We start from the raw sequence: 55,665 nt of genomic DNA on the forward strand, positions 1-55,665 counted from the left end.
CCGCAGTCGGTGAAGCAGCGGTTCCCGGGAGGGGGGAGGGGCGAGGTCCGGCATCGAACAAAAGCTCTGCAGGTGGCAACAGGTGGCACGTCCCGAGGAGTACCCCGTCTCCTACGGGAACCGGAAGGGGCGTTGGCGTGTTCCCCTTCGGCATCAGAGGGAGAAGCCTATGCTGAAGGGTGGAATCCTGTGGCTGATCGGCATTCCCCTGCCGATCATTATCCTGTTGTGGCTGTTCGGCTATCTCAGTTGAACGCGCCACGGGCCACAATGCCGGGAAATCGGGCGGGCGCGGCATCGTCACGCATGATGCGGCATTTTCCTACGGCTTTTCGGCGCTAGTGTCCGTGATGGCGCGTCCGCCATCGGCGAGAGGTTCGCGGTTGTTCTATGAATCCTGTCGGTAGCCACGATCCGGCGCTGGTGGCGCTGTCGATACTGATCGCGGTGGCAGCGTCCTACACGGCGCTGGACCTCGCCGGGCGCGTGCCTCCCGCGCGCGGCACGGTGCGCAATGGCTGGCTGGCCGCAGCGGCGCTCGTGCTCGGTGGCGGCATCTGGGCGATGCACTTCATCGCCATGCTCGCCATGCATGTCGGCATGCCCATCTCCTACGATCCGGGGTTGACGATCCTGTCCTTCGTCGTCGCGGTCGTTGCGACCGGGATCGCCCTCTACGCGGCCAGCCACGTCGATGTGGGGCCGAGAGTCGTCAGTAATGGCCGCATCCTGCTGAGCGGCATTTTCATGGGACTCGGTATCGTCGGGATGCACTATACCGGCATAGCGGCCCTGCGCATGCCTGCCGTCATGACGCATGATCTTGTCTATGTGGGTGCGTCGGTTGTGCTGGCGATCACGGCGTCCACCGTGGCGATCTGGCTGGCCTTCCGCCGGCACTCGATAACGCAGCGCGCCATTGCGGCGCTGGCGCTCGGCTTCGGCATTGCCGGCATGCACTACGTCGCCATGATGGGAGTGACGCTCGCGCCGCACGAGGGAGGTCATGTTCCTCTCGATGGCCTCGATACCGTCGATCTCGTCATCGTGGTCACTGCCGCGACCTTCACCATCTTCATCGCGGCCTTGCTGGCCGCGATGTACGACCGGCGCTTTGCGGTGCTGGCCGAGCGGGAGGCGGCGATGTGGCGCGAGAGCGAGGAGCGCTATCGCATGCTCTATCGCCGTACGCCGCTACCTCTGCATTCGCTGGACGCGGACGGCTGTATCGCACAGGTGAGTGATCGCTGGCTCGACATGCTCGGCTATCGGCGGGAGGAGGTGGTGGGGCGTCCGCTGACGGATTTCATGACGCCGGATTCCACACGCCGGCGCCTGGAGGAGCACTGGCCGCGCCTGCTCGGCACGGGGGAACTGCGCGAGGCGGAATACCGCCTGATCACCCGGGACGGGCGGGTGCTCGACTGCGTTCTCTCCGCCGTGGCGGAGAAGGATGCCGAGGGACGCCTCACCAAGACGCTCTGCGGGCTGATCGACGTCACCGAACGCCGCGCCGCGGAGGAGGCGCTCCGGCAGGCGCAGAAGCTGGAGGCGGTCGGTCAGCTTACCGGCGGCATCGCCCATGACTTCAACAACCTGCTCGCGGTCGTGCTGGGCAATCTCGAACTCGCCACCAAGCGGGCTCCTGATGACGCGCGCCTGCTCGCCCTGCTCGACAATGCGATCCAGGCCGCGCAGCGCGGGGCGGCTCTGACCCAGCGCATGCTGGCCTTCGCCCGTCGGCAGGACCTGCAGCCCGAGCCGGTGGACGTGCCCGACCTCGTGCTCGGCATGGCGGAGCTGTTGCGCCGTTCCATCGGGCCGAGCGTGCGCATCGAGACGCGCTTTCCCCTCGGCCTGCCGCGTGCCCGGGTCGATGCCAACCAGCTCGAGCTCGCGCTGCTCAATCTGGCGGTGAACGCCCGCGACGCCATGCCGGATGGCGGCACAATCACCATTGCCGCCCGGGAAGAGACGGTGGGGCCATCCGATGACGAAGCGGATGCCGGCTCCTTCCGGCCGGGGCGCTATTTCTGCCTGTCGGTGTCGGATAGCGGCACCGGCATGGACGAGGAGACGCTGGCGCGGGCCACGGAGCCGTTCTTCACCACCAAGGGGGTCGGCAAAGGGACCGGCCTCGGCCTTGCCATGGTCCATGGGCTCGCGGCCCAATCGGGCGGAAAGCTGTCGCTGGACAGCCGCCTGGGGCAGGGCACGACGGCGACGATCTGCCTACCGATCGCCGAGGCCATCGCGGCACCGGTCGCCGAACCCGCCATGGCGGCCGAGGACGACGATGGCGTGCCCGCCGGCGAGACCGGCAAGCAGCGTGTGCTCGTCGTCGACGACGATCCTCTCGTCCTCTCCGCCACCGCCGCGATGCTGGAGGACCTTGGCTGCATGGTCCGCGAGGCGTCGTCCGGATCGGAAGCGTTGGCGCTGCTCGAGGCTGGCGAGGGCTTCGACGCGGTGCTTACGGACCAGGCGATGCCGGGCATGACCGGCGTCCAGCTTGCTTCGGCCATTGCGTCCCGCTGGCCGGCGCTGCCGGTCATTCTCGGCACCGGCTATGCCGAGCTTCCGCCGGACGCCAAGGCCGGCATGCTGCGGCTCGGCAAGCCCTTCAGCCGCGAGACCTTGCGGCGTGCGGTGATCGCCGCCACGCGCGGCCAGACGGACAATGTGGTGCCGCTGACCCGGCTTGGGTGAGCCGACCACTGACGCCGCCATCGGAATATTGTGTACTGGCGGTGACATTCGACGTTCGAATGACTATATCAGACACGTCCGGGGGAGCCTCGTCAGGAGGCTGAGAGGCCATCGGCGCGCGAGCGGCATGGCGACCCTTCGAACCTGATCCAGTTGAGACTGGCGGAGGGAGGAGTGAATGCTGTCCCCGCACGATGAAACCACCGCAACGCCGCGCACGGCCAACGCCATGCGCGTGAAGATCGTGGGCGCCGGCGTTGCCGGGCTCACCTGCGCCCATGCCTTCGCCCGACGCGGCGCCGAAGTCACCATCGTGGAGCGCAAGGCCGGCTCCGGGCAGGGCTGCTCCTGGTATGCGGGCGGCATGCTCGCCCCGTGGTGCGAACGCGAGAGCGCCGAGCCGATCATCGCCGAACTCGGCTTCGAGTCGCTCGATTACTGGCGCGAGGCGGTGCCCGACGTACCGAAGGAAGGCAGCCTGGTGCTGGCGCAGCCGCGCGATCTGCCGGACCTTCGCCGCTTCTCGCGGCGCACCGAAGGGTATGAGTGGATTGACGACACGCGCATCGCTGCGCTGGAGCCGGATCTCGAAGGGCGCTTCGACCAGGGCCTGTTCTTTCCGACCGAGGCGCATCTGGAGCCGCGCAAGGCGCTTGCGGCGCTGACCCGCAAGCTGGTCGACGAGCACCACGTGACCATCCGCTACGAGGCGGAGGGCTTCGATGGCGATGACGCCGCCGATGTAGTGGTCGACTGCCGCGGGCTCGCGGCGCGCGATCAGCTGGAAGATCTGCGCGGCGTGAAGGGCGAGATGCTGGTGCTCTATTCCACCGAGATCGCGCTCAAGCGTCCGGTGCGGATGCTGCACCCGCGCATCCCCGTCTACATCGTGCCGCGCGGCGACGGGCATTTCATGATCGGGGCAACCTCGATCGAGAATGACGAGCGCGGCCGCGTCACCGGACGCTCCATGCTGGAGCTGCTGTCGGCGGTCTATGCGCTGCATCCCGCCTTCGGCGAGGCCGAGATCGTCGAGATCGGCGCCGATGTGCGCCCGGCTTTTCCCGACAACCTGCCGCGCCTGCGCCGGCGCGGGAACACGATCTATGTGAACGGTCTCTACCGCCACGGTTTCCTCGCGGCGCCGGCGCTGGCCCGCCGCGCGGCGGAACTGGCGTTCGACGGGACGCATTTCCCGGAGGTCATGGATGAAGATCATCGTGAATGGTGAGGCGGCCGATACCCGTGCCGGCACGCTGGCCGCTCTGCTCGCGGAGCTCGGCCTCGGCGACGCCATCGTCGCGACGGCCGTCAACGGCGCCATGGTGCGGGCGGTGAAGCGCGAGGCGACGCCGATCGCCGACGGCGATAGGGTGGAAATCCTCGCCCCGATGCAGGGAGGCTGAGATGGACGCGATGACGGAAAAGACGACTCACGCCGACACGGTCGAGTTCTACGGCGCCAGGGTGAATTCGCGCCTGCTGCTCGGCACCGCGCAGTATCCCTCGCCGGCCATCCTCGCCGAGGCGATCCGGGCTTCGGGCACGGAGATCGTCACCGTCTCGCTGCGCCGCGAATCCGGCGTGGCGAAGTCCGGCCAGAGCTTCTGGCAGATCATCCGCGACCTTGGCGTGAAGGTGCTGCCCAACACGGCCGGCTGCAAGACGGTAAAGGAAGCTATCACCACGGCCGAGATGGCGCGCGAGCTGTTCGGCACGCCCTGGGTGAAGCTGGAGGTGATCGGCGAGGACGACACGCTGCAGCCGGACGTTTTCGGGCTGGTCGAGGCGGCACGCACGCTGGTGCGCGACGGCTTCCAGGTGTTCCCCTACACGACCGAGGACCTCGTGGTGGCGGAGAAACTGATTTCCGCCGGCTGCGAGGTACTGATGCCATGGGGCGCCCCCATCGGCTCCGGGCGCGGGTTGAACAACCCTTACGGCCTGCGCTCGATGCGCGCGCATTTCCCCGGCATTCCGCTGGTGGTGGATGCCGGCGTCGGCGTCCCCTCCCACGCGGCGGCGGCGATGGAGATGGGCTACGACGCCGTGCTGCTGAACACGGCGGTCGCCAAGGCCGGCGACCCGGTGCGCATGGCCCGTGCCTTCGCCCGCGCCATCGAGGCCGGCCGCGAGGCGCTGATCGCCGATCCCATGGAGGTGCGCGACATGGCGGCGCCCTCGACGCCCGTTATGGGCCGTGCCGTGCTGGGCCAGTGAGCCGGGGCAGAGTGATGAAGCTCGATCCGTTCTATCTCATCGTCGACCGTGCCTCCTGGCTGCCTCGCCTGCTGCCGCAGGGCGTGAAGCTGGTGCAGCTGCGGGCCAAGGATCTGGAGGAGCCGGAGCTCCGGCAGGAGATCGCGACCGCGCGGCAGGTCTGCGAGCGCTACGGCGCGCAGCTCATCGTCAATGACTACTGGCAGCTCGCCATCGAGGAGGGCTGCGATTTCGTCCACCTGGGCCAGGAAGACCTCGCCGCCGCCGACGTGCCGGCGATCCGCCGCGCGGGCTTGAAGCTCGGCATCAGCACCCATGACGAAGCGGAGCTGGAGGCGGCGTTGCTGGCCCGGCCCGATTATGTGGCGCTGGGCCCGGTCTATCCGACCATCCTCAAGAAGATGCGCTGGGCGCCGCAGGGGCTGGAGCGCGTGAGCCAGTGGAAGGCGCGCGTCGGCGACGTGCCGCTGGTCGGCATCGGCGGGCTCACCATCGAGCGCGCGCCCGGCGTGCTGCAGGCGGGCGCGGACAGTGTCGCCGTCGTCACCGACGTGCTGCTGAACGATAATCCCGAACGCCGCGCCCGTGAATGGGTGCTGGCGACGCGGGAACTCGCCTGACGCTTGGTCATGAGGCCGTGGCCGGGAAATCTCCCGGCCACGGCCCGTGCTTGTCTCAGCCGGCGGATGGCGCGAGCGTGCGCTGGCGCAGCAGGCTGGCGAGCTTGGCCATCTCGGGCGGAGGCTCCCGTTCGATGCGTCCGTACTCGCGGCCATCCGGCGTACGGCGGAACAGGCCGAGTTCCACCAGCTCACGGCGCAGCAGAGCATAGTCGCCGAAGGTGTGCTGTTCGTTCAGCAGCTCGTTCATCCGCCGTTCGGGGAAAGAGACCCCGCTCGGCAGGCGCGACCATAGCAGCCACAGGCACAGCACCTGCTGGTTGCGCTTCTTGGGCCAGCGCAGGAGGCGCCCTTCCACGTCGAACAGCCGCAGCGCCTTCTCGCAGCGCGCATGATCCGGCGGGAGAGCGGGTGCCATGGGGCTTTGCGACAGGCGATCACGGGCCTGCGCATCCGCGCGCAGATGCTGGAAGTTGCGGAAGCCGGCACCGCGCGCCAGCAGGTTCAGCAGTTCGACATGGCCGGGCGCGCGGTCCAGCGCGGCGATGCCGTCGCGCAGGGTGCGGGCGAGCGCGGAAATGTCCGGCGCCTCATAGGCCAGAACGGTTCTGGGCATGACCTATCCTCGTTTGGTGCCATTCCGCGAGGAATTGTCGGGGTTGCCGTCTTGCGACCGGGCACAAGGACAAGTGCAGGGTACGGAGATGAGCAGGTTTAGCTCCCCTTGCGGGGCGGCAACGCCTCGGTGAACTGCAGACCGTAGCCGAGGCATAAGCGAAGGGCGGCCGGAAGTCCAGCGGTGCGCCCGATCACTGGGTGCCCGGGCCAAGCCCGGGCATGAGGGAAAACAAGCAATACATCGTCATGGCCGGGCTTGGCCCGGCCACCCACGTCTTTCCGCAGGCACCCGGTTCCAAGTCGTGAATGCCCGGGCCAAGCCCGGGCATGACGTCGTGAACGGGGAGGGGACGTCCTTACTCCGCTGCCGCGCTTACGCCGCCGCCGAAGGTGCGTTCCATTTCGCGCCGCAGGCGCACGGTCGGGCTGTCCTTCACCTCGACATCGGCCCAGCCGACGATCTCGCCCTCGGGGATGTCGCGCTTGAGCGCCACGTGGTGGGCGAGGCCGATGGGCAGGCCGCCCTTCGCCAGCGAGGTGGCGGCGGGAAAGAGCTTGCCCCACACCGTGAAGCCTCCTTCGCCGTCGAGCATCTCGCCGGCCTTCAGCGGGCGCTTGGCGACCGCCACCACATCGCCGTTGAACGCCTCGGTGACGCCGGTCGGTTCGCCCCGCAGCACGGCGGAGGCGACGCTGACGCCGAGTTCCAGCCCGATGAGATGATAGGGGCGGTAGAGCGCGGTGTAGCGGCCCGACGGGTCCGTCACCACGCCATATTCCTTGAAGCAGCGGCGGGCATAGTCGCCCCGTGCGCTCGGGTCGGCCTCGAACACCACATAGACGCCCCAGCGCAGATCGCGGAACACCGGGCGCCCGTCACGCTCCAGCGAGGAGACCGTCTCCACCGTGCCGGAGTGTTCCAGAATGCCCCCGCGCTCGCGCGGGCGCAGCACGGTGGCGAGATCGTCGACGCCGCAGGGCGGGAACAGCAGGCCGTCCGAGGGCGCCTTCAGCCCCGCCGCATTGGCGATCGCCGCCATTTCGATGGACGACTTGGTGCCGTCGGCGAAGGAGTTGAACATCTGGGCATTCATGCCGCCCTGCGCGGCCTGCTCGACGGTGAGGCCGTAGAGATCCCAGATCGTGTCCGGCGTCGAGCGGTGGAAGCTCGGCAGGTACTTCGTGCCCTTGCCGGCGGCGACCACGCTGAAGCCACAGGTGCGCGCCCAGTCCACCATCTCGCAGACCAGCGCCGGCTGGTCGCCATAGGCCATGGAGTAGACCACGCCGGCCTTGCGGGCGCGCTCGGCCAGCAGCGGGCCGACCAGCACGTCGGCCTCGACCGTCACCATGACGATGTGCCGCCCGTGCTCGATGGCCTTCAGCGCGTGATGTGCGCCGGCGGCGGGATTGCCCGTGACTTCCACCACGACGTCGAGCCCGTCGGCCGAAATCAGAGCGTCGGCATCCTCTGTGAGCACGGTGCGGCCGGTGCGCAGCGCCTCGGCGAAGGACGGGGCGACGGCAGCCGCCACGTCCCAGCCGGTCGCTTCCAGTGCGGCGCGGGCACGCGGCACGGAAAGGTCGGCGATTCCCAGCAGATGCAGCCCCGGCGTGGTGCGCAACTGCGACAGGAACATGGAGCCGAACTTGCCGGCGCCGATAAGGCCGACACGGATGGGGCGGCCTTCGTCGGCGCGCGCCTTGAGCATGCGGGCGAGATTCATGGGCGTGTTCCTTCCCTGGCGTTGTCCGGCGGACCTTTGGTGTCCGCTCTTGTCTTCGGCCGATGCGGGTTTGGCGCCCCGCACCGTCGTCGTTCAGCCGGCCACCGCTCGGCCCTTGCTCCGCGGCGCGGATGTCTTCGGTGCCGCAGCCTTCGGGGCGGTCTGAGGCGGGGCGGCATCCTCTGCCGTCCTCAGCGCCAGAATGCGGTCGGCGAGGGTCGGCGAGGCGCCGTTCGCGGCCGGAGCGTGGCTGGCCAGCAGGACGTCGATGGGCGAGCCTGGACCTTCCAGCCGCGCCGTCAGATGGGCGACCTCGGCGGCGATGTCGCTGATGCGCTCACGCAGCAGCGCCGTGTCGTCGGCCTCGTCCCGGGAGGAGACGCCGCCCGCGGGCGTGGCGGGGACGGTGGTGGCGAGGGACAGGAGATGGTCGAGCTGCTGTTGCAGCCCGGCCCGGTCGTCGCGCGCCTTGGCGAGCGCGTCGTCGAGCATCGCCTTCTCGGCGCGGAGCATCTCGATGGTGTCGGCGGCCTCGCGTGCCAGCGCCTCGGCCGTACGCTGCGCCTGCCGCGCGTCGCCGGTGAGACGGCTCGCTTCGGCTTCGGTGGCGGCGCGCGCCTGCTCGGCTTCCAGCGTACGTGCTTCCAGGGCAGCAACCTGCGCGGTGAGGGCGGCGCGCTCGGTCCTGAGAGCGGCTGCCTCGCGATCGAGCGTCGCCAGCCGCGCCTCGGTGTCGGCGAGCTGCTCCCGCAACTGGCGATTCTTCGTGAGTTCGACGGAAAGGCTCTCGGAGGTCGTGCGCAGCGTGTTGCGCTCGGTCGTCAGATGCGTGTTGGTCGCCGCCAGATTGCGGTCGAGCTCGCCGATCCGGTCCTTCAGCGTGTCGCGCAGGGTGGTGAGCGCCACGTGGTCGATCTTGAACTCGTCTTCGCGGGCACTGGTCTCTTCCAGCGCGATGCGGGTCTCGGCGAGATCGGCGCTCGTGGTCTGCAGGGCGGCGCGGGTCTCCGCCAGATCGCGGGAGTGGATGTCGAGCTCGCTGGCCAGCCGGTCGCGCTCGGCGGTGATCGCGCTGTGCTCGGTCTGAAGCGCGGTCAGTTCGCCGGCCAGGCGGTCGATCGTCTCCTGACGCGTCCGCAATTCCTCGGCCTGGCGCGTCACATCGGTCCACTGGGAGGCCGCACGGTTCTGGAGCTTGTTCACCTCGAGTTCGAGGCGACGCACATCGACCGCGAAGATGGCGCGCTGCTCGTCCTTGTCGGCCTGGACTTCGGCGACCGAAACGGGAATGGCGCCCTCGATGCGCTTGCGCGTGAGACGCACGGCGCGGCGCCACACGGCGGGAAGCGCCAGCAGCGCCAGCAACGTCGCCGTCAGGAAGCCAATGGCGGCATACATGATCGCTTCGATCATGCGGAGTCTCACCTCAAACGCGGCATGTCCGCCCGGAGCGGGCCGGACGGCAGCTTACGGACCATAGGTTACAAATACCGAAACGGCCGGGCCAGCCCGACCGGGCGCCGGTGCCTCGGTGTGGCGTCAGAAGGGGTTCCAGGTCGAGTTGGGAGTGAACTTCAGGTAGCCGATATTGGCGCCGAGGCGCACGCCGACACCCGAACGGATCGGCACCACCACCACCTTGTCGGCGGCCAGGGCGGTCATGCCGAAGCCGGCGACGAAATAGGCCGAGCCGGAGATGCCACCGAAGCGGCGGAAGATGTCGCTGATGGAATTGAGGTTGTACACGAGGATCATCGTGCGGGCGCCGTCGCCGCCGAAATCCCAGCCGAGCGAGGGACCCTGCCAGTATACCTTCACGTCGCCAGCGTTGCGGGTGTAGAGCGTGCCTTCGCCATAGCGCAGGCCGCCGACAAAGGCGCCGGAACCCTCCTGGCCGAGGATGTAGCCGTTGGGCTGGCCCCACTGGCTCACCGCTTTCTCGATGGAGAGGGCGAGGCCCCGCGACACCTCGCCGAAGAAGCCGTGCCCGCGCTGGACGAGCTCGTCGGACGAGTAGGTCGGGTTCGATTGGGCACGGGCCGGCATGGCGGCAAAGGGGAGGGTGGCAAGAAGGGCGAGGCAGGCAGCAAGGGCGCGCAAGGTCGGCATCGTCGGTCTCGCGTTGGATCTCATCAAACGGGGACGGAGCCCGAGACGGGCCCAGAATCCGACATCCCCACACCAAACATCAAAATCGAACCTATCATTAGCACGGAGTGCGACCTTAGGAAGGCGCGTCGAGCCGGCGAAAGGCTGGTTCCGCTGCGAATGTGATCCTCAGGTCGCGGCGCCGCGGGCGACAAACCCCGTCACACGATAGCTTTCCGCGGTGCGGCCATAGGGCAGGGGCGTGCCGTCCGGACGGCGCACGCTGCCGCCCGCCGCCCGTACCAGAGCATGGCCGGCGGCCACATCCCATTCGCATACCGTGCCGAGTCGCGGGTAGATGTCGGCGCGCCCTTCCGCGACGAGGCCGAATTTCAGCGCGGAACCGCAGCTGATCCGTTCGGCGATATCGAGTTCGGCAAGCAGCGCCTCCGTCCCCGGATCGGGATGCGACCGGCTGGCGACGGCAACAATTCCTCTCTCCGGCATCGGCCGGCAATGGATCGGCGACCAGGAGGACGGATCGGCGACCGGGCCGGCGGCGAAGGCCGCGCTCGCCGTCCCGGTCACGGCGCCCGCATAGAGCTTGCCGACCGCCGGGCCGAGGACGATGCCGTGCGTCGGCACGCCGTTTTCCACAAGCCCGATATTCACCGTGAACTCGCCGCTGGAGCCGACGAACTCACGCGTGCCGTCGAGCGGGTCGACGAGCAGGAAAGTGCGGGAAGGCGCCTCGCCCTTGCCCTGGGAGACCGCTTCCTCGGCGATCACCGGCACACCGGGCAGGATACGGGCGAGCTCGCCGCGCAGCAGCTCCTCGGCGGCGAGATCGGCAGCGGTAACGGGGCTCTGGTCGGCCTTGGCGTTCACCGTCAGGCCCTCGGCGCGGATGCGCAGGATCACCTCGCCGGCCTTCAGCGCGGCATCGGCGAGGGCGGCCAGAAGGGAGAGGTGCGGCGGCAGGTGGGCGGTCGGCAGGGACATCGGGGAGGAGAGCTCTCGGTGTTCGCGCGAGGTTGGCGTCGCTGGGGGCGCGGTGTATCACAGCCCGCACGCCGGCTGCACATTTTGCGGCCGATTCGCCTGAAAAACACCGCAAGGGATGCGATGACGACCGCCATCGACCTCGACAAGCTCGATCTTGCCGCCCTCCTGTGTTCGCGCGTGTGCCATGACGTCATCAGCCCGGTCGGCGCCATCGTGAACGGGCTCGAGGTGCTCGACGACGAGGACGACCCGGCCATGAAGGCCTTCGCTCTCGACCTCATCGCCAAGAGCGCCAAACAGGCTTCCGCCCGACTGCAATTTGCCCGCCTCGCCTTCGGAGCGGCTGGCTCGGCCGGGGCGCAGATCGACACCGGCGACGCGGAAAAGGTGGCGCGCGGCTTCATCGAGGACGACCGCACCAGCCTCGAATGGCAGGTGCCGCGCGTGCTCGCGCCGAAGAACAAGGTGAAGCTCCTGCTGAACCTGCTGATCGTCGCCACCTCGACCATCCCGCGCGGCGGGCGCATCGCCGTCGAAGCAACGGGGGAAGGCGAGGAAGGCGGTTTCCGCCTGCGTACCGAAGGCAGCCATTCGCGCATTCCCCCGCATCTGGTCGGCCTGCTCGCCGGCGAGGCGCCGGAAGGCGGCGCGCTCGACGCGCATGCGATCCAGCCGCATTATACGGGCCTGCTGGGGCGGGCGACCGGCTATGGCTTCAATCTCGCGCATGAGGGCGAGGCGGTGACCATTCTGGTCGAGCGTGCCTGACGCGATCTCCCGCAGCGTCATTTTCAGAAGACATTAACCGATCGGTGGACAATCTGGCGTGCAGGCCGAAAGGCGTGCGCGTTGTGTTCCAGTATTGCCGGTCATCCATGTTCCCCGTCGATTCCCTGACCGCCGCCCCGCGCGGATCCGTCCCGAACGACGCGGCCTTTGCCGCCAAGCCCTTTCGCGCTTCCGGCGCCCTGCGCGCCGAGATGCTCCGGTCTGAGCCTCCGCGTCCCGCACCGGCGCGTGTCGATGTGCTGGTGTTCTCTTTCCATGGCATGCGATTCGCGTTGCCGGCCGCCCATATCGTCGATGTGATGACGGTTTCCGGCGCGCGCTGGGAGCGTCTGGTCGCCATGTCCGCCACGGGTACGCTGGGTGCCAGCGGCCTGCCGCTGATCCGGCTTGCCGCCCGCATGGGCTTCGCCGCGGACGCCACCAACCGGCCGGTGCAAGGCGGGCTGGTGCTGTTCGGCACCGCCGGCAAGGTGCGTGCGACCGTGCTGATCGACGACGTGCCGACGCGCGTGTCCGCGGGGGTCGAGACCATGCCGGCGAGCTGGCGCAGTCGCTTCAGCCCCTGCGAGGACATGATTGACGGCGTGGCCCTGCTGCCGGACGGAGCGCAGGCGGCGATGATCGACCTGCCGCTCGGCGTCAACGCGCCGCGGGCCGCCGTGGCCGGTGCTCCCGAGCGGGACACCGCCCATCTGCTGGTGCGGGCGGGACGGGCGCAACTCGAAGCCGTGCGCATTGCCGCTGTCCGGGATCTGAGGCCGCTCGACGAAGTTCCGGGGCTGGCGGTCCTTCCCTCCGCCGCTCTCCCGCGTGGCCGCCAGCGCATGCTGCTCGAATTTGGCGGCCAGGGTGACGTGGTTGCCGTCGACGAGGTGGTGGGTCTCGCGCCGCAGGGCCGCATCGAGCGCGTCGGGAGCTTGCGCTTCCTCGCCACGCCGACCGGCCGCTACCGGCTTCTGGAGCCCGGCGGCACCCAGCCTGCCCGCGCGGTGACCAAGCGCGTGCTGGTGACGGCGCCGGAAGATGCCGGGCGCTCCGTGCTTCGCGACCTCGTCCGCTCCATGGGCCATGAGGTGTCGCTCGCTGACGATCCGCGCGCGGCGCGGCTGGCCGGCGGGCGTTTCGATGTGATCCTGTTCGATCTTGACGCCTATGAGGACGTGCGCGCCGGGGGCGTCGAGGCGACGGACGGTGCGCAGCGCATTGGCCTTGCGGCCGGCGCTCTTCCCGCCGCGCCGCGCGGCTTCGCGCGCGTGGTTCCGGCGGGCGACGCCGTCGCGCTGGCGCTGGCCCTGCTGCGGCGCGCCTAGAAGCGAGCCGACCGATCACAGCTGCGCCATCCGTGCTTTCCACGGCTGTGCCGTGTCCTGGGGCCTGATAGGCTTCCGTTCGGTATCGCCCCCGGAATCCGTGCATGGCCCTGTTGAAGATTCTCCGCGTGCTTCTGGCGCTTCTGGCGCTGGGCTCGGCCATGGCGGGCGCGGCATCGGCTTCGGCGGCGATGGCGAAGCGTTCCGCCCCTTGCCACGAGTCGGCGCTGTCGGCTGCGGGGGAGGGGCATGCGGCGGCGGGTCATGTGGCTCCTGCGAGCTTGGCATCTGCCAAGGGATCGGGAGGAACCCTTCATCCGCCCGCGTCGGATGCGGTGCGTCTTCACCTGTGCTGCGTGTTGAGCCAGCTCGTGGCATCGCCGTTCACCGTGCCCGCTATCGTACCGCCGGTCTCGCGCGTCGCAGCGCTTCTGCCACCGGTCGGGGCGGCCCTGTCCGGCCTGACGTTGGCGACGCCGGTGCCTCCACCCCGAGCCGTCTGATCCTCGTTCGACGCGCGGCCCGTCACGGCCGCACCTTTGCGATCCGATGGAGAAAGACATGAAGAACATCACCCGTGCGGCCCTGATCGCCGCCAGCCTCGCCGTGCCTTCGCTCGCCTTCGCCCAGGGTATGCCCATGGGGCAGGACCATATGCAGCATGGGAACATGCCGATGGACCACAGCGCTCATATGGGCGACGGCGCCTCGACCAAGGCCTTCGAGGAAGCCAACAGCCGCATGCACGAGGGAATGGCGATTCCGTTCTCCGGCAACGCGGATGTCGACTTCGCCCGCGGCATGATTCCCCACCATCAGGGGGCGATCGATATGGCGAAGATCGAGCTGCAGTACGGCAAGGATCCGGAGCTGCGGAAGCTGGCCGAGGAGATCATCAAGGCTCAGGAAGGCGAAATCGCCTTCCTGAAGGCCTGGCTGGCCAAAAACGCGAAGTAGGCGGACCTGAAGTATCGTCATGGCCGGGCTAGTCCCGGCCATGACACCATGCGGGTGGCTTCAGACAGGCCGACAGCTGCTGGAGAGATGCCACAAAACAAAAACCCCGCCGTGTGGCGGGGCTTCAGTTGGGCAGGCGCCACCTGGCGCCTTGCCGCTCGGGATGTCGTCCGGCTCTCAGGCCGAGATGCGCTGTTCCTGCTCGCCCATCTCGCGCAGCACGTAGCCGCGGCCCCAGACCGTCTCGATGAAGTTGTGGCCTTGGGAGGCGTTGGCGAGCTTCTTGCGCAGCTTGCAGATGAAGACGTCGATGATCTTGAGTTCCGGCTCGTCCATGCCGCCATAGAGATGGTTGAGGAACATCTCCTTGGTCAGCGTGGTGCCCTTGCGCAGGCTGAGGAGCTCCAGCATCTGGTACTCCTTGCCCGTGAGATGCACGCGGTTGCCAGCGACCTCGACCGTCTTGGTGTCGAGGTTGACCACCAGATCGCCGGTGGTGATGACCGACTGGGCGTGCCCCTTCGAACGCCGGACGATGGCGTGGATGCGGGCGACCAGCTCGTCCTTGTGGAATGGTTTGGTGAGATAGTCGTCGGCGCCGAAGCCGAGGCCCTTCACCTTGTCCTCGATGCCGGCGAGGCCGGACAGGATGAGGATGGGCGTCTTCACCTTGGCGACGCGCAGTCCCTTGAGGACATCGTAGCCCGACATGTCCGGCAGGTTCAGGTCCAGCAGGATGATGTCGTAGTCGTAGAGCTTGCCGAGATCGACGCCTTCCTCACCGAGATCGGTCGTGTAGACGTTGAAGTTCTCGGACTTGAGCATCAGTTCGATGCTCTGCGCGGTCGCGCGGTCGTCCTCGATGAGCAAGACGCGCATGCCAATCCCCTTCCCTCGCCATGGCCCCGGGGGTTTCAGCGCTCAATCGGACGACTCCGGACCGAACGTGACCCCTCCCGCGCCCGGCCCGACACACTGATTCGTTACTTCGTGAATTAGGGGTAACAAAAACCGATTCCCGGGCACAAGCGGGGACACGAAATTTCTTCGAGTCTTCCCGCAAGAAGCTGGTCAGGAAGCGGAATTCATCAGCCTGATCATTGAAGTCGAATCTTAGAAAGTATGCCTAAGTGAGTCAGTCGACTCCGCTTTCGCGGTTTCGTCTGTCACACCGGACGATGCCGCGATCATTAACGAGCCCGGTAAACAAATCGTTTCCATCCGGCTGGAGAGTCGCGGATTCCCGGTTTCGGACTACCTGTTCCGACGAAAGGGTAAGGAAGCGGCAACATCTGTCGGCCAAGATGAGCCCTGCCGCCGCGTAAAGGCGGCTCGAACCGGCTCGCGTTTCCGCCTTCTCTGCGGTGATCGGGCCGGCCCGACGGAGCGGAGTACGCCGGTTATGAAGTCGCTCGACACACTCATTCGCCTCAAGCGTTTCCAGGCGGAGGAAAAGCGCCGCCACTTCGTCCAGATCGAGACGATGATTGCGGATTTCGACCGCATGGCACGCGATCTCGACCGCGAGATCGAGGCCGAGGAACAGCGCTCCGGCATCACCGACACGCAGCATTTTGCCTATTCGACCTATGCCAGCGCCGCCGCGACCCGCCGCGACAATCTGCGCCGCTCGGCTGACGAGTTGAAAGGGCAGCTTGAAGAGGCGCGCCTCGCCTATGACAACGCGCTGGACGAGGTGAAGAAGGTCGAGGCGCTCGGTGAGCGCGAGCGTTCCGAAGCGCCGGTGGAAATGCCGCCGCGCAACGTGTCCGGACGCGCCCGCGCGGTGCTCGGGGCCTGAAACCGCCCCCTCTCTCTCAGTCTATGATCGGCACGTGCGGCGCGGCCTCGCGCGACAGCAGCCCGGACAGGCGGGGATCATCGGCGATTTCGATCGACCGGCCGATCGCCCGGAAGCCGGCTTTGATGTAGAAGCCGAGTGCTGCTGGATGGTCATGGGTGCAGGTGTACACATGCACCCGCCGGGGCCTGCGGGCAAAGGCCAGGGCGAGCGCCCGGTTCATCAGGAAGCGCCCGGCGCCCGAGCCCACCAGTTCCGGCACCACACCGAAAAAAGCCAGTTCCACATCATTCGGCGTGCGGAAGTCGAGTTCCATCAGGCCGACATCGGCGCCGTCGCGGCGCAGGGCATGTACCGCGACCTCGGGATCGGCGATCACACCGCGTAGCGCCGCCTCATCCATGCGCAGGCGGGAATACCACAGCCATGGCTCCCCGATCCGCCGGAACAGGTCCCGATACCAGCCGGTGTCCGGCGCATCGACCCGTTCCAGCGTCAGCCCGCTGTCCGGAGGCTCGCGCAGAGCCGAAGGTTGCGCGGTGATTTCCAGATGGGTGACGATGGTCGCGATCTTGCCGGGCGGCAGCGGCGTATAGCCGTCGAGGTTCAGTGTCGGCGGGAATGAGGCGTCGGTCGTATCGGTCATCGGTATGGCGGTGCGGCTGTCAGTGTCGGAGCCATCCGCTTCTACAGATACTCGTGGCCTCTGCCTATGGTGGCTTCGGGTCGTCCGTACCGCATGTTTTCTCGATCTGGAGCGGTTCCAGGGGTTCACAGCGATGGATTTTCAGATATCTTACGGACAATTCCATTTAGTACATCTAATGAGAGTGAATTTATGACCGTCGCCGTCACGATCGATCAGGTCGGCAAGAATTTCGGCAGCGGGGCGCCCGCGCTCTCCAACGTGTCGCTCGAGGTGAAGCCGAGCGAGCTGGTGGCGCTGCTGGGGCCGTCCGGTTCGGGAAAGACCACGCTGCTGCGCATCGTCGCCGGCCTGGAGCAGCCGAGCCATGGTCGCGTGCTGTTCGACGGGCAGGACGCTCTCTCGGTGCCGGTGCGGCGGCGGGGCATCGGCTTCGTGTTCCAGAACTACGCCCTGTTCCGCCACATGACGGTGGCCGAGAACGTCGCTTTCGGCCTGCGCTCGCGCCCGCGCGCCGAGCGCCCCTCCGAGGCGGAGATCAGCAAGCGGGTGGCCGACCTGCTGGCCCTCGTGCAGCTCGAGGCGTTCGGCGGACGTTTCCCGGCCCAGCTTTCCGGCGGCCAGCGCCAGCGCGTGGCGCTGGCCCGCGCCCTCGCCATCGAGCCGAAGGTGCTTCTTCTTGACGAGCCGTTCGGGGCGCTGGATGCGCTGGTGCGCAAGGAGTTGCGAAAATGGTTGCGCGAGCTGCACGACCGCACCGGCCACACGACCCTGTTCGTGACGCATGACCAGGAAGAGGCGCTGGAACTGGCCGACCGCGTGGTGGTCATGGGTCGGGGCAAGATCGAGCAGGTCGGCTCGCCGGACGATGTCTATGACCGCCCGGAAACCGCCGCCGTGTTCGGCTTCATGGGCGAGTCGAGCCGTATCGAGGTGGAGGTGAAGGACGGCGTCGCCATTGCCGGCAGCACCGCCATCGCCGCCGCCACCCAGCCGGTGCCGGACGGGCCGGCGCTGCTTTATGTACGCCCGCACGACGTCTCGCTCGGACTTCCCGGCACGCCGGGCCTCCGGGGTGCGGTGCGGGCCTTCCGCCGCCATGGCGCCATCCGCCGGGTTGAGGTGGAAGTCGGCAGCGCGCTGTTCGAAGCGGATATCGCGCCGACCGTGCGCGTGCCGGTCGGCGAGGCGGTGGCGGTGCGGCTGGACCGCGCCCGCCTGTTTCCGCCGACGGGACCCGGGGTCGACTGCCGTCCGCCGCCGCCCCAGCAGCCGGGCGACTACGCGATCTGACGGGCCGACCCGCTCACTGGAAGCGGGTCAGCGAGGCTCCAGCCGCCACACATCCTCATGTACCGGCCGATGGCCTTTGAGGCCATCCTTCGGCTCGTGCTTCTCCAGCAGGGTGACGTGGTAGGACGGGCCGTAGAGGCGTCGCACCTCCGCTTCCGGTACCGCGAAGGGCGGGCCGGCCAGAAGCGACTGATCATAGTCGAAGGCGATCAGCAATTGCCGCGCGGTGTGCGTCAGATGGACGAGATGCGTCGCGTAGCGCTCGCGCATGGGTCCCGGCAGGGCGACCAACGCGGCGCGGTCATAGACCGCGTCGACGGCACCCAGCGCATGACGATCGACATCGAAGATATTGCCGACGAAGACGGTGAGGGGGCCGGCCTCGAAGCGCTCCAGCGGGCCGGCATCGGAAATCTCCGGCGTGACGCCGAGTTCGGCGAACAGCTGCTCGACCGCCAGCCGGCTCAGTTCGGCGCCGGCGACCCGATGGCCCTGCGACAGCAACCAGCCGATATCGAGGCTCTTCCCGCACAGGGGAAGGAAAAGGCGCGCGCCGGGCGCGAGGCCGAGGGCGGGCAGGTGGCGCTGGAGCAGCGGATTGGGCGCGGAAGCATGAAAGGCGATCTCGCCGCGCTGCCATTTGTCGTGCCAGAAGCTGTCGTCCATCGTCGCGCACCTTGCTGTCTGCGGGTGCGTCATCATAGCGCCGGCGCTTCGCCTTCCTAGAGCGAAACCGGCTAGCGGGCCGTCCGCCGGATGAAACTGCCGAAGGCGCGCGGACCGTCGGCGACCTCGATGTCGGCGACGACCTTCAGCGTCGTCGCGTCGATCACGCTCAGCGTGTTCGCCTCCCAGTTGGCGACCTGTACGAAGGCGCCGTCGCCGCTGGTCGCGATGCCCTCGGGATAGTCGCCGACCGGGATGGTGGCGACCTTCTCCAGCGTGGCGACGTCGAACACGGTGACGGTGGAATCGTACTGGTCGGTGACGAAGGCATGGCCGCGGGCGAGCGCCACGGCATAGGGGCGCTCGCCGACCTTTACCGTGCCGACCACGCGGCGCGTGGCGATGTCGATGACCGTCACGTCGTTCGAGCCGACATTGGCGGTGTAGGCGCGCCGGCCTTCGGCATCGATGGTGATGCCGAAGGGGCGGGTGCCGACCTTGAGGGAGGTGGCGCGGGTGAGGCTCGTCGTGTCGATGAAGCTCATCGCGTCGGAGTCCCGGTCGGCGGAGAGCAGAAGCGCGCCGTCCGGCGTCACCGCGAGGCCGGAGGGAGAGTCGCCCACCTTCACCTCGCCGGCGATCCGCCCGGTAGCGGCCTCCACGGCGACGATGCGGTGCTGATACCAGTCGGCGACATAGGCCGGGCTGCCGGAGGGATGCACGGCGACGCCAAGCGGGCCGCCGCCGACATCCACGCGATGCTCCACCCGGCGGCTCGCGGCGTCGATGATGCTCAGCGCCTTGCCGTCGGGCGAGGTGACGAAGGCCCGCGCGCCATCCGGCGTCACCGCGATGCCGGCCGGCTTGCCGGGGATCGGCAGGGTGGCGACCACCTTGCGCGTGTCGAGATCGACGATGGAAAGCATCTCCGCCGGCTGCGAGGTGACGAAGGCCTCGTCAGCTTCGACGGGAATGGGGGAAAGAAGCAGCGCCGCGAACGCCCCCGCGACCGGCGCGGATGCCCGCAGACGCGCGATGACCGGGGCGGGCCCGGTCATCTGCTTCCTGCTCATAGCCGATGCGGGCATGAGTGGTCAGTTGCTGGCTTCGATCTGCTTCTTCAGGTTTTCAAGCCCGGCCTTGTAGAGCCCGGTCACCGCGTTGACGGCGGCCTCGTCGTTCAGTTCCGGCGGCGGGTCGTTGTTGGGGTAGCCGCGATAGAACGCGCCGCGCCATTCGACCTCGGACTTCTTGCCGCCATCGGCCGGCGTCACGACCAGCCAGGACGAATAGTTGGTCACCGGCAGCACCTTCACGTCGACCTTCTCGATCCGGTACATGAGGGTCATCTTTTCCGGCTCGATCTTGGCGACCTCTTCCTCGACCGTCGCGCCGTTCTTCAGCGTGAGGATGCGCTTGGCGCCGGGCGCGTTGCCGCCGGTGCCCTCGGTCTTGGCGACGACGGGAATCCAGCCGCCGTCCTGGAAGTTGGAAAGGACGGTCCACACCTTCTCCGGCGGGGCGTTGATCTCGATCTTCTCGGAGACCTTCTGGCGGGTCGGGCCATGGGCGGAGGCCGTGCCGAGGGTGGCCAGCATCGAGGTGGCGGCCAGCGCCGCGGCGAACAGTTGGATCTTCATCGTTTCCATCCCGGAACAGGGTTCGTTGCGGGCTTTTCGTGCCCGTTGGCGGCCAGTCTAGGGACAGAATCGGCGTTCGTGAACTCTCTCCGGCGTGAAAAAGTTCCTGATCTTATTCTTTGAGATTCTTAAGAAAATTCTTTGAGAACCTTAAGAAAGGCGGCGCCGAAGGAATCCAGCTTGGCCGCGCCTACACCCTTGATGCCGGCAAGCTCGGAGCGGGTGCGCGGGTGCTCCACCGCCATTTCCTCCAGCGTGCGGTCGGCGAAAATCACATAGGCCGGCACGCCGCGCTCGGCGGCCAGTTCGCGGCGCAGCGCCTTGAGCTTGCCGAGCAGCGCCGCCTCGGCCGGCGCCAGCTCCGGTCCACCTTCCCCGCGCGCGAAGCGCTCCCGCCGCCGCTTGGCGGGCGCCGCGAGGGTGAAGGCGCGGGTGCCGTCGAGCACGGCGAGGCCGGTCTCGGCGAGGGTGAGGGCGCCGAAGCGGGTGGGGTCGGCATGCAGAGCGCCGGTCGCCACGAGCTGGCGCAGCAGCGCGCGCCATTCGGTCGCCGGCTTGTCGGCGCCAGCGCCGAAATCGGCCAGCCGGTCATGGCCGCGCGCGCAGATCTGGTCGTTGCGCTGACCGGTGACGACGCTCGCAATATAGGCCGCGCCGTAGCGCTCGCCGGTGGCGCGCACGAGCCGCAGCACGAGTTGGGCGTCCCGGCTGGCATCCACCACCTTGGGCGGGTCGCGGCAGACGTCGCAGGTGCCGCAGGCCTTCGCCCGCTCGCCGAAATAGCCGAGCAGAACGGCGCGCCGGCAGGTCACCGCCTCGCAGAAGCCGACCATGGCGTCGAGCCGGCGGGCCTCCACCATCTTGCGTTCGGGCGGGGAGGGCTCCTCGTCGAGGAAGCGGCGCCGGGTGGCGATGTCGCCCGCCGAATAAAGCAGCAGCGCCTCGGCGGGCTGGCCGTCGCGGCCGGCGCGGCCGATCTCCTGATAATAGGCTTCCAGCGTGCCGGGCGCGTCCGCGTGCAGCACGTAGCGCACGTCGGACTTGTCGATGCCCATGCCGAAGGCGACCGTCGCCACCATCACGACGCCGTCCTCGGCGAGGAAGACCTCCTGATTGGCGGCGCGCGCCTCCGGGCTCATGCCGGCATGGTAGGGCAGGGCACGGATGCCGGCGCCGGCCAGACGCTCGGCCGTCTCGTCCACCTTCTTGCGCGAGATGCGGTAGACGATGCCGGAGACGCCGTCGCGCGCCCGCACATAGCTTTCGATCTGCCGCGCAGGATCCTTCTTCGGCTCGATGCCGATGAAGATGTTCGGCCGGTCGAAGCCGGAGACGAAGACCCGCGCCTGCCCGCCGAACAGCCGCTCGACGATGTCGTCGCGCGTCGCCCGGTCGGCGGTGGCGGTCAGCGCGACGAGCGGCAGGCCGGGGAAGATCTCGCGCAGCCGGCCGAGCCCGAGATATTCGTTGCGGAAGGAATGGCCCCATTGCGAGATGCAGTGCGCCTCGTCCACCGCGACGAGGCCAAGCGGCAGGCGCGACAGCGCCGCCAGCATGCGCTCGGTCAGCAGCCGCTCGGGGGCGAGATAGAGCAGGCGGATCTCGCCTGCCGCGACCCGACGCCAGATGGCGACGTTCTCCTCGCGGGATTTTCCCGAGTGGATGGCCTCTGCCGCAACACCCTGCAGCTTCAGCGCGTTCACTTGGTCGTCCATCAGCGCGATGAGCGGCGAGACGACGATGGAGAGGCCGCCCAGCACCAGGGCGGGAAGCTGGTAGCACAGCGACTTGCCGGCTCCGGTCGGCATCACCGCGAGGGTCGGCACCCCGGCGAGGACGGAATCCACCACGTCCTGCTGGCCGGGGCGGAAGCGATCGAAGCCGAACACTTCGGCGAGCCGCGCGCGCTTGGCTTCCTCGACGTCGGGCGGCAGGATGCCGTGCGATGAGGTGAGCGGGATGTTCATGCGGCGGGCGTCGTCCGGTTCATGGCGCGGGAAGCCGCGCAAAGGGTCTTGATGGCGGGCGCATGGGCGGAAATGGTGGTCCCGCGCATCCGCCGGATTCGCGAGCTTTCCTGAGAATCACTTCCGATGGCGCTCGAACTCACCCTTGGTTTAACGCTGGCGGCGCTGCTGTGCGAGGCTGCGTTCGGCTATCCGAACATTCTCGTGCGTTTCCTCGGTCATCCCGTGATGTGGATCGGGCGGCTGATCGGCGTGCTGGACGGCACGATCAACCGCGATGGCGACCCGCCCGGCTGGCGGCGTGCCGCCGGGATCGCGGCGCTGGTGGTCATCATCGTGGCGAGCGGGGCGGCGGCGGGCTTCGCCCAGAAAATGCTTCTCTCGGTTCCGTTCGGCTTCCTCGGCGTCGCCCTGCTCGGCTCGACCCTGTTCGCCCAGCGCAGTCTCCACGATTTCGTGGGGCGCGTGGCCGACGGGCTCGACGAGGGGCTGGAGGCCGGGCGGAAGGCGGTCTCGCATATCGTCGGGCGTGATCCGGAAAGGCTGGACGAGGCCGGCGTGTCGCGCGCGGCTATCGAGAGCCTCGCCGAGAATTTTTCCGACGGCATCGTCGCACCTGCGCTGTGGATGGTGATCGGGGGCCTTCCGGGCGGGGCGATCTACAAGGCGGTCAACACGGCCGACAGCATGATCGGGCACCGCGACGCGCGGCACGGCGATTTCGGCTGGGCCTCGGCGCGGTTCGACGACCTGATCAACCTGCCGGCCTCGCGCCTTGCCGGCCTGCTGATCGTGGCGGGCGCGGTGTTCGTGCGTGGGGCCTCGCCGCGCGGGGCCTGGCGGGCGATGCTGCGAGACGCGAGGAAGCACCGCTCGCCCAATGCCGGGTGGCCGGAGGCGGCGCTTGCCGGCGCGCTGGGCATCGGGCTTGCCGGGCCGCGCTACTATGGCGGTGCGCTCTCGGTGGACGGCGTGATGGGAGAGGGCGGCCGGCGCGCGTGCACGGCCGACGACATCCGCCGCGCGCTGAGGCTGTATCGCGCGGCCGACGCGGTGATGATCGGGCTGGTGGCGGCGCTGGCGCTGGTGGCCTGGAACTGGTGAGGCCGATTCCGGCCGGCGGGTGCGGGGCTATCCGCCGGCCAGTTCCATGAGCCGGTCGAGATCGACATGCCGCTCCAGATGCGCGGCGAGGGCATCCAGCGTCGCCTCGACGCTCTCCTCGTAGCGAAGATCGCTCGGTGCGGCGCCGAGCGTCGCCAGCCACAGCGCGCGCTGGCGGTCATCGGCGAACAGGCCGTGCGCATAGGTGCCGGTGATCCGGCCATCCGCCGAGACCGCGCCTTCCGGCCCCTCGCCGTCGATCCGCGCGAAAGGATAGGAGCGGCCGGGCCCTTCCGTCACGCCCATATGCATCTCATAGCCGGAGAAAGGCGCGCCGGAAGCCATGCCGGTGACGGCGACGAGGCGCTTCTCGCCGGCGAGCACCGTCTCGACGTCCAGCAGGCCGAGACCCGCGACCCTGCCGGGCGGTCCTTCGATGCCTTCGGGATCGGCGATGGAGCGGCCCAGCATCTGGTAGCCGCCGCACAGGCCCAGCACCCGCCCGCCACGCCGCGCATGGGCGGCAAGGTCGATGTCCCAGCCCTGCCGGCGGAAATCCTCGAGATCGGCGATCGTGGACTTCGAGCCGGGCAGGATGACGAGATCGGCATCGCCCGGCAGCGCCGTGCCGGGGCGGATGCGCAGCACCTCGACCGAGGGCTCGGCATCCAGCGGGTCGAGATCGTCGAAATTGGCGATGCGCGGCAGGATGGGCACGGCGATGCGGATGCGGGCCTCCGGCTTGGCCTGCGCCGCGGCGTCGAGGCCGAGCGCGTCCTCGGCCGGCAGGCGGCGGGCATCGGGGAAGAAGGGGATGAGGCCCAGCGCCTCCCAGCCGGTGCGGCGGGCGATCTCCTCCATGCCGCTGGCGAACAGCGCCGGGTCGCCGCGGAAGCGGTTGACGAGGAAGCCGCGGATCATCGCCGCGTCCTCCGCCGGCAGCACCGCATGCGTGCCGACGAGGCTGGCGATGACGCCGCCCCGGTCGATGTCGCCGATCAGGATGACAGGCACATCGGCCGCGCGGCAAAATCCCATATTGGCGATGTCGCCGGCCCGCAGGTTGATCTCGGACGCCGAGCCGGCGCCCTCGACGAGCACGAGATCGGCTTCCGCACGGAGCTTTCCGTAGCTCTCCAGCACCGCCGCCATCAGCGAGGGCTTGAGCTTCTGGTACTCGCTCGCCTTTGCCGTGCCGCGCGCGCGGCCCTGCACCACGACCTGTGCGCCGATCTCGCTCTGTGGCTTCAGCAGCACCGGGTTCATGTGGACGGAAGGCGCTACGCGCGCTGCCCGCGCCTGCAGCGCCTGCGCACGGCCGATCTCGCCCCCGTCGGCGGTGACGGCGGCGTTGTTGGACATGTTTTGAGGCTTGAAGGGGCGGACGCGGAGGCCGCGATTGGTGTAGGCGCGTGCGAGGCCGGCGACGATCAGCGACTTGCCGACATCCGAGCCGGTGCCCTGGAACATGAGGGCGCGCGGGGGGCCGGAAGGCGCGCGAGGGGCGTTCATCGCGCGCCCTCGCGCGGAAGAGGCGTCAGCCGTGACGGGTGCCCGGCTCGCGGTAGTCCCGCGCCTCCAGATGATCGACGCGATACTGGAGATTGGCTTCGCGGATCATGCCGGGGATGAGGAACAGGTCGATGAGCTGGCCGATGCCCAGAAGGCCGACGGTGAGCAGCCACAGCGCGCCCGTCCAGTAGCGGCCGGCATAGAAACGGTGGATGCCGCATATGCCCACGAGGCAGAAGAACCAGAACAGATAGGCGACGGGAGCCGAGCGCATCGGTGCGCATCTCCATGACGAAACCACGCCGCAATATCCGGCGCCGCGCATGACATAGGAATGCCGCTGGGGAATTGCGAGATCGCACGGTGCAATTCCCCGGCTGTGCCGGTTCCGGGCGCGTGGGGGCCGCGCGCATCAGAATTCGATGCCCTTCTGCGCCTTCACCCCGGCTTTGAAGTGGTGCTTCACCAGCCCCATCTCGGTCACGAGGTCGGCGGCTTCGACCAGCATCGGCTTGGCGTTGCGGCCGGTGACGACGACATGGAGGTCCGGCCGGCGGGCGGCGAGGACCGTCACCACCTCCTCGACGGGCAGGTAGTCATAGCGCAGCGCGATGTTCAGCTCATCGAGGATCAGCAGGCCGAGGTTCTCGTCGGCCATCAGTTCCCGGGCCTTGTCCCAGGCGCGGCGGGCGGCGGCGATGTCGCGGGCGAGGTCCTGCGTCTCCCAGGTGAAGCCCTCGCCCATGGAGTGCCACTCCACGCGGTCGCCGAAAGCCGCGAGCGCATCGCGCTCCGCCGAATGCCAGGCGCCCTTGATGAACTGCACCACGCCGACTTTCCCGCCATGCCCGAGCACCCGCAGGGCGAGGCCGAAGGCGGCGGTGGACTTGCCCTTGCCGGCGCCGGTGTGGACGATTAGCAGGCCCTTCTCGGCGGTCTTCTCCGCGACTTCCGCGTCCTGAACCGCCTTGCGCTTCTCCATCTTGGCGCGATGGCGCGCGGCCTCTTCCGGGGAGATGTCGCTCATTCCGTCACCCCGATCCCTTCACGTTCATGGGCAGCCCGGCGACCATGAAGACCACGCGGTCCGCCCGCTGCGCAACCATCTGGTTGAGGCGGCCCTGCGCGTCGCGGAAACGGCGGGCCAGCGCGTTGTCCGGCACGATGCCGAGGCCGACCTCGTTGGAAACGACGATCACCGGGCCGCCATGCCCCGCCAGCGCCTCGACGAGCGCGGCGCTCTCGGCCGCGACGTCGCCGTCGGCCAGCATGCGGTTGGTCAGCCAGAGCGTGAGGCAGTCGACCAGCACCGGCCGCCCGGCGGGCAGGCCGTTCAGCGCGTCCGCAAGGTCGTGCGGGGCGTCGAGCGTGCGCCACTCCGCGCCGCGCCGCGAGCGGTGGAGCGCGATGCGCTCCACCATCTCGTCGTCATAGGCCTGCGCCGTCGCGATATAGGTCCATGGCGGCGTGAGACGCTCGACGAGTTCCTCGGCGTGCCGGCTCTTGCCGGAGCGGGCGCCGCCGAGGACGAGGGTGAGCGCCACGGCTGAGGCGTCCGATCAGCCCGGAACGACCTGGCCGATCACCGCCGCGAAGCCGATGCCGGCCACCGCCGCGCCGGCGAGGCGCGGAGCGAGGGCCGAGGCAGCACGGCTGGCGACCAGCGCGACGCCGATCGACAGGGCGGACTGGATCAGGACGAGGCCCGCCAGATAGGCGTAGAGCGGCGTCGGCTCGGCGCCGACGATCGACTCGCCATAGGCGTAGCCGTGGAACAGGCCGGCGATAGCGAACAGCACCGCCCACGCGCCCGTGGCCACGCGCTCGCCGCGCGCCAGCAGGAAGCCGGCGAGAAGCACGCTCGCGGCGACGACCAGCTCGGCCGCCGGAAGGTCGACGAGCGAGAGGTGGACGCCGACGCCCACGGCGGATACCGCGACGAAGATGATCGGCAGCCACAGCGGCATGCCGCCCAGCGCGGTGGCGACGCCCACCGCCACGAGGAAGGCGAGGTGGTCGGGACCGATCACCGGATGGGCGAGGCCGGAAATGAAGCCCTCGCCGAAGGTCGAGGGCATTTCGCCGCCCATGGCATGGTGGGCGAAGGCCGGGGACGAGGCGACGAGCGCGAGCGCGGCGGTCGGAAGGACGGCGGCGCGCCGAAGGATCGGGTTCATCGAGGCTCCTTGGCCCTTCTCGATGAAGGGCAAGTCATTGAAAAATAAGGTCAGGTGCCGGGCGTCGCGAGACGCGGCCGCAGCCAGCCGGCGAGCCCGCCGAGGAGGGACCAGAAGACGAAGCTCGCTACGATGGTCGCAACCACGAAGCTGTGGTGTAGCGATTCCGGGATCGGGCTCTCGTGGCTCGCGGGCTGCGGCGCGCCGATGATCTGAGGCGCTACGATCAGCGCGACGCCGAGAATGGCGAGCACCGGGGTGCGGCCGAAGGCGATGAGGGCGAGGCCCGCCGCGGTGGCCGCGGCCGTGCCGACCCACCAAACCTGACGCGCCGCGAGGTCGGCCGCCGGCATGGCGGGCAGCTCCGGCGGCAGGCCGAGACCCGGTGCCAGCGTGAACACGGCGAAGCCCGCCAGACCCCAGATGACCCCCTGGCGCCAGCCGGTCAGCCCGCCGGCGAGCTCGCTGGCCGCGACCAGCAGCAGGCCGAAGCCGAAGCCCGTCAGCACCATGGCGAGCACGGTGTAGGCGTTGCGCTCGAAGCCGTCCGCCGGGCCCCATTCGTCGGCGTCGTGGCTGTGCTCGGCGGTGCCCGGCGCATGTTCGTGCGTCGCGGCTTCCGCCGGTGCCGGGGCTTCCGCCTCGCCGGAACCCTCGAAGGTTTCCGCCTGAAGGATCAGCGGAACGGTCGTGAAGATGTGGACGGCCGAGCCGACGAGGCCCGTGCCGATGCCCGCCAGCGCGGCGACGAACAGAATCGTCCTGAAAAGCGACATGATGCGTCCCCCGTAACGGTCAGTGGCAGGGGAAGGCGGTCGCGTGGCGGACGTCGTGCGTGGCGTTGTGCACGGCGCTGATGTGGGAGAAGCCCACGCCGCCCAGCACGAAGACGCCAAGCAGCGCCGCGAACGTGATCTGGATGGTGCGCGAGGCGATGGATTCGTGGGAAGCAGCCGCGCTGTGGCTGTTCTGGGTCGGCATGGTCGGCTCCTTTGACCCTCCACCCGAGGATCTGTGCGGGTTGCGTCGCCGGCCGGTCTCCTGGCTCGCGGGTCTCGGCCCGTCTCCGCCTTCCCGGCGCTGCCGCCAGTGGCTGTTGGAGAAGGGCTCGCCGCTTACAGTTGCGGGGGCAGCCGCGGATTCGGCGGATTTCTCCGCCCCACCGCGTTCCCGTCTTGCGTCCCGTGCGCATCACGGGAACCGACGACTCCGGCGACTATAGTCCAGCCGCCGGCTACCGCAACCGGCTCGACCGCCGGTCGCGTTGACAATTCGCATGGGCGCTCCTTTAGTGGCCCCCGACCGTCGGTTCCTTCCTTCCGGGGAAGGACGAAGAGGGAATGCGGTGCGGAGGCCCGAAGGCTCTCCAATTCCGCGGCTGCCCCCGCAACTGTAAGCGGCGAGCCTCAGCCGGAAGCCACTGGGGAATTCTCCGGGAAGGCGGCGACGAGGCGACGACCCGCGAGCCAGGAGACCTGCCGGCGGTCCGGTCGTGCGTGCCGGCGGGGTGCCCGGCAGTCAGGCAGAGCCGCGCCTCCCGCGGCTTCGCGCGGAAATCCTTCCGCGACCGGCGCATCCCGCGAACGTTGGATTTTCGTGGAGACGCCGCATGAACACCGCCGCCCCGACCCCTCTCGACCGGGTGCCATGCACCATCGTCACCGGCTTCCTCGGCTCCGGCAAGACGACGCTGATCCGCCACGTGCTGGAAACCGCGAAGGGCAAGCGGCTCGCGGTGATCGTCAACGAGTTCGGCGATGTCGGCATCGACGGTGAGATCCTTAGGGGATGCGGCATCGACACCTGCCCGGAGGAGAACATCGTCGAGCTGGCGAATGGCTGCATCTGCTGTACCGTGGCGGATGATTTCGTGCCCGCGCTCGACGCCATTCTCGCGCGCTCGCCCAGGGTCGACCACATTCTGATCGAGACCTCCGGCCTCGCGCTGCCCAAGCCGCTGGTGCAGGCCTTCCACTGGCCGGCGATCAGGAGCCGGGTGACGGTGGACGGCGTGGTCGCGGTGGTGGACGGCGCGGCGCTGGCGGACGGGCGCGTGGCGCATGACCATGACGCGCTCAGCCAGCAGCGCGCGGCGGATGCCTCGCTCGACCATGACGACCCGATCGAGGAAGTGTTCGACGACCAGATCGCCTGCGCCGACCTCGTGATCCTCACCAAGGCGGACCTGATCGACGCGGCCGGGCAGGCCAGGGCGCGGGCGGCGCTCGACGCCGAGTTGCCGAGGGGCGTGCGCGTGGTGAGCGTCACCGAAGGCCGGGTCGACCCGGTGGTGCTGATGGGGCTCGGCGTCGGCACCGAGGACGACATCGAGAACCGCAGGACCCATCACGACGATGAGGCCGAGCACGATCACGACGATTTCGACAGCTTCGTCGTCGAGGTCCCCGAGATCGCCGATCCGGCGGAATTCTCGGCCCGCATCGCCCGCGCGGCGGAGGAGGCGGAAGTGCTGCGGGTGAAGGGTTTCCTGCCCGTCGCCGGCAAGCCGATGCGCCTGCTGGTGCAGGCGGTCGGCCCGCGCGTGGCGCATCATTTCGACCGTGCATGGGGCGCGGAGCCGCGCGTCGGGCGGCTCGTCGCCATCGGCCTCAAGGGCCTTGACCGGGCGAAGGTGGAGGCCATCCTCGCCGGGGAACGGGAGGTCGCGTGATCGGGCGCCTCGCCCATGCGCGACGTCATGGCCGGACGTGTTCCGAAGTCGGCATTTGCCGACTTCGGTCTCTAGGGTGCAGAACTCGGGCTTGCCCGAGTTCTGGCCATCCACGTCTTTGGCCGATGAAGAAGTCGTGGATGCCCGGGCCAAGCCCGGGCATGACGGCCTTCTGAGCGAGGCCGGCCATGCACATCCTCACCACCACCTCGAGCAGCCTCGACGATCTCGTCGAGCCGGTTGATCTCGGCCAGACGCCGGGGGAGGTGGTGGTCGTGTCCTTCGCCGACAGCGACCTGATGGGCCTCGCTTCGGCGCTGGCGCGGGCGCAGGATGCCGGCCTGCCGAGCCTGCGCCTCGCCAATCTGCGCGATCTCCGGCATCCGATGTCGGTCGATCTGTGGATCGACAGCGTGGCCGTTCATGCGCGGATCGTCGTCGTGCGCCTGCTCGGGGGGCTCGACTGGTGGCGCTACGGCGTCGACCGGCTGAGCGCCGAGGCAAGGGCGCGCGGCTTCGCGCTGGCCGTGCTGCCGGGCGAGGATCGCGACGATCCACGGCTCGCGGAGGCCTCGACGCTGCCGCCGGTGGAGCTGGAGGCGCTGCTCGGCTATTTCCGCGCCGGCGGGCCGGCGAACATGCGCGCGCTGCTGGAGCGGCTGGCCCTGCATGCCGGCCGTACCTTCGCCCCGACGCCTCCCGTGCCGGTGCCGCTGGCGGGTTTCCACGCCTGGGAAGGCGAGGGGGAGGCTGCGGGGCGGGCGGTTCCGGTCATCTTCTATCGCTCCATGGAACTGGCTGGGGACACCGCGCCGGTGGACGCGCTGTGCACCGCTCTCGCCGCCAGGGGATTGACGCCGAAGCCGATTTTCGTGGCGAGCCTGAAGGAGCCGACCTCCATCGCCTTCCTGAAGGAGGCGCTGGCCGCTCTCGATCCCGCCGCCATCGTCACGCTGACCGCTTTCGCCGCCGCCGATCCGGGCGAGGAAACCGTTCTCGACGCCGCCGGGGTGCCGGTCCTGCAGGCGGTCGTCGCCACCACCCGGCGGGAGGCCTGGGTGGAGGGCGTGCGCGGGCTGACCAGCGCCGACCTCGCCATGCATGTGGTGCTGCCCGAACTCGATGGGCGCGTGCTCGCCGGGGCCGTCTCGTTCAAGGCGCCGGACATGGCGGCGGCCGGCGTGCCGGGATTTGCCGGGCTGGTGAATCGGGCGGAATGCAACCGTATCGAGCAGGTAGCAAAACGCGTAGCAGCGCTGGTGCAACTCGGTGCTACGGAGCGCTACTCCCGGCGCGTCGCCGTGCTGATGCCCGATTATGCCGGCGCCCCCGGCCGCACCGGCTGGGCGGTGGGGCTCGACGTGCCGGCGAGCGTGCTGGCGCTGATGGACGACCTCGCCGCCGCCGGCTACCGGGTCGAGGACCGGCCGGCGGACGCGCGGGAGTTGGTGGAACGGCTGGCGGCGGTCCCGAAGGATGACCGTCATGCCCGCCCTCGGGCCGGGCATCCACGACTTGATCGGGAGGAAGGCGTGGATGGCCGGGACAAGCCCGGCCATGACGTCGGGGATGCGGCGCTGCCGCTCGCCGACTATCGGGACTGGCTGGCAGCCCTCCCTCCCGCTGCCGTCTCCGCCGTCGAGGCCGCCTGGGGCGCGCCGGAGGACGATCCCGACCTCATCGACGGCGCCTTCCGTTTTCGGGCGCGGCGCTTCGGCAACGTCACCGTCGCCCTCGCGCCGGACCGTGGAAGCCGGGCCGAGCGGCGGGCGCAGTATCACGACCCGGCCCTGCCGCCGCGCCACGCGCTGCTCGCCTTCGGGCGGTGGCTGCAAGGCGGGGCCGACGTCCTCGTCCATATGGGCGCGCACGGCACGCTGGAATGGCTGCCGGGCAAGCATGTGGCGCTGACCGAAGCGTGTTTCCCGGAGCTGGTGCTGGGCGCGCTCCCCGTCGCCTATCCCTTCATCGTGTCGAATCCCGGCGAGGCGGCGCAGGCCAAGCGGCGCATCGCGGCGGTGACGCTCGGCCATCTGCCGCCGCCGACCGTCGAAGCCGGGCTGGCCTTTGAGGCGGCCGAGCTGGAACGCCTCGTTGACGAATATGCACAGGCCGATGGGCTGGACCGGCGCCGGCGCGAGCTTCTGGCACGGCTGATCGTCGAGGAGGCCGAGCGCACCGGCCTTGCCCGCGACGCCGGGCTGGCGACGGGCGCCGAGCCGGACGAGGCGCTGAAGCAGATCGACGCCTTCCTGTGCGACATCAAGGAGATGCGGCTCAAGGACGGCTTCCACGTCTATGGCCGGGGTGTCTGCGGCGAGGCTGAGCGCGACGGGCTGCTCGCCGTGCTGGACGGGCGGCGCGTCGCCGCCGGGCCGGCCGGCGCGCCGGGGCGCGGGCGCACCGACGTGATGCCGACGGGGCGCAATCTGTTCGCCAGCGACCCGCGCGCCCTGCCGACGCCGACCGCCATGGACCTCGGGCGGCTGGCGGCCGAGGAGGTGCTGCGGGCCTATGCGCAGGCGCATGGCGACTGGCCGCGCGCGCTGGTGCTGGATCTGTGGGGCAGCGCCACGCTGCGCACCGGCGGCGAGGAGATCGCGCAGGGGCTGGCGCTGATCGGGGCGCGCCCGACCTGGGACCCCGCCACCGGGCGCGTGACCGGCATCGAGGTGCTGCCGACCGCGGTGCTGGGACGGCCGCGCGTCGACGTGACATTCCGCATCTCCGGCCTGTTCCGCGACCTGTTTCCGGCGCAGATCGCGCTGCTCGACGCCGCGCTGAGGGCGGTGGCGCGGCGCGAGGAGACGGCGGACGAGAACCCGCTGAAGGCGGCGGGAGAAGAAGCCGCGCGCATCTTCGGCACCGCGCCGGGGGCTTATGGCGCGGGGCTGGAAGCCGGCGACATCGAGCGCGAGGCACTGGGCGCCGCCTATCTCGCAAGCGCCTCGCACGCCTATGGCGGCGCGGAGGGCGAGGCGCGTGACGCCGGCGCGGCCTTCACGGCGCGGGTGGCGGCGGCGGACCTGCTGGTGCACGGCGCCGACGATCCCGGCCGCGACCTGCTGGAGGGCGATGCCGACCTCGCCTTCATCGGCGGCTTCGCGGCGGCGGCGGAAGGGCTGGAGCGCGCGCCCGACCTCGTGGTGCTGGACACTTCCGACCCCGCGCGGCCGTCGGCGCGCCCGCTCGACCAGGCGATCGCCCGCATCGTGCGCGGACGGGTGAACCCGCGCCATGTCGGCGGGCTGCTGCGGCACGGGCCGCGCGGCGCGGCGGAGATCGCCGAGACGGTCGACCGGCTGATCGGCTTCGCTGAGGCGACGCGGGCGGTGCCGGGCCATCTGATCGACGCGCTGCACGCCGCCTATGTCGGCGATGCGGCGGTGCGCGACTTCCTCCTGCGGACCTCGCCCGAGGCGGCGCGCTTCGTCGCGGCGCGCTTCGAGGGGGCGCGGGAGAAGGGGCTCTGGCACCCGCGCCGCAACGACGTGGCGGCCGACCTCGCCCTGCTTTCCGGGGAGGCGGCGGAATGAGCGACGTCGCCCGCCTGCGGCGCGGGGCCTGCCCGAGCCTGCCGCGCCCGATGCGCACCGGCGACGGGCTGCTGGCGCGGCTGCAGCCGCGGGCGCCGCTGACCCTCGACCAGCTCGGCGGGCTGGCGCGGCTCGCCCGCGAGCTCGGCAACGGCATTCTCGAGGTGACGGCGCGCGGCAAGCTGCAATTGCGCGGCCTGAGCGAGGCGAGCGCCGGGCCGCTGGCGGAGGGCGTCGGCACGCTGGGCATCGCGATGCCCGAAGGTTTCCCTGTGGAGGTGAACGCGCTGGCGGGCCGCGACCCGGTGGAGGTCTTCGATCCGCGTCCACTGGCGCAGGCCATCGCGCAGGCCGCCGCCGGGCTGGTGCCGCACCTCGCGCCGAAGGTCTCCGTGGTCGTCGACGGCGGCGGGACGCTGCGGCTCGGCGAGCTGAAGGCGGATATCGGCGTGAGCGCGGGGGAGGCCGGGACACGGCTCATCGCGCTCGCCGGCCGGCCGGTCGGGCTGGCGGCCCCGGAGCAGGCCGTCGCCGTCGTGGTGGCGCTGCTGGAACGGCTGGCGGCGCGGGGGAGCGCCGCCCGCATGCACGAACTGCTGGCGCAGGAGGGGGCCGAAGCGCTGACCGCCTCCCTTGATCTCGCGCCGGCGGGGGCGATCTCCCGGCCCGCGCCGTCCGAGCCGGTCGGCCTTCATGCGCTGAAGGACGGCACGCTCGCGCTCGGCGTAGGGCTTGCCTTCGGGCAGGTCGCGGCGGCGGCGCTGGAAGATTTTGCGAGAGCCGCCGGCGCGGTCGGCGTGCGCCGCGTGGAGCCGGCGGCGGGGAGGGCGCTGCTGGCGACCGGCCTGACGCGCGCGGCGGCGGAGCGGCTGCGCGCGCAGGCGGGCGCGCTGGGCTTCATCACCGATCCCGCCGATCCGTGCCGCCGCGTCTTCGCCTGCGCCGGGCAGCCGGCCTGCGCTTCGGCGCGGCTTGAGACGCATGCGCTCGCCTCCACCCTGGCGCCGCTGATGAGAGGCGGGGAACTGCATGTTTCGGGCTGCGTGAAGGGCTGCGCGCACCCCGCGCCGGCGGCGCTGACCATCGTGGGACTGGACGAAGGTGCCGGTCTCGTGGTCGAAGGCACGCCGCGCGACGTTCCCGCGCGCATCGTGCCGGTGGCGGGAGTGCCCGGAGCCGTGCGTGAGTTTCTGAAGAAGGACCCGATCTGAGTGTCCATCCCGTTCGATTACGTGCGCGACGGCAACGCGATCTATGAGCGCTCCTTCGCCATCATCCGCGAGGAGGCCGAGCTTGGCCGCTTCTCGGCGGAGGAGGCGGATGTGGCGGTGCGCATGATCCACGCCTGCGGGCTGGTGGAAGCGGCCTATGCCATCGACTTCTCGCCCGATCTGGTACGGGCCGCGCGTGCGGCGCTGAAGGCCGGCACGCCGATCCTGTGCGATGCGGAGATGGTGGCGCACGGCGTCACCCGCGCCCGGCTGCCGGCGGGCAACGAGGTGATCTGCACGCTGCGCGAGCCGGCCGTGCCGGGGCTGGCGGAGCGGCTCGGCACCACGCGCTCGGCCGCCGCGCTGGAACTGTGGCGCGACCGCATGGAGGGCGCCGTCGTCGCCATCGGCAACGCGCCGACGGCGCTGTTCCGGCTGCTCGAAATGCTCGATGCCGGCGCGCCGAAGCCGGCGGCGATCCTCGGCATTCCCGTCGGCTTCGTCGGCGCGGCCGAATCCAAGGACGCGCTCGCGGCGGGCGACCATGGGGTGCCCTGGCTGGTGGTGCGCGGGCGGCTGGGCGGCAGCGCCATGACGGCGGCGGCGGTGAACGCGCTGGCGAGGCCCGGCATATGAACGCGATCTCGACGGGCTCCGAACGGAGCGGGACGGGCGCCGGCCGCCTGATCGGCGTGGGCGTCGGGCCGGGCGATCCCGAACTGATGACGCTGAAGGCGGTGCGCGCGCTCGGCGAGGCCGATGTCGTGGCGTATTTCGCCAAGCAGGGCAATGCCAGCCACGCGCGGGCCATCGCCTGCGGGCATTTCCGCGCCGGGGCGCAGGAGCTGCCGCTCGGCTATCCCGTGACCACCGAGCTGCCGAAGGACGAGGCGCCCTACCGCGCCGCCATCACCGATTTCTATGAAGACGCGGCGAGGTCGGTCGCGGCGCATCTCGACGCCGGGCGGACGGTGGCGGTGCTCTCGGAGGGCGATCCGCTGTTCTACGGTTCCTACATGCACCTGCATGTGCGCCTGTCCCAGCGCTACCCGACCGAGGTGATCGCCGGCGTCACCGGCATGTCCGGCTGCTGGTCGCAGGCCGGGACACCGATCGCGCAGGGCGACGACGTGCTGAGCGTGCTGCCGGGCACGCTGCCGGAAGCCGAGCTGACGCGGCGGCTCGCCGAGGCGGACGCGGCGGTGATCATGAAGGTGGGACGCAACCTGCCGAAGATACGGCGCGCGCTCGACGCCGCCGGCCGGCTGGAACGGGCGCTCTATGTCGAGCGCGGCACGATGAACGGCAGCCATTGCGAAAGGCTGGCGGGGAGGGCGGACGTGCCGGCGCCCTATTTCGCCATCGTGCTGGTGCCGGGTTGGGGGACGCGCGGATGAGTGCGGGCAAGCTCTACGTCGTCGGCCTCGGGCCGGGAGAGGCGCGCTTCCTGACGCCGGAGGCCAGCGCGGCGCTCGGCGAGGCCGAGGCGCTCTACGGCTACGCGCCCTATCTCGACCGCGTCCCGGCGCGCGACGGGCAGGCGCGCCATGCCTCCGACAACCGCGAGGAGCTGGCGCGGGCGGGCGCGGCGCTCGCCCATGCGGCGGGCGGGGCGACGGTGGCGATGGTCTCGGGCGGCGACCCCGGCGTGTTCGCCATGGCGGCGGCGGTGATCGAGGCGATCGAGACCGGGCCGGCGGAATGGCGGGCGCTGGAACTCGCGGTGGTGCCGGGCATCACCGCCATGCTGGCGGTGGCGGCGAAGTGCGGCGCGCCGCTGGGGCACGATTTCTGCGCCATCTCGCTCTCCGACAACCTCAAGCCCTGGGACGTGATCGAGAAGCGGCTGCGCCTCGCCGCGCAGGCGGGCTTCGCCATGGCCTTCTACAACCCGGTGTCCAAGGCGCGCCCGCACCAGCTCGACACCGCCTTCGACATCCTGCGCGAGGAGCTGGCCGGCAGCGTGCCGGTGATCTTCGGGCGGGCGGTGGGGCGGCCGGACGAGCGCATGCGCGTGGTGCCGCTGACCCATGCGCGCGGCCACATGGCCGACATGGCGACCTGCATCCTGGTCGGCTCGGCGGAGACGCGGATCGTCGAGCGGCCGGGCCGGCCCTCGCTGGTCTATACGCCGCGCCGGTCGGGAGATGCCTGATGGGGTCGGCCCTTGCGAGCTGCCCGCTCAGGGGTTCGTCATGGCCGGGCTTGGCCCGAAGTCGGCAAATGCCGGCTTCGGTCGCCAGAGTGCGGAACTCGGGCAAGCCCGAGTTCCGGCCATTCACGCCTTCCTTTTCCCCGAACACCCGGCCAAAGTCGTGGGTCCCCGGGTCAAGCCCGGGGATGACGGTCAGATGTCGGCAGGGGCGGAATGGAGAAGGCTCAAGCCGGGGATTTCGGCAGGCCGAGCCCCTGCAGCCACGCTACCGCCGCCTCCACGCTTTCCACCGTCTCGACCTCGGGGCGGGCGGGACGCGCCACCATGATGACCTCGATGCCGAGCGCGCGGGCGGCTTCCAGCTTGCCGTAGGTCGCCGCGCCGCCGCTGTTCTTCGACAGCACCGCGTCGATGCGGTGCTCCTCAAGCAGCGCCCGCTCGTCCGCCTCCGCGAAGGGGCCGCGCGCCTCGATGTAGCGGGCGTGCGGCACGGCGAGGGGTGGGGCGACGGGATCGATGCTGCGCACGAGGTAATGGTGCTGCGGGGCGGCCTCGAGCGCGCGGACCTCGTTGCGGCCGAGCGCGACCAGCACCTGGCGCGGCGCGGCGCCGAGCCTCGCCACCGCCTCCGGGATGTCGGCGGCCTCGGTCCAGACATCGCCCGGCCGGCGGGTCCAGGCGGGGCGGGCCAGGGCGAGCAGCGGCACGCCGGCGATGCGCGCGGCCTCGGCCGCGTTGCGCGAGATGACGGCGGCGAAGGGATGGGTGGCGTCGATCAGCGCGTCGATGCGCTCCGCCTTGAGATGCGCCGCCAGCCCCTCCGTGCCGCCGAAGCCGCCCGAGCGGGTGGGGGCGGGCAGGTCGAGCGGGTTGCGCGTGCGCCCGGCAAGCGACAGGCTGACCTCGTAATCGCCGCGCGCGGCAAGCGCCTGCGCCAGCGCGCGCGCCTCGGCCGTGCCGCCGAGGATGAGCAGGCGTGGGCGCGTATCGCGGTTCGGGTCGGGCAGGGTCATGCAGGGCACTGAGTCCATAGCCATCGGGCGGCGCGACGATGCGCCGGAGGCGCGCTGGTTGTCCATCGTCGGGATCGGCGAGGAGGGCCTCGATGGCCTCTCGCCCGCCGCCCGCGCCGCCATCGAGGCGGCGGAGGTGGTGTTCGGCGGGGCGCGGCATCTGGCGCTGGCGGGTGCGTCGGTGACGGGAACGGCAGTGGCGTGGCCGAGCCCGTTCGAGCGGGGGATCGAGCAGGTGCTCGCCATGCGCGGACGGAAGGTCTGCGTCCTCGCCTCGGGCGACCCGTTCCTCCACGGCGTCGGCGCGACGCTGGCGCGCCACCTGCCGGCCGGGGAGATGCGGGTCATTCCCGCGCCGTCTTCCTACAGCCTCGCCGGTGCCCGCCTCGGCTGGCCGCTGGCGGAGACGACGTGCCTGACCGTGCATGGCCGCTCGCTCGATCTCGTCCGCGCGCATCTGCATCCCGGCCGGCGGCTGCTGGTGCTGACCTCCGACGGGGCGGGACCGGGCGAGATCGCCAGGCTGATGACCGGGAGCGGCTTCGGCGGCTCCACGCTGCACGTGCTGGAAGCGCTGGGCGGGCCGCGCGAGCGGGTGCGCTCGGCGACGGCGGCGGCGTTCGACCTCGCCGATGTCGACCCGCTCAACCTTCTGGGCATCGAGGTCGCGGCGGGGGAGGGCGCACGGATCATCGCCCGTGCGCCCGGCCTGCCGGACGACCTGTTCGAGCATGACGGGCAGCTCACCAAGCGCGAGATCCGGGCGCTGACGCTTTCCGCCCTGGCGCCGCGCCGGGGCGAGCTTCTGTGGGACATCGGCGCCGGGGCGGGGTCCGTCAGCATCGAATGGATGCTGGCCGACCCCTCGCTCGAAGCGGTCGGCATCGAGGAGCGGCCGGAGCGGGCGGCGCGGGCGCGGCGCAACGCGCAGGCGCTCGGCGTGCCGGGGCTCGCGATCGTCGAGGGCCGGGCGCCGGATGCGCTGGCCGACCTGCCGGCGCCCGACGTGGTGTTCATCGGCGGCGGGGCGGGCGAACCGGGCGTGATGGACGCCGCCATCGCGGCGCTGAAGCCGGGCGGGCGGCTGGTCGTCAACGCGGTGACGCTGGAGACCGAGGCGCTGCTGATCGCCCGCCACGCGGCGCAGGGCGGCGAGCTGGTGCGCCTTTCCGTCGCCCGCGCGGCGCCGGTGGGGGGGCTCACCGGCTGGCGGCCGGCGATGCCGGTGACGCAATGGAGCTGGGCGAAGCCGGGAGGCGCGTCGTGATCGTGGCCGGCGTCGGCAGCCGTCGCGGGGTGACGGCGGAGGAGGTCTGCGCGGCGGTGCGCGGGGCGCTGGCGCGCCACGACGTGAAGCTGTGCGACATCTCGGTGATGGCGACGCCGGCGATCAAGGGCGGCGAGGCCGGCATCATCAAGGCGGCGCTCGATCTCGGGCTGCTGTTGGTGATGGTGCCGCAGGCGCAGCTGGAATCCGCCGGGGAACGGGCGGTGACGCATTCCGAGCGCGTGGTGGCGCTGATGGGCGTGCCCTCGGTGGCGGAAGCCTCGGCGCTGGCGGTGGCCGGCCGGCGCTCGACGCTGATCGGGCCGCGCTTCGTGCTGGGGCCGGTGACCTGCGCGCTGGCGCGCGAGGCTGAAAAAGGGGTGGAGACGCCGTGACCGTGCATTTCATCGGCGCCGGGCCCGGCGCAGCGGACCTGATGACGCTGCGCGGGCGCGACCTCATCGCCCGCTGCCCCGTCTGCCTCTATGCCGGCTCCATCGTGCCGCCCGAGGTGCTGGGCTGGTGCCCGGAGGGCGCGCGCATCGTCGACACGGCGCCGCTGTCGCTCGACGAGATCGAGGCGGAATTCCTTGCCGCCGCCGCCGCCGGGCTCGACGTGGCGCGGCTGCAGTCCGGCGACCTGTCGATCTATTCGGCGGTGGCCGAGCAGACGCGGCGGCTGGAGCGGGCCGGGATCGCCTACACGCTCACCCCCGGCGTGCCGGCCTTCGCGGCGGCGAGCGCGGTGCTGGGACGCGAGCTGACCGTGCCGGGGCTGGCGCAGAGCGTGGTCATCACGCGGGTTTCCGGGCGGGCCTCGGCCATGCCGGAGGGCGAGACGCTGGCCGCCTTCGGCGCGACGGGCGCGACGCTCGCCATCCATCTCGCCATCCATGCGCTGGAGACGGTGGTGCGCGAGCTGACGCCGCTCTACGGCGCCGACTGCCCGGTCGCCGTGGTGGTGGAGGCGACGCGGCCAGCCGAGCGGGTCATCGCCGGCACGCTCGGCGACATCCTTGCCAAGGTCGCGGCCGAGCCGGTGGAGCGCACGGCGCTGATCATGGTCGGGCGGGCGCTGGCGGCGGAGGATTTCCGCGAGAGCGCGCTCTACGACGCCGCCTATCAGCGCCGCTTCCGGGGGCGGGGATGAGGAGGCGCGAGATTAGCACCCGTCGAGGCGCGGGCCATGCCCGGGCACCTCGGGACGACGTGCCCCCGGGAAAGCAACGTCATCCCAAGAGCCTGACGGACACGTCCCCGAACGCCGTCATCCCCGGGCGTGTCCCGGGGGTCCACGACTTTGCCACCGCTTCTACCCGGCCGATAGGCGTGGATGGCCGGGACAAGCCCGGCCATGACGGCGCCTTTGTCATCGCCGCTGAGACCTTGCCGCCGGCCTCGAAGGATGTAGCCGCTGGAGCCATTTCATGACCGCGCGCGGCTTCATCATCGCGGCGCCGCGCTCGGGGTCGGGCAAGACGACGGTGACGCTCGGGCTCGCCTCGGCCTTCGCGGCGCGGGGCGTCGGCGTGCGCGCGGTGAAGTCCGGGCCGGATTATATCGACCCCGCCTTCCATGCCGCCGCCACGGGCCGGCCGGGGCTGAACCTCGACAGCTTCGCCATGCCGCCCGCGCTGATCGACGCGCTGGCCGCGGAGGCGGCGGAAGGCGCCGATCTCGTCATCGTCGAGGCATCGATGGGGCTGTTCGACGGCATCGTCGGCGAGCCGGGGCGGACGGGGGCGGCGGCGGACCTCGCGGCGCGGCTCGGCCTGCCGGTGGTGCTGGTGCTCGACATTTCCGGCCAGTCGCAATCGGCCGCCGCCGTGGTGCGGGGCTTCGCGACGCACGATCCCGACGTGCGGATCGCCGGGGTGATCCTCAACAAGGTGGCGAGCGAGCGCCACCGTGCGCAGGCGGGCGAGGCGATCGCCGCGCTGGGTATCCAGATATTGGGCAGTCTGCCGCGTGAGGGGGCGGTGAGCCTGCCGGAGCGGCATCTCGGCCTCGTGCAGGCCGCCGAGCATCCCGAGCTTGCCGGGCAGCTCGCCGCGCTGGCGGAGCGGGCGGAGCGGCATATCGACCTCGATGCGCTGGCGGGGATCGCCGTGCCGATGATGCCCGCCGGAGGGCCGGCGCCGCTGGCGCTGCCGCCGCCCGGCCAGCGCATCGCGCTCGCCAGCGACGTCGCCTTCTCCTTCGCCTATGAGCATCTGGTCGCCGGCTGGCGGCGGGCGGGGGCGGAAATCCTGCCGTTCTCGCCGCTCGCCGACGAGGCGCCGGCGGCGGACGCCGACGCCTGCTGGCTGCCGGGCGGCTATCCCGAGCTGCATGCCGGCACGCTGGCGAGCGCCGCGCATTTCCTCGACGGCGTGCGGGACTTCGCGCGGACGCGGCCGGTGCATGGGGAGTGCGGCGGCTTCATGGTGCTGGGCGAGGCGATCGAGGATGCCGAGGGCGTGCCGCACCGCATGCTCGGCCTGCTCGGCCACGCCACCAGCTTCGCCCGGCGAAAGCTCAATCTCGGCTACCGGCGGGCGGCGACGCTGGCGGCCTCGCCGATCGGCCCGGCGGGCACGCGGCTGCGCGGCCACGAGTTCCATTATGCCAGCGTCACACGTCAGGGCGACGATGCGCCGCTTGTCGAATTGAGCGACGGACAGGGTAAGGGAATAGGACCGGCCGGGAGCCGCCGCGGGCGGGTCTCGGGAACCTTCTTCCACGTCATCGCCGTTGAACAAGCCGAACTGGAGTGAACCATGAACGCCTATCGCCGCTTCCTCGTCCTGCTGGCTGGCCTGATGGGAGCAGCGGGGGTGGCCGCGGCGGCGGCCGGGGCGCATGTGAACCCCGACCCGAACCTCGCCACCGCCGCCAGCTTCCTGATGCTCGGCGCGGCGGCGGTTATCGGCGCCTGCGCGCTGGCCGCGGCGCGGGGGCAGGGCTGGTCCTTCGCGACGGCGGGCGGGGGAATCATCGCCCTGGGCACGCTGCTTTTCAGCGGCACGCTAGCCGGGCGGGTGCTCTGGGACGTGGTTCTTTTTCCTATGGCCGCGCCGATCGGCGGGACTATGCTGATCGTCGGATGGCTGGTCCTGGGACTGGCGGCGTTCGAGCGGGGGAGCCGCGCCGGCTGAAGTTGGCCAGAAGGTTGCATCAAACGAGAACGGTATTCGCGAGAACGGCACCCGCCACCCGGCCGGGCCGGGGGCGGCAGCCGCAACGGGAGCACTAGCTGCACATGTCAGTCGAGGTCGAAGAGAAGATGCTGGACAAGCCGGAGACCGTCGCGCGCCCGGCAGCGGGCGGGAGCGGGGACGACGTCGCCCAGTTCCGCGCGGCGGTGATCTCCAAGCTCACCTATGCGGTGGGCAAGAACCCGGCGGCGGCGAGCGATCGCGACTGGTTCCTCGCCACCGCCTTCGCCACCCGCGACCGGATCGTCGACCGCTGGATCACCTCGACCCGCCAGACCTATTCGGAAGGCCGCAAGCGGGTCTACTACCTCTCGCTGGAGTTCCTCATCGGGCGGCTGCTGTTCGACGCGCTGACCAATCTGGAGATGCTGGAGACGGCGCGCTCGGCGCTGGGCGACCTCGGCGTCGACCTCGACCGGCTGCGGCAGGTGGAGCCGGACGCGGCGCTGGGCAATGGCGGCCTCGGGCGCCTCGCCGCCTGCTTCATGGACAGCATGGCGACGCTCTCCATCGCCGCCTATGGCTACGGCATCCGCTACGACCACGGCCTGTTCCGCCAGAGGATCAAGAACGGCTGGCAGCAGGAATATCCCGAGGATTGGCTGTCCTTCGGCAATCCGTGGGAATTCGAGCGCCCCGAGGTCTATTACGATATCGGCTTCGGCGGCTCGGTGGAGGCGCTCCCGATGGGGGGCGACCGCAAGAAGCAGGTCTGGCATCCCGCCGAGACGGTGGAGGCGGTGGCCTATGACACGCCCATCGTCGGCTGGCGCGGCCACCATGTGAACACGCTGCGCCTGTGGTCGGCCCGCGCCGCCGATCCGCTGCGGCTCGACGCCTTCAACCAGGGCGACCATGTCGGCGCGCTGGCCGACCAGGTGAAGGCCGAGGCGATCTCCAAGGTGCTCTACCCGAGCGACGCGACGCCGGCCGGGCAGGAGCTGCGCCTGCGGCAGGAATACTTCTTCACCGCCGCCTCGCTGCGCGACCTGATCCGCCGCCATATCGACAGCTTCGGCGACGTGCGCTCGCTGCCCGACAAGGTGTCGATCCAGCTCAACGACACGCATCCTTCCATCGCCGTCGCCGAGCTGATGCGCACCCTGCTCGACGAGCACGACATCGAGTGGGATGAGGCGTTCGACATCACCGTGCGCACCATCTCCTACACCAACCACACGCTCCTGCCCGAGGCGCTGGAGACCTGGCCGGTGCCGCTGATGGAGCGCGTGCTGCCGCGCCACATGCAGATCATCTACCTGCTCAACGCCAAGCATCTGGAGAAGGTGCGCGCCGAGTTCCCCGGCGACGACGCGCTGGCCAGCTCCGTGTCGCTGATCCAGGAGGATCACGGCCGGCGCGTGCGCATGGGCAATCTCGCCTTCCTCGGCTCGCACTCGATCAACGGCGTCGCGGCGCTGCACAGCGAGCTGATGAAGACCACGGTCTTCAAGGATTTCTACCGGCTGTTCCCCGACCGGATGAACAACAAGACCAACGGCATCACCTTCCGCCGCTGGCTCTACCAGGCCAATCCCGGCCTCACCAGCCTGCTGGTCGACGTGTGCGGGCCGGAGGTGCTGGACGACGCCTCGCAGCTCAAGAAGCTGGAAGCCTTCGCGGGCGATTCCTCGCTGCACGACCGGCTGGCCGCCGTGCGCCGGCAGAACAAGGTGGCGCTGGCGCGGATCATCCGTGACCGGCTCGACATCAAGGTCAATCCGGGCGCGCTGTTCGACGTCCAGATCAAGCGCATCCACGAATATAAGCGCCAGCTCCTGAACGTGCTGGAGACGATCGCGCTCTACGACTCCATGCGCGCCAACCCGACCCGGAACTGGGCGCCGCGGGTGAAGATCTTCTCCGGCAAGGCGGCGGCGAGCTACCAGATGGCCAAGCTCATCATCAAGCTCGCCAACGACGTGGCCCGCGTGGTCAACGACGACCCGACCGTGCGCGACCTGCTGAAGGTGGTGTTCCTGCCGAACTACAATGTCAGCCTCGCCGAGAGCATCATCCCGGCGGCGGACCTGTCCGAGCAGATCTCCACCGCCGGCATGGAAGCCTCCGGCACCGGCAACATGAAGATGGCGCTCAACGGCGCGCTGACCATCGGCACGCTCGACGGCGCCAATGTCGAGATCAAGGAGCATGTCGGCGACGACAACATCTTCATCTTCGGCCTGACCGCCGAGGAAGTGGAGGAGCGCCGCCGCAACGGCATCGACGAGGCGGGTGCGATCCGCGACTCCCACCACCTCGGCGAGGTGCTGGACGCGGTGGGCTCGGGCGTGTTCTCGCCCGACGAGCCCGACCGCTTCCGGCCGCTGGTCGATGCGCTGCGCCACCACGACTACTTCCTCGTGACGGCGGATTTCGACGCCTATTGGGACGCCCAGCGCGAGGTCGACGCGCGCTGGAACGACCGGGCGGCGTGGTGGACCTCGAGCGCGATCAACACCGCCAATATGGGCTGGTTCTCCTCCGACCGGACGATCACCGAATACGCCACCGAGATCTGGAACGTGCCGGTGCGGCCCGTCCGCTGACGCCGGCGAGCCGGGCGGCGCCTCGCCCGGCTCCGCCTCCGCCGTGCCTTCCGGAATCGTCCTGACGCGTGGATGTTGTTTTGGCAGTAGAGGAACCTTTCCTGCGTCGTTATCGTGGACCCGATGGTCCGACACAGGAAGGATTGGTCGTGATGTTCGCGTGGCAGGCGCCCGACCGGGAGGTCGACGCACTCGTTGGGGGCCGCCACAACGATCCTTTCGCCCTGCTCGGGCCGCATGAGAGCCCGGACGGCCTCGTCATCCGCGCCTTCGTTCCCCATGCCGGCACGCTGGAGGCCATCGAGGCCGACGGCTCGGTCATCGCCGAGCTGGGCCGCCGGCACGATGCCGGCTTCTTCGAGGGGCTGGTGCCCGGCCGTCCCGCCTGGGCGCGCTATTGCCTGCGCGCCCGCAACGACGGCGGCGAATGGGTGCTGCACGATCCCTATTCCTTCGGCCCGGCGCTGGGGCCGATGGACGACTATCTCCTCGTCGAGGGCACGCACCGCCAGCTCTACGAGCGGCTCGGCGCGCATCCTTGCGAGCATGAGGGCGTGGCCGGCGTGCGCTTCGCGGTGTGGGCGCCGAACGCCTCGCGCGTCTCCGTGGTGGGCGACTTCAACCAGTGGGACGGCCGCCGGCACCAGATGCGCAAGCGCGTCGACAGCGGGCTGTGGGAGATCTTCGCGCCGGAGGTGGGCGAGGGGACGATCTACAAATACGAGATCGTCGCCGCCGACGGGCGCCTGCTGCCGCTGAAGGCCGACCCCTTCGGCTTCGCCGGCGAGATGCGCCCGGCGACCGGCTCGGTGGTGGCGCGCACCGACAATTTCGTCTGGCACGACGAGGCGCACGTCGCCGCGCGCGACAGCGGGGAGGCGCGTCGGCGGCCGATGGCGACCTACGAGGTGCATCTCGGCTCCTGGCGGCGGGGCGAATGGAACCGCTTCCTGACCTATGACGAGCTGGCCGACCAGCTCATTCCCTATGCCGCCTGGATGGGCTTCACCCATATCGAGCTGCTGCCGGTCTCCGAGCACCCGCTCGACCAGAGCTGGGGCTACCAGCCGATCGGCCTGTTCGCGCCGACCAGCCGCTTCGGCGACCCGGCCGGCTTCGCGCGCTTCGTCGACCGGGCGCATCAGGCGGGGCTGTCGGTGATCCTCGACTGGGTGCCGGCGCATTTCCCGACCGACATCCACGGCCTCGCGCATTTCGACGGCACCGCGCTCTACGAGCATCCGGACCCGCGGCGCGGATTTCATCCCGACTGGAATACGGCGATCTACGACTTCGGCCGGCGCGAAGTCGCCAATATGCTGATCGCCAACGCGCTGTACTGGCTCGACCGTTTCCACATCGACGGGCTGCGCGTGGATGCGGTGGCCTCGATGCTCTACCTGAACTACTCGCGCAAGGAAGGCGAATGGGCGCCGAACCCGGACGGCTCCAACGACAACAAGGATGCCGTCGCCTTCCTGCGCCGCGCCAACGAGACCATCTATGCCGCGCATCCCGGCACGGTGGTGATCGCCGAGGAATCCACCTCCTGGGCCGGCGTCTCGCATCCCGCCTATGCCGGCGGGCTCGGCTTCGGCTTCAAGTGGAACATGGGCTGGATGCACGACACGCTCGACTACATGTCGACGGAATCGGTCTACCGCCCCTGGCACCACGACAAGATCACCTTCGGCATCACCTACGCCTTCTCGGAGAATTTCGTGCTGCCGCTCTCCCATGATGAGGTGGTGCACGGGAAGGGCACGGTCTTCAGCCGCCTGCCGGGCGACGACTGGCAGCGCTTCGCCACCCAGCGTGCCTATTACGCGATGATGTGGGCCTATCCCGGCAAGAAGCTGCTGTTCATGGGCCAGGAATTCGCCCAGCGCCGGGAGTGGAGCGAGGAGCGCTCGCTCGACTGGCACCTCCTCGACATGGGCCCGCACCATCGCGGCATGCAGCTTCTGGTGCGCGACCTGAACCATCTGTATCGCGACGAGCTTTCCCTGCACGCGCGGGACTGCGAGTCCGAAGGCTTTCGCTGGATCGTCGTCGACGACAAGAACCAGTCGGTGTTCGCCTGGCTCCGCCTCGGCCCGGACGGGGAGCCGCCGGTGGCGATGGTCTCCAACCTGACCCCGGTGCCGCGCGAGCACTACCGGCTCGGCCTGCCCCATGCGGGCGTGTGGCGGGAGATCATGAACACGGACGCGGAGAACTACGGCGGCTCCGGCATGGGCAATCTCGGCGCGGTGACGGCCGGCGAGGAGCCGGCGCACGGGCAGCCGGCGAGCGCCCATATTGTGTTACCGCCGCTCGCCACGCTTTACTTCAGGTGGGAACCGGACGCGCCGACGCCGCAGGGCGGGGCGACGTCGCGGCAATAGGGACCTCAGGGAGACAACGCCAAATGGCAAGGCCGACGATCCAGAATGCTCCATTGGCCCGCTCGGCCATGGCCTATGTCCTCGCCGGTGGCCGCGGCAGTCGCCTGATGGAGCTGACGGACCGCCGTGCCAAGCCTGCCGTCTATTTCGGCGGCAAGTCGCGCATCATCGACTTCGCGCTCTCCAACGCCATCAATTCCGGCATCCGCCGCATCGGCGTCGCCACGCAGTACCAGGCCCACAGCCTGATCCGCCACCTGCAGCGCGGCTGGAACTTCCTTCGCCACGAGCGCAACGAGAGCTTCGACGTCCTGCCCGCCAGCCAGCGCGTCTCCGAGACCATGTGGTACCTCGGCACGGCGGACGCGGTGTACCAGAACCTCGACATCATCGAGGCCTACGACACCCGCCACATCATCATCCTGGCCGGCGACCACATCTACAAGCAGGACTACGAGATCATGCTCCAGCAGCACGTCGACCAGGGGGCCGACGTGACGGTGGGCTGCCTGGAGGTGCCGCGCGCGGAGGCGAGTGCCTTCGGCGTCATGCATGTCGACGCGCAGGACAACATCATCTCCTTCCTGGAGAAGCCGAAGGACCCGCCGCCGATGCCCGGCAAGCCGGACAAGGCGCTGGCCTCGATGGGCATTTATGTGTTCGAGACCAAGTTCCTGATCGACCAGCTGCGCCGCGACGCCGCCGACCCGCTCTCGACGCATGATTTCGGCAAGGACATCATTCCCTACCTCGTCAAGCACGGGAAGGCGGTGGCGCACCACTTCTCGCGCTCCTGCGTGCGCTCCGACCAGGAGACGGCGCCCTACTGGCGCGACGTGGGGACGGTCGACGCCTATTGGGAGGCGAATATCGACCTCACCGGCGTGGTGCCCGAACTCGATCTCTATGACCGCGACTGGCCGATCTGGACCTATGCCGAGATCACCCCGCCGGCGAAGTTCGTGCACGACGACGAGGGCCGGCGCGGGCAGGCGATCTCCTCGCTGGTGTCGGGCGGCTGCATCATCTCCGGCTCCTCGCTGCGCCGGGCGCTGCTGTTCACGGGGGTGCGGATCAACTCCTACGGTTCGATCGAGAACGGCGTCATCCTGCCCTATGTCGAGATCGGCCGCTCGGCGCGGCTGAAGAACGTGGTGATCGATTCCCATGTGCGCATTCCCGAGGGGCTCGTCGTCGGTGAGGACCCGGAACTCGATGCCCGGCGTTTCCGCCGGACGGAGAAGGGTATCTGCCTCATCACCCAGGCGATGATCGACCGGCTGCCAGCCTAGCGTTCGCCGCCTTCCGCATCTCCGGGACGGATCATCCGGGCGACAAGAAAGCGGCTTAGGTTCAGGATGTTGGGCAGTTTGCGCGAGTCGCCCGCCTGGCGCGGAACGTGCAGGTGCTTGTTGTCTGGGCTCGGGATCGGGGCGTGTCTTCCTTGAAGGTTCTTTCGGTCGTTTCGGAGATTTTCCCGTTGGTGAAGACCGGCGGGCTGGCGGATGTCGCCGGGGCGCTGCCGGCGGCGCTGGCGCCGCACGGCGTCGAGATGCGCACGCTGATCCCCGGCTATCCCGCGGTGAAGGCGGCGCTCGGCAAGGGCGAGAGCGTGCACCGCTTCGACCACCTGTTCGGTGGGCCGGCGCAGCTCATCGCCGGCCGGGCGGGCGGGCTCGACCTCTTCGTCATCGACGCGCCGCATCTCTATGACCGCCCCGGCGGGCCCTATGTCGGGCCGAACGGGATCGACTGGCCCGACAACGCCCAGCGCTTCGCCGCGCTCGGCGTCGTGGCCTCCGGGCTCGGCCTCGGGCTGGTGCCGGGATTCGTGCCGGACGTGGTGCACGCCCATGACTGGCAGGCGGGTCTCGCGCCGGCCTATCTCCACTATTCCGGCACGCGGCGGCCGGGAACGGTGATGACGATCCACAACATCGCCTTCCAGGGCCAGTTTCCCGCCCATGTGGCGACGATGCTGGGCCTGCCGGCCAATGCCTTCGCGATCGACGGCATCGAATATTACGGCATGGTCGGCTACCTGAAGGCGGGCCTCCAGCTCGCCGACCGCATCACCACCGTCTCGCCCGGCTATGCCGGGGAAATCCTGCTGCCGGAGGGCGGCATGGGGCTCGACGGCCTGCTGCAGGCGCGCAGCCACGTGGTCTCCGGCATTCTCAACGGGCTCGACGACGAGACCTGGAACCCGGCCGCCGACGCGCTGATCGCCGCCCCCTTCGACGTGAAGACGCTGAAGGCGCGGGCCGCCAACAAGGTGGCGCTGAAGGTCGATTTCGGCCTCGACCCGGACCCCGGCGCGCTGCTGTTCGGCGTGGTGAGCCGGCTGTCCTGGCAGAAGGGGCTGGACCTGCTGGCCGACAGCCTCGGCACGCTGCTCGATCTCGGCGCGCAGCTCGTGCTGCTGGGCTCCGGCGACGCGGACCTCGCCGGGCGCTTCGCCGGCGCGGCGCGCAGCCATCCCGGCCGGATCGGCGTGCGGCTCGGCTATGACGAGGCGGTGGCGCACCGCATCCAGGCGGGATCGGACGTGCTCATCGTGCCCTCGCGCTTCGAGCCCTGCGGCCTCACCCAGCTTTCGGCGCTGCGCTACGGGGCGCTGCCGCTGGTGGCGCGCGTCGGCGGCCTCGCCGACACGGTGATCGACGTGAACGAGATGGCCCGTACCTCCGGCGTCGGCACGGGCGTGCAGTTCTCGCCCGTCACCGCGCCGGCGCTCCAGCTCGCGCTCAAGCGCGTCGCCGGGCTGTGGCAGGACAAGGCGCTGTGGAAGAAGCTGCAGCGCAACGCCATGACCACGGACGTCTCCTGGGAGCGCGCGGCCAAGCAGTATGACACGCTGTTCCGCCAGCTCGCGGCGGAGCGGACGGGGTGAGCGACTGGCGCGTCTCGACCGGCCGGCCCGAGCCGCTCGGCGTCACGGCGGACGCGACGGGGGTCAATGTCGCGGTGTTCTCCGCCCATGCGGAGCGGATCGAGTTCTGCCTCTTCGATGCGGCGTGCGACGCCGAGATCGCCCGTATCGCGCTGCCGGACCGCACCGGCGACGTGTTCCACGGCCATATTGCGGGCGTGCCGGCCGGCGCGCGCTACGGCTTGCGCGCGGCGGGGCCGTGGGCGCCGGAGGAGGGGCACCGCTTCAACCCCTGCAAGCTGCTGGTGGACCCCTATGCCAGCCGGCTCGACCGCCCGTTCCGGCTCGATCCGAGCCTGTTCGACGCCCGCGCCAAGGGGGCGGAGCGGGACGAGGTGGACAGCGCGGCGGTGGTGCCGAAAGCCATCGTCGCGGCGGGCGAGCCGGCGCCGCGGCGAGCGCCGCCGTTCCGCTGGGGCGCCGAGGTGTTCTACGAGCTGCATGTGCGCGGCTTCACCCGGCGCCATGAGGGGCTGCCGCTCGCCATGCGCGGCACCTTCGCCGCGCTGGCCGAGGCGCCGGCGCTGGAGCACCTGACGCGGCTCGGCATCACCACGGTCGAGTTGATGCCGGCCATGGCGTGGATCGACGAGCGGCACCTGCCGCCGCTGGGGCTCTCGAACTACTGGGGCTACAACCCGATCGTGTTCGGCGCGCCGGACCCGCGCCTCGCGCCGGGCGGCTTCGAGGAGGTGGCGCGGGCGATCGAGGCGCTGCACGGGGCGGGCATCAAGGTGGTGCTCGACGTGGTGCTGAACCACAGCGGCGAGAGCGACGAATTCGGCCCGACGGTGAGCCTGCGCGGGCTCGACAACGCGACCTATTACCGGCACGCGAAGGACGATGCCGGCCGCCTCGTCAACGATGCCGGCACCGGCAACACGCTGGCGCTGGAACGCGCGCCGGTGCTGCGGCTCGGCATGGACATGCTGCGGCGCTGGGCGGCGCTGGGGCTCGACGGCTTCCGCTTCGACCTCGCCGCGACGCTGGGCCGACGGGCCGACGGCTTCGACCCCGAGGCGCCCTTCCTCGCCGGGCTCCAGCAGGATCCGGCGCTGCGCGAACTGGCGCTGATCGCCGAGCCGTGGGACGTGGGGCCGGGCGGCTATCAGGTCGGGCGGTTCCCGCCGGAATGGGGCGAGTGGAACGACCGTTTCCGCGACGCGGCGCGGCACTTCTGGCGCGGCGATGCCGGGCGGGTGGGGGAGCTGGCGACCCGGCTCGCCGGCTCGGCGGACATCTTCGCCGCGCGGCGGCGGCCGCTCTCGCGCGGCATCAACTTCGTCACCGCCCATGACGGCTTCACGCTCGCCGACCTCGTTTCCTTCGGCGGAAAGCACAACGAGGCCAATGGCGAGGCCAACCGCGACGGCACCGACGCCAATGCGAGCTGGAACCACGGCGTCGAGGGGCCGAGCGACGATCCGGCCGTGCGGGAGGCGCGGCGGGCCGACATGCGGGCGCTGCTGGCGACGCTGCTGGCGGCGCGCGGCACGCCCATGCTCACCATGGGCGACGAGTGCGGGCGCTCGCAGGCGGGCAACAACAACGCCTATGCGCAGGACAACGCGCTGACCTGGCTCGACTGGTCGGCCATGGATGAGGATCTCGCTGCCTTCACCGCCCGGCTGGTGCGGCTGCGCCTCGCCCATCCCGCGCTCCGGCGCGAGGCGCCGCTGACCGGACGGCCGGTCGACGCGAGCGGCTTTCCCGATGTCGACTGGCGCGCCCCCGATGGCGGGCCGGTGCCGTGGGACGAGGCGGAAAACCGGGCGCTGGTGGCGGTCTTCTACGCCCCGGCCGAGGGCGAGGCGCCGGCGGACCGCGTGAGCGTGGCGCTGAACGCTTCCGCCGAGGCGCGGCCGCTGGTGCCGCCGGCCTCGCGCGAGGGATTCCGCTGGCGGGTGGCGGCCGACAGCGCGCGGCCGGAGGCGGACGGCACCGGCGAGACGTTCGAGCTCGCCGCGCATTCCGCGCTCATCCTCGTCGAGGAAGCGGCGCCCGACGCGCCGCGCCGGGCCGGCGATCCCGCGCTGTTGCAGCGGCTCGCGGCGGCGGCGGGCATCGACGCGGAATGGTGGGAGGTGAACGGCACCCGCCGGGAGGTGGGCGACGACACAAAGCGCGCGCTCCTCGCCGCGCTGCGCCTGCCGGCCGGCGGCGACGGGGAGGCGCGCGACAGCCTCGCGCGGCTTTCCGGGCAGCGCTTCGGCCGCGACGTGCCTTTCGCCCGCGTGCTGCGGAGCGGCGGTTCCCGGCGGCTGACGCTGGCGGGGACGGCGGCGCAGGCGCCGCGCCGGCTCGACCTCGCGCTGAGTCTGGAGGACGGGAGCACGGTGGAGCTGGCGGTGCGGCCCGAGGACGGCCTCCGCCGCGAGGTGGAGCGGCCGGACGGGCGGCTGGCGGGGATCCGCGAGATCGAGCTGCCGGAGCTGCCGGCGGGGCGGCACACGCTCGTCCTCGGAGAGAGCGAATGCCGGCTCACCGTCGCGCCGCCGGCCTGCTACCTGCCGCCGGAACCGGCGGCGGGCGGGCGGCTGTCGGGTATCGGCACCCATCTCTACACGCTGCGGCGGGGGACGCTCGACCAGGGCATTGGCGACTTCACGGCGCTGGGAGAGCTGGGCGTGCTGGCGGCACAGGCGGGAGCGGATGTGCTCGGCCTCAACCCGCTGCACGCGCTCTTTGCCGATGACCGCGAGCGGGCGAGCCCCTATTCCCCCTCCGACCGTCGTTTCCTCGACCCGATCTATATCGACGTCGCCGCGCTGGGCGCGGGGATGGCCCCCTTCGCCGGTTTCGCGACCGGGGGCGCGGTCGATTATTCCGGCGTCTGGGCGGCGAAGGAGACGGCGCTGGCCGCGGCCTTCGCGACCTTCGAGGCGGCGCCCGACCCGGATTTCGACCGCTTCGTCGCCAAGGGCGGGGCGCTGCTGGAGCGCTTCGCCATCCATCAGGCCATCGCCGCCGCGCATCCGCGCCGGAACTGGCGCGACTGGCCGGACGGGCTGGACGATGCCGACGGGCTGGCGGTGAAGGCCTTCGCCCGCGCGCACCCGCAGCCGGTGCGCTTTGCGCTGTGGCAGCAATGGGTGGCTGACCGGCAGCTCGCGGCGGCGGCCGGCAAGGCGCGGGAGGCGGGGCTCTCGCTCGGGCTCTACCGCGACCTCGCGGTGGGCACGGCGCCGGACGGGGCCGAGGCGTGGTCGGAAGCGGCCATGCTGATGCCGGGGGTGAATATCGGCGCGCCGCCCGACCCGCTGGGCCCGGAGGGGCAGAACTGGAACCTGCCGCCCTTCGATCCGCTCGCCCTGCAACGCGACGGCTACGGGCGCTTCGGCCGACTGCTCGCGGCGAACATGCGCCATGCCGGGGCGCTGCGGATCGACCATGTGATGGGGCTGCGCCGGCTGTTCCTCATTCCATATGGGGCGAGCGGGGCAGAGGGCAGCTATCTCGCCATGCCCTTCGAGGACCTCGCCGGGCAGGTGGCGCTGGAAAGCGCGCGGGCGAAATGCGTGGTCGTGGGCGAGGACCTCGGCACCGTGCCCTTCGGCATGCGCGACCAGCTCGCCGCCGAGCGCATGCTTTCCTACCGGGTGCTGTGGTTCGAGCGGCAGGGCGAGGACTTCGCGCCGCCGGCCGCCTATCCCGCGCTCGCGGCGGCGTGCGTGTCGACCCACGACCTGCCGACGCTCGCCGGCTGGTGGGAGGGGGCGGATCTGAAGGAGCGACGGACGCTGGGGCTGGAGGACGAGCAGTCCTACGCGCGGGCGCTGGCGGAACGGGCGCGCGAGCGCGAACGGCTGGGCGCGGCGCTGCTGAGCGAGGGGCTCATCGCCGCGCTGCCGGCGGCGGATGCGCCGCTCCACGACGCCTTCCTCGCCGCCGTGCACGGCTATATCGCCCGCACTCCCTCCATGCTGGCGCTGGCCCAGCTCGACGACCTGGCGGGGGAGGAGGTGGCGGTGAACCTGCCGGGCACCGACCGCGAGCGGCCGAACTGGCGGTGCCGGCTGGCCCGGCCGGTGGCCGAGGTGATGGCGAGCCCGCGCGCGCAGGCCGCGCTCGCCGCCATGGCGGGCGAACGCGGCCCGCATTCCTGAAGAACGGCTCCGCCCTTCGCATGGCGGGAGCGGCGCCGAAGAGCCGCGCCGCGCGTCCCGTCAGGTGGGACGCACGGCGCGGGGTGAACGCGGTTACGGCGTGGAAGGGGTGGTCGAGGGCGATCCGCCCGGGGCCGGTGGGGTGGTGGTCTCGGGCGCCGGAGACGGAGCGGAGGGCGGCGTCGTGGCCGAGGAGTCGGGAGCGGCGGCCGGCGGTGTCGCGGGCTCCGAGGCGGCGGGCGGCGTCGGATTTTCCGTGGTCTGGGTCGTCATTCGTCCCGAATACTGGACGGCCGCATAGGCCGCGAGGATGAGGACGATGGCGGCGATGATCAGGACAGTGGTGCGGCTCATGAGGCGCATCTCCGGCTGGCGCTCGGCTCAAGGGCGGCATGTGAAGGAGATGTGCCCCGGTCCGTCGCGTCTGAGGGGCGGGAACGGGGACGCGCCAACGGGCCGGAAACAGGTGCCGGCACCGATGTCGAACTGGAACCTTTCCACTCCCGCGCGCCCAAGAACGGCAATCTGTTCCCCTCGTGCAGATTCCCGTTGTTCCAACGCCCCGATTAGACGAAAGTTCCGAAATCCGTCGGTCTTGCCGCCGGGGGGCACATGATGAAGCCGCGAAAAGCGGCCGCGCCTGTCGTTACGGCAGGCCAGCAAGGGAGGGGACGAACATGCCGCAGGCCGACTTCGACGTCGTAACGCTTTCGCCTTCCACCGTGCGTGTGATGCATCGCGTCGCCCACCATATCTACGAGTTCTCGGTGGTGGATGACGGCTGTGGCCGGCGCGTGGTCAGCCGTGGCCCGCAGATCACCTTCGGCAAGGATTGCGACATTCCGGCCTGGGACCTGGTGGGGGCCGCCGAACAGGTGGCGGCCGACACGGCCCGGCAGACCGGCATGATCGACTGAGCCCGACCGGCTGACGGACGGACCTCCGGGACGGTGACGTCCCGGCCTCACGACATTCCCCGATGACAGGCCCGTGCCCCGTGCACGGGGCGAATGCACGTGCCGACGCGCGGCCCGCGAGGCAGCCGTGCCGACGTCCCCGCGCGCCGCATCCACGCTGGTATCCCACGGCCAATCATGTATATGGAAGAATACATGTATATGGGCGGATATACGATCCAGGGAGCCACGCCATGTTGTTTCGTCGCCATTTCCTCCGCCGCGCCGCGGCCGCCTTTGCCCTCGCGGCGCTTGCCGGCGCGCCCGTCGTGCCCGCCGCGGTGCGCGCGCAGGAGACCACGCCGACCGTCTTCGCCGCCGCGAGCCTGACCAACGCCTTCCAGGACATCGGCAAGCTCTACAAGGAGAAGACGGCCAAGGACGTGACCTTCTCCTTCGCCGCTTCCTCGGCGCTGGCCAAGCAGCTCGAGGCCGGCGCGCCCGCCGCGATCTTCGCTTCCGCCGACAACAAGTGGATGGACTACGCCGAGGACAAGGACCTGACGCTGAAGGCCACCCGCGTGACCCCGATCGGCAACAGCCTCGTGCTAATCATGCCGGCCGACAAGGCGAAGGACGTGACCATCGACAAGTCCTTCGACTGGCTCGCCTTCCTCGGCGCCGACGGCAAGATCGCCACCGGCATCACCGACAGCGTGCCGATCGGCATCTACGCCAAGACCGCGCTCACCAATCTCGGGCAATGGGACAAGGTGCGCGAGCGCATCGTCGGCGCGGAGAGCGTGCGCGCGGCGCTGGCGCTGGTCGAGCGCGGCGAGGCGACCGCCGGCATCGTCTATTCCACGGACGCTGCCGTCGCCAAGAACGTGAAGGTG

The 55,665-nt window shown here is 70.3% G+C and carries 51 protein-coding genes and 3 riboswitches (2 of these 54 cut by a window edge); of the genes, 30 read left to right on the forward strand and 21 right to left on the reverse strand.

Annotated features, from left to right (window positions below):
• Positions 1–54 carry the start of a phosphatase PAP2 family protein gene (locus tag FO470_RS06415; protein WP_186291871.1) on the reverse strand. Its footprint begins 726 nt before the window's first position, so 54 of the gene's 780 nt are visible here — the first part of the coding sequence; the start codon lies at positions 52–54; its stop codon lies beyond the left edge, outside the window.
• A 336-nt stretch (positions 55–390) separates the two neighbouring features.
• Here FO470_RS06415 and FO470_RS06420 point away from each other — a divergent pair, with 336 nt between their 5' ends.
• The 5 genes from FO470_RS06420 to FO470_RS06440 all read left to right on the forward strand — a co-directional run bounded on the left by FO470_RS06420 (position 391) and on the right by FO470_RS06440 (position 5,549).
• A complete protein-coding gene (locus tag FO470_RS06420; protein WP_144342134.1) occupies positions 391–2,709 on the forward strand; it encodes an MHYT domain-containing protein in 2,319 nt (772 codons plus the stop codon).
• A 70-nt stretch (positions 2,710–2,779) separates the two neighbouring features.
• Positions 2,780–2,897, forward strand: a riboswitch (TPP riboswitch).
• 41 nt (positions 2,898–2,938) lie between these two features.
• Entirely contained in the window at positions 2,939–3,940 is a 1,002-nt protein-coding gene (gene thiO, locus FO470_RS06425; RefSeq protein WP_144342792.1) for a glycine oxidase ThiO, read from the forward strand.
• The gene (gene thiS, locus FO470_RS06430) at positions 3,918–4,115 is read left to right on the forward strand and encodes a sulfur carrier protein ThiS (protein ID WP_144342135.1); all 198 of its coding nucleotides are present in this window, start codon (positions 3,918–3,920) and stop codon (positions 4,113–4,115) included. The genes thiO and thiS overlap by 23 nt, the downstream gene beginning before the upstream one ends.
• 1 nt (position 4,116) lies before the next feature.
• Complete coding sequence (locus FO470_RS06435) at positions 4,117–4,929, forward strand: thiazole synthase (protein ID WP_144342136.1); 813 nt, start codon at positions 4,117–4,119, stop codon at positions 4,927–4,929.
• Positions 4,930–4,943: 14 nt separating this feature from the next.
• The gene (locus tag FO470_RS06440; RefSeq protein WP_144342137.1) at positions 4,944–5,549 is read left to right on the forward strand and encodes a thiamine phosphate synthase; all 606 of its coding nucleotides are present in this window, start codon (positions 4,944–4,946) and stop codon (positions 5,547–5,549) included.
• Between the two features lie 55 nt (positions 5,550–5,604).
• Here the strand turns inward: FO470_RS06440 and FO470_RS06445 are convergent, their stop codons facing one another.
• The 5 genes from FO470_RS06445 to cysQ form a co-directional block, all read right to left on the reverse strand.
• Entirely contained in the window at positions 5,605–6,165 is a 561-nt protein-coding gene (locus FO470_RS06445; RefSeq protein ID WP_144342138.1) for a DUF2087 domain-containing protein, read from the reverse strand.
• Positions 6,166–6,523: 358 nt separating this feature from the next.
• Entirely contained in the window at positions 6,524–7,894 is a 1,371-nt protein-coding gene (locus FO470_RS06450; protein WP_144342139.1) for an NAD(P)H-dependent oxidoreductase, read from the reverse strand.
• A 93-nt stretch (positions 7,895–7,987) separates the two neighbouring features.
• Positions 7,988–9,307 (reverse strand): hypothetical protein, encoded by a 1,320-nt coding sequence (locus FO470_RS06455; RefSeq protein WP_186291872.1) that lies wholly within the window; start codon positions 9,305–9,307, stop codon positions 7,988–7,990.
• Positions 9,308–9,433: 126 nt separating this feature from the next.
• On the reverse strand, positions 9,434–10,003 hold the full coding sequence (locus FO470_RS06460; RefSeq protein ID WP_144342140.1) for a DUF1134 domain-containing protein: 570 nt from the start codon (positions 10,001–10,003) through the stop codon (positions 9,434–9,436).
• A gap of 168 nt (positions 10,004–10,171) precedes the next feature.
• Positions 10,172–10,984, reverse strand: a complete 813-nt coding sequence (gene cysQ / locus FO470_RS06465) for a 3'(2'),5'-bisphosphate nucleotidase CysQ (protein ID WP_144342141.1) — start codon at positions 10,982–10,984, stop codon at positions 10,172–10,174.
• Between the two features lie 123 nt (positions 10,985–11,107).
• Between cysQ and chpT the strand changes: the two genes are divergently transcribed.
• The 4 genes from chpT (at position 11,108) to copM (ending at position 14,043) form a co-directional block, all read left to right on the forward strand.
• Positions 11,108–11,755, forward strand: a complete 648-nt coding sequence (gene chpT / locus FO470_RS06470) for a histidine phosphotransferase ChpT (RefSeq protein ID WP_144342142.1) — start codon at positions 11,108–11,110, stop codon at positions 11,753–11,755.
• Positions 11,756–12,036: 281 nt separating this feature from the next.
• A complete protein-coding gene (locus tag FO470_RS06475) occupies positions 12,037–13,086 on the forward strand; it encodes a DNA-binding transcriptional response regulator (protein ID WP_246659501.1) in 1,050 nt (349 codons plus the stop codon).
• A gap of 104 nt (positions 13,087–13,190) precedes the next feature.
• Positions 13,191–13,589: a hypothetical protein gene (locus tag FO470_RS06480; protein WP_144342144.1), complete on the forward strand. Its 399-nt coding sequence runs from the start codon at positions 13,191–13,193 to the stop codon at positions 13,587–13,589.
• A 58-nt stretch (positions 13,590–13,647) separates the two neighbouring features.
• The gene (gene copM / locus FO470_RS06485) at positions 13,648–14,043 is read left to right on the forward strand and encodes a CopM family metallochaperone (RefSeq protein ID WP_144342145.1); all 396 of its coding nucleotides are present in this window, start codon (positions 13,648–13,650) and stop codon (positions 14,041–14,043) included.
• Between the two features lie 177 nt (positions 14,044–14,220).
• Here the strand turns inward: copM and ctrA are convergent, their stop codons facing one another.
• A complete protein-coding gene (gene ctrA / locus FO470_RS06490) occupies positions 14,221–14,922 on the reverse strand; it encodes a response regulator transcription factor CtrA (protein ID WP_144342146.1) in 702 nt (233 codons plus the stop codon).
• A 523-nt stretch (positions 14,923–15,445) separates the two neighbouring features.
• Here ctrA and fliJ point away from each other — a divergent pair.
• Positions 15,446–15,844: a flagellar export protein FliJ gene (gene fliJ / locus FO470_RS06495; protein ID WP_144342147.1), complete on the forward strand. Its 399-nt coding sequence runs from the start codon at positions 15,446–15,448 to the stop codon at positions 15,842–15,844.
• 16 nt (positions 15,845–15,860) lie between these two features.
• On the opposite strand, the gene FO470_RS06500 is transcribed toward fliJ, so the two are convergent.
• Positions 15,861–16,490 (reverse strand): GNAT family N-acetyltransferase, encoded by a 630-nt coding sequence (locus FO470_RS06500; RefSeq protein WP_144342148.1) that lies wholly within the window; start codon positions 16,488–16,490, stop codon positions 15,861–15,863.
• A 192-nt stretch (positions 16,491–16,682) separates the two neighbouring features.
• Between FO470_RS06500 and FO470_RS06505 the strand changes: the two genes are divergently transcribed.
• Complete coding sequence (locus FO470_RS06505) at positions 16,683–17,783, forward strand: sulfate/molybdate ABC transporter ATP-binding protein (RefSeq protein ID WP_144342149.1); 1,101 nt, start codon at positions 16,683–16,685, stop codon at positions 17,781–17,783.
• A gap of 27 nt (positions 17,784–17,810) precedes the next feature.
• On the opposite strand, the gene tmpT is transcribed toward FO470_RS06505, so the two are convergent.
• The 4 genes from tmpT to recQ form a co-directional block, all read right to left on the reverse strand.
• Positions 17,811–18,449 (reverse strand): thiopurine S-methyltransferase, encoded by a 639-nt coding sequence (tmpT, locus tag FO470_RS06510; RefSeq protein WP_144342150.1) that lies wholly within the window; start codon positions 18,447–18,449, stop codon positions 17,811–17,813.
• A 71-nt stretch (positions 18,450–18,520) separates the two neighbouring features.
• Positions 18,521–19,507 carry a YVTN family beta-propeller repeat protein gene (locus FO470_RS06515; RefSeq protein ID WP_144342151.1) on the reverse strand — a complete coding sequence of 329 codons (987 nt, stop codon included), beginning with the start codon at positions 19,505–19,507 and terminating at the stop codon, positions 18,521–18,523.
• 36 nt (positions 19,508–19,543) lie between these two features.
• Positions 19,544–20,089, reverse strand: coding sequence for an SRPBCC family protein (locus FO470_RS06520; protein ID WP_144342152.1), 546 nt, complete (start codon positions 20,087–20,089; stop codon positions 19,544–19,546).
• Positions 20,090–20,217: 128 nt separating this feature from the next.
• The gene (gene recQ / locus FO470_RS06525) at positions 20,218–22,056 is read right to left on the reverse strand and encodes a DNA helicase RecQ (RefSeq protein WP_144342153.1); all 1,839 of its coding nucleotides are present in this window, start codon (positions 22,054–22,056) and stop codon (positions 20,218–20,220) included.
• A gap of 126 nt (positions 22,057–22,182) precedes the next feature.
• Between recQ and cbiB the strand changes: the two genes are divergently transcribed.
• Entirely contained in the window at positions 22,183–23,160 is a 978-nt protein-coding gene (cbiB, locus tag FO470_RS06530) for an adenosylcobinamide-phosphate synthase CbiB (RefSeq protein ID WP_144342154.1), read from the forward strand.
• A 27-nt stretch (positions 23,161–23,187) separates the two neighbouring features.
• Here the strand turns inward: cbiB and FO470_RS06535 are convergent, their stop codons facing one another.
• From FO470_RS06535 to FO470_RS06565, 7 genes are all read right to left on the reverse strand, one after another.
• Positions 23,188–24,672 (reverse strand): cobyric acid synthase, encoded by a 1,485-nt coding sequence (locus FO470_RS06535; RefSeq protein ID WP_144342155.1) that lies wholly within the window; start codon positions 24,670–24,672, stop codon positions 23,188–23,190.
• Between the two features lie 25 nt (positions 24,673–24,697).
• Positions 24,698–24,946 (reverse strand): TM2 domain-containing protein, encoded by a 249-nt coding sequence (locus FO470_RS06540; protein WP_144342156.1) that lies wholly within the window; start codon positions 24,944–24,946, stop codon positions 24,698–24,700.
• A gap of 138 nt (positions 24,947–25,084) precedes the next feature.
• Complete coding sequence (gene cobO, locus FO470_RS06545; protein WP_144342157.1) at positions 25,085–25,699, reverse strand: cob(I)yrinic acid a,c-diamide adenosyltransferase; 615 nt, start codon at positions 25,697–25,699, stop codon at positions 25,085–25,087.
• Positions 25,700–25,703: 4 nt separating this feature from the next.
• Positions 25,704–26,216 (reverse strand): bifunctional adenosylcobinamide kinase/adenosylcobinamide-phosphate guanylyltransferase, encoded by a 513-nt coding sequence (gene cobU, locus FO470_RS06550; protein ID WP_144342158.1) that lies wholly within the window; start codon positions 26,214–26,216, stop codon positions 25,704–25,706.
• A 15-nt stretch (positions 26,217–26,231) separates the two neighbouring features.
• The gene (locus FO470_RS06555) at positions 26,232–26,849 is read right to left on the reverse strand and encodes a HupE/UreJ family protein (protein WP_144342159.1); all 618 of its coding nucleotides are present in this window, start codon (positions 26,847–26,849) and stop codon (positions 26,232–26,234) included.
• 50 nt (positions 26,850–26,899) lie between these two features.
• Positions 26,900–27,625 (reverse strand): CbtA family protein, encoded by a 726-nt coding sequence (locus FO470_RS06560; protein ID WP_144342160.1) that lies wholly within the window; start codon positions 27,623–27,625, stop codon positions 26,900–26,902.
• 19 nt (positions 27,626–27,644) lie between these two features.
• The gene (locus tag FO470_RS06565) at positions 27,645–27,830 is read right to left on the reverse strand and encodes a CbtB domain-containing protein (RefSeq protein WP_144342161.1); all 186 of its coding nucleotides are present in this window, start codon (positions 27,828–27,830) and stop codon (positions 27,645–27,647) included.
• Between the two features lie 33 nt (positions 27,831–27,863).
• Positions 27,864–28,069: riboswitch (cobalamin riboswitch) on the reverse strand.
• A 69-nt stretch (positions 28,070–28,138) separates the two neighbouring features.
• A riboswitch (cobalamin riboswitch) is annotated at positions 28,139–28,346 on the forward strand.
• Between the two features lie 112 nt (positions 28,347–28,458).
• On the opposite strand from FO470_RS06565, the gene cobW reads away from it, so the two are divergent.
• The 6 genes from cobW to FO470_RS06595 all read left to right on the forward strand — a co-directional run bounded on the left by cobW (position 28,459) and on the right by FO470_RS06595 (position 36,422).
• Complete coding sequence (cobW, locus tag FO470_RS06570) at positions 28,459–29,520, forward strand: cobalamin biosynthesis protein CobW (RefSeq protein WP_144342162.1); 1,062 nt, start codon at positions 28,459–28,461, stop codon at positions 29,518–29,520.
• 188 nt (positions 29,521–29,708) lie between these two features.
• On the forward strand, positions 29,709–33,056 hold the full coding sequence (cobN, locus tag FO470_RS06575) for a cobaltochelatase subunit CobN (protein WP_144342163.1): 3,348 nt from the start codon (positions 29,709–29,711) through the stop codon (positions 33,054–33,056).
• Positions 33,053–34,267, forward strand: coding sequence for a precorrin-3B synthase (cobG, locus tag FO470_RS06580; protein ID WP_144342164.1), 1,215 nt, complete (start codon positions 33,053–33,055; stop codon positions 34,265–34,267). Before cobN ends, cobG begins: the two co-directional genes overlap by 4 nt.
• Positions 34,268–34,903 (forward strand): precorrin-8X methylmutase, encoded by a 636-nt coding sequence (locus FO470_RS06585; protein WP_418655042.1) that lies wholly within the window; start codon positions 34,268–34,270, stop codon positions 34,901–34,903.
• On the forward strand, positions 34,900–35,664 hold the full coding sequence (locus FO470_RS06590) for a precorrin-2 C(20)-methyltransferase (protein WP_144342165.1): 765 nt from the start codon (positions 34,900–34,902) through the stop codon (positions 35,662–35,664). The genes FO470_RS06585 and FO470_RS06590 overlap by 4 nt, the downstream gene beginning before the upstream one ends.
• Positions 35,661–36,422 carry a precorrin-3B C(17)-methyltransferase gene (locus FO470_RS06595; protein WP_144342166.1) on the forward strand — a complete coding sequence of 254 codons (762 nt, stop codon included), beginning with the start codon at positions 35,661–35,663 and terminating at the stop codon, positions 36,420–36,422. Before FO470_RS06590 ends, FO470_RS06595 begins: the two co-directional genes overlap by 4 nt.
• A 224-nt stretch (positions 36,423–36,646) precedes the next feature.
• Here the strand turns inward: FO470_RS06595 and FO470_RS06600 are convergent, their stop codons facing one another.
• Entirely contained in the window at positions 36,647–37,435 is a 789-nt protein-coding gene (locus tag FO470_RS06600) for a cobalt-precorrin-6A reductase (RefSeq protein ID WP_144342167.1), read from the reverse strand.
• Between FO470_RS06600 and cbiE the strand changes: the two genes are divergently transcribed.
• The 10 genes from cbiE to glgX all read left to right on the forward strand — a co-directional run bounded on the left by cbiE (position 37,434) and on the right by glgX (position 53,873).
• Positions 37,434–38,702: a precorrin-6y C5,15-methyltransferase (decarboxylating) subunit CbiE gene (cbiE, locus tag FO470_RS06605; RefSeq protein WP_144342168.1), complete on the forward strand. Its 1,269-nt coding sequence runs from the start codon at positions 37,434–37,436 to the stop codon at positions 38,700–38,702. The genes FO470_RS06600 and cbiE overlap by 2 nt on opposite strands.
• Complete coding sequence (locus tag FO470_RS06610) at positions 38,699–39,097, forward strand: cobalamin biosynthesis protein (RefSeq protein ID WP_144342169.1); 399 nt, start codon at positions 38,699–38,701, stop codon at positions 39,095–39,097. Before cbiE ends, FO470_RS06610 begins: the two co-directional genes overlap by 4 nt.
• The gene (gene cobM / locus FO470_RS06615; protein ID WP_144342170.1) at positions 39,094–39,852 is read left to right on the forward strand and encodes a precorrin-4 C(11)-methyltransferase; all 759 of its coding nucleotides are present in this window, start codon (positions 39,094–39,096) and stop codon (positions 39,850–39,852) included. Before FO470_RS06610 ends, cobM begins: the two co-directional genes overlap by 4 nt.
• Positions 39,853–40,129: 277 nt before the next feature.
• Positions 40,130–41,458, forward strand: coding sequence for a cobyrinate a,c-diamide synthase (locus tag FO470_RS06620; RefSeq protein WP_144342171.1), 1,329 nt, complete (start codon positions 40,130–40,132; stop codon positions 41,456–41,458).
• Positions 41,459–41,461: 3 nt separating this feature from the next.
• Positions 41,462–41,839: a DUF423 domain-containing protein gene (locus tag FO470_RS06625; RefSeq protein ID WP_144342172.1), complete on the forward strand. Its 378-nt coding sequence runs from the start codon at positions 41,462–41,464 to the stop codon at positions 41,837–41,839.
• A gap of 104 nt (positions 41,840–41,943) precedes the next feature.
• Positions 41,944–44,448 carry a glycogen/starch/alpha-glucan phosphorylase gene (locus FO470_RS06630; RefSeq protein WP_144342173.1) on the forward strand — a complete coding sequence of 835 codons (2,505 nt, stop codon included), beginning with the start codon at positions 41,944–41,946 and terminating at the stop codon, positions 44,446–44,448.
• A 152-nt stretch (positions 44,449–44,600) separates the two neighbouring features.
• Positions 44,601–46,835 (forward strand): 1,4-alpha-glucan branching protein GlgB, encoded by a 2,235-nt coding sequence (gene glgB, locus FO470_RS06635; RefSeq protein ID WP_144342174.1) that lies wholly within the window; start codon positions 44,601–44,603, stop codon positions 46,833–46,835.
• A gap of 23 nt (positions 46,836–46,858) precedes the next feature.
• Positions 46,859–48,127, forward strand: a complete 1,269-nt coding sequence (glgC, locus tag FO470_RS06640; protein WP_144342175.1) for a glucose-1-phosphate adenylyltransferase — start codon at positions 46,859–46,861, stop codon at positions 48,125–48,127.
• A gap of 143 nt (positions 48,128–48,270) precedes the next feature.
• Positions 48,271–49,728: a glycogen synthase GlgA gene (glgA, locus tag FO470_RS06645; RefSeq protein WP_144342176.1), complete on the forward strand. Its 1,458-nt coding sequence runs from the start codon at positions 48,271–48,273 to the stop codon at positions 49,726–49,728.
• Positions 49,725–53,873 (forward strand): glycogen debranching protein GlgX, encoded by a 4,149-nt coding sequence (gene glgX / locus FO470_RS06650; RefSeq protein WP_144342177.1) that lies wholly within the window; start codon positions 49,725–49,727, stop codon positions 53,871–53,873. The genes glgA and glgX overlap by 4 nt, the downstream gene beginning before the upstream one ends.
• A gap of 93 nt (positions 53,874–53,966) precedes the next feature.
• Here glgX and FO470_RS06655 read toward each other — a convergent pair whose 3' ends face one another.
• Complete coding sequence (locus tag FO470_RS06655) at positions 53,967–54,227, reverse strand: hypothetical protein (protein WP_186291873.1); 261 nt, start codon at positions 54,225–54,227, stop codon at positions 53,967–53,969.
• 323 nt (positions 54,228–54,550) lie between these two features.
• Here FO470_RS06655 and FO470_RS06660 point away from each other — a divergent pair, with 323 nt between their 5' ends.
• Together FO470_RS06660 and modA are read left to right on the forward strand one after the other, a co-directional pair.
• Complete coding sequence (locus FO470_RS06660; RefSeq protein WP_144342178.1) at positions 54,551–54,790, forward strand: hypothetical protein; 240 nt, start codon at positions 54,551–54,553, stop codon at positions 54,788–54,790.
• Between the two features lie 233 nt (positions 54,791–55,023).
• On the forward strand, positions 55,024–55,665 hold the 5' portion of the coding sequence (modA, locus tag FO470_RS06665) for a molybdate ABC transporter substrate-binding protein (RefSeq protein ID WP_144342179.1). Its footprint extends 156 nt past the window's final position; only the first 642 of its 798 coding nucleotides appear in the window; the start codon lies at positions 55,024–55,026; its stop codon lies off the right edge, out of view.

Origin of the sequence: Ancylobacter moscoviensis, assembly GCF_007559435.1 — a bacterium.
Taxonomy (GTDB): Bacteria; Pseudomonadota; Alphaproteobacteria; order Rhizobiales; family Xanthobacteraceae; genus Ancylobacter; species Ancylobacter moscoviensis.

What these genes read in the sequence shown, in the direction of transcription:
- FO470_RS06420 (WP_144342134.1), top strand. Translation starts at nt 391, where the DNA reads ATGAATCCTGTCGGTAGCCACGATCCGGCGCTGGTGGCGCTGTCGATA.
- thiO (WP_144342792.1), top strand. Translation starts at nt 2,939, where the DNA reads ATGCGCGTGAAGATCGTGGGCGCCGGCGTTGCCGGGCTCACCTGCGCC.
- thiS (WP_144342135.1), top strand. Translation starts at nt 3,918, where the DNA reads ATGAAGATCATCGTGAATGGTGAGGCGGCCGATACCCGTGCCGGCACG.
- FO470_RS06435 (WP_144342136.1), top strand. Translation starts at nt 4,117, where the DNA reads ATGGACGCGATGACGGAAAAGACGACTCACGCCGACACGGTCGAGTTC.
- FO470_RS06440 (WP_144342137.1), top strand. Translation starts at nt 4,944, where the DNA reads ATGAAGCTCGATCCGTTCTATCTCATCGTCGACCGTGCCTCCTGGCTG.
- FO470_RS06445 (WP_144342138.1), bottom strand. Translation starts at nt 6,165, where the DNA reads ATGCCCAGAACCGTTCTGGCCTATGAGGCGCCGGACATTTCCGCGCTC.
- FO470_RS06450 (WP_144342139.1), bottom strand. Translation starts at nt 7,894, where the DNA reads ATGAATCTCGCCCGCATGCTCAAGGCGCGCGCCGACGAAGGCCGCCCC.
- FO470_RS06455 (WP_186291872.1), bottom strand. Translation starts at nt 9,307, where the DNA reads ATGATCGAAGCGATCATGTATGCCGCCATTGGCTTCCTGACGGCGACG.
- FO470_RS06460 (WP_144342140.1), bottom strand. Translation starts at nt 10,003, where the DNA reads ATGCCGACCTTGCGCGCCCTTGCTGCCTGCCTCGCCCTTCTTGCCACC.
- cysQ (WP_144342141.1), bottom strand. Translation starts at nt 10,984, where the DNA reads ATGTCCCTGCCGACCGCCCACCTGCCGCCGCACCTCTCCCTTCTGGCC.
- chpT (WP_144342142.1), top strand. Translation starts at nt 11,108, where the DNA reads ATGACGACCGCCATCGACCTCGACAAGCTCGATCTTGCCGCCCTCCTG.
- FO470_RS06475 (WP_246659501.1), top strand. Translation starts at nt 12,037, where the DNA reads ATGCGATTCGCGTTGCCGGCCGCCCATATCGTCGATGTGATGACGGTT.
- FO470_RS06480 (WP_144342144.1), top strand. Translation starts at nt 13,191, where the DNA reads ATGGCCCTGTTGAAGATTCTCCGCGTGCTTCTGGCGCTTCTGGCGCTG.
- copM (WP_144342145.1), top strand. Translation starts at nt 13,648, where the DNA reads ATGAAGAACATCACCCGTGCGGCCCTGATCGCCGCCAGCCTCGCCGTG.
- ctrA (WP_144342146.1), bottom strand. Translation starts at nt 14,922, where the DNA reads ATGCGCGTCTTGCTCATCGAGGACGACCGCGCGACCGCGCAGAGCATC.
- fliJ (WP_144342147.1), top strand. Translation starts at nt 15,446, where the DNA reads ATGAAGTCGCTCGACACACTCATTCGCCTCAAGCGTTTCCAGGCGGAG.
- FO470_RS06500 (WP_144342148.1), bottom strand. Translation starts at nt 16,490, where the DNA reads ATGACCGATACGACCGACGCCTCATTCCCGCCGACACTGAACCTCGAC.
- FO470_RS06505 (WP_144342149.1), top strand. Translation starts at nt 16,683, where the DNA reads ATGACCGTCGCCGTCACGATCGATCAGGTCGGCAAGAATTTCGGCAGC.
- tmpT (WP_144342150.1), bottom strand. Translation starts at nt 18,449, where the DNA reads ATGGACGACAGCTTCTGGCACGACAAATGGCAGCGCGGCGAGATCGCC.
- FO470_RS06515 (WP_144342151.1), bottom strand. Translation starts at nt 19,507, where the DNA reads ATGACCGGGCCCGCCCCGGTCATCGCGCGTCTGCGGGCATCCGCGCCG.
- FO470_RS06520 (WP_144342152.1), bottom strand. Translation starts at nt 20,089, where the DNA reads ATGAAGATCCAACTGTTCGCCGCGGCGCTGGCCGCCACCTCGATGCTG.
- recQ (WP_144342153.1), bottom strand. Translation starts at nt 22,056, where the DNA reads ATGAACATCCCGCTCACCTCATCGCACGGCATCCTGCCGCCCGACGTC.
- cbiB (WP_144342154.1), top strand. Translation starts at nt 22,183, where the DNA reads ATGGCGCTCGAACTCACCCTTGGTTTAACGCTGGCGGCGCTGCTGTGC.
- FO470_RS06535 (WP_144342155.1), bottom strand. Translation starts at nt 24,672, where the DNA reads ATGAACGCCCCTCGCGCGCCTTCCGGCCCCCCGCGCGCCCTCATGTTC.
- FO470_RS06540 (WP_144342156.1), bottom strand. Translation starts at nt 24,946, where the DNA reads ATGCGCTCGGCTCCCGTCGCCTATCTGTTCTGGTTCTTCTGCCTCGTG.
- cobO (WP_144342157.1), bottom strand. Translation starts at nt 25,699, where the DNA reads ATGAGCGACATCTCCCCGGAAGAGGCCGCGCGCCATCGCGCCAAGATG.
- FO470_RS06555 (WP_144342159.1), bottom strand. Translation starts at nt 26,849, where the DNA reads ATGAACCCGATCCTTCGGCGCGCCGCCGTCCTTCCGACCGCCGCGCTC.
- FO470_RS06560 (WP_144342160.1), bottom strand. Translation starts at nt 27,625, where the DNA reads ATGTCGCTTTTCAGGACGATTCTGTTCGTCGCCGCGCTGGCGGGCATC.
- FO470_RS06565 (WP_144342161.1), bottom strand. Translation starts at nt 27,830, where the DNA reads ATGCCGACCCAGAACAGCCACAGCGCGGCTGCTTCCCACGAATCCATC.
- cobW (WP_144342162.1), top strand. Translation starts at nt 28,459, where the DNA reads ATGAACACCGCCGCCCCGACCCCTCTCGACCGGGTGCCATGCACCATC.
- cobN (WP_144342163.1), top strand. Translation starts at nt 29,709, where the DNA reads ATGCACATCCTCACCACCACCTCGAGCAGCCTCGACGATCTCGTCGAG.
- cobG (WP_144342164.1), top strand. Translation starts at nt 33,053, where the DNA reads ATGAGCGACGTCGCCCGCCTGCGGCGCGGGGCCTGCCCGAGCCTGCCG.
- FO470_RS06590 (WP_144342165.1), top strand. Translation starts at nt 34,900, where the DNA reads ATGAACGCGATCTCGACGGGCTCCGAACGGAGCGGGACGGGCGCCGGC.
- FO470_RS06595 (WP_144342166.1), top strand. Translation starts at nt 35,661, where the DNA reads ATGAGTGCGGGCAAGCTCTACGTCGTCGGCCTCGGGCCGGGAGAGGCG.
- cbiE (WP_144342168.1), top strand. Translation starts at nt 37,434, where the DNA reads ATGCAGGGCACTGAGTCCATAGCCATCGGGCGGCGCGACGATGCGCCG.
- FO470_RS06600 (WP_144342167.1), bottom strand. Translation starts at nt 37,435, where the DNA reads ATGACCCTGCCCGACCCGAACCGCGATACGCGCCCACGCCTGCTCATC.
- FO470_RS06620 (WP_144342171.1), top strand. Translation starts at nt 40,130, where the DNA reads ATGACCGCGCGCGGCTTCATCATCGCGGCGCCGCGCTCGGGGTCGGGC.
- FO470_RS06625 (WP_144342172.1), top strand. Translation starts at nt 41,462, where the DNA reads ATGAACGCCTATCGCCGCTTCCTCGTCCTGCTGGCTGGCCTGATGGGA.
- FO470_RS06630 (WP_144342173.1), top strand. Translation starts at nt 41,944, where the DNA reads ATGTCAGTCGAGGTCGAAGAGAAGATGCTGGACAAGCCGGAGACCGTC.
- glgB (WP_144342174.1), top strand. Translation starts at nt 44,601, where the DNA reads ATGTTCGCGTGGCAGGCGCCCGACCGGGAGGTCGACGCACTCGTTGGG.
- glgC (WP_144342175.1), top strand. Translation starts at nt 46,859, where the DNA reads ATGGCAAGGCCGACGATCCAGAATGCTCCATTGGCCCGCTCGGCCATG.
- FO470_RS06655 (WP_186291873.1), bottom strand. Translation starts at nt 54,227, where the DNA reads ATGAGCCGCACCACTGTCCTGATCATCGCCGCCATCGTCCTCATCCTC.
- FO470_RS06660 (WP_144342178.1), top strand. Translation starts at nt 54,551, where the DNA reads ATGCCGCAGGCCGACTTCGACGTCGTAACGCTTTCGCCTTCCACCGTG.